Source organism: Marinomonas sp. S3726 (assembly GCF_000967665.1).
Classification (GTDB): domain Bacteria; phylum Pseudomonadota; class Gammaproteobacteria; order Pseudomonadales; family Marinomonadaceae; genus Marinomonas.
On sequence record NZ_JXYC01000030.1, the window covers coordinates 1 to 57671 of the forward strand.

At 40.0% G+C, this 57671-nt stretch carries 53 protein-coding genes and 1 other RNA gene (1 of these 54 running past the window's edge); 36 read left to right on the forward strand and 18 right to left on the reverse strand.

Annotated elements, in window-relative coordinates; translation table 11 throughout:
- The first annotated feature begins 109 nt into the window (after positions 1–109).
- From TW85_RS25685 to TW85_RS20265, 11 genes are all read left to right on the forward strand, one after another.
- Positions 110–442: a Mor transcription activator family protein gene (locus tag TW85_RS25685; protein ID WP_052702333.1), complete on the forward strand. Its 333-nt coding sequence runs from the start codon at positions 110–112 to the stop codon at positions 440–442.
- A complete protein-coding gene (locus TW85_RS20225; RefSeq protein ID WP_046018968.1) occupies positions 420–638 on the forward strand; it encodes a hypothetical protein in 219 nt (72 codons plus the stop codon). The genes TW85_RS25685 and TW85_RS20225 overlap by 23 nt, the downstream gene beginning before the upstream one ends.
- Positions 631–1314: a DUF2786 domain-containing protein gene (locus TW85_RS20230; protein ID WP_052702334.1), complete on the forward strand. Its 684-nt coding sequence runs from the start codon at positions 631–633 to the stop codon at positions 1312–1314. The genes TW85_RS20225 and TW85_RS20230 overlap by 8 nt, the downstream gene beginning before the upstream one ends.
- A 2-nt stretch (positions 1315–1316) precedes the next feature.
- Positions 1317–1613 carry a hypothetical protein gene (locus TW85_RS20235; protein WP_046018969.1) on the forward strand — a complete coding sequence of 99 codons (297 nt, stop codon included), beginning with the start codon at positions 1317–1319 and terminating at the stop codon, positions 1611–1613.
- Positions 1611–1679: hammerhead ribozyme type II (locus TW85_RS25860), an RNA gene on the forward strand. Before TW85_RS20235 ends, TW85_RS25860 begins: the two co-directional genes overlap by 3 nt.
- A 184-nt stretch (positions 1680–1863) precedes the next feature.
- Positions 1864–2946, forward strand: coding sequence for a hypothetical protein (locus TW85_RS20240; protein ID WP_157196994.1), 1083 nt, complete (start codon positions 1864–1866; stop codon positions 2944–2946).
- A gap of 98 nt (positions 2947–3044) precedes the next feature.
- Positions 3045–3617 carry a DJ-1/PfpI family protein gene (locus tag TW85_RS20245; protein ID WP_046018971.1) on the forward strand — a complete coding sequence of 191 codons (573 nt, stop codon included), beginning with the start codon at positions 3045–3047 and terminating at the stop codon, positions 3615–3617.
- Between the two features lie 115 nt (positions 3618–3732).
- Positions 3733–4092, forward strand: coding sequence for a ribbon-helix-helix domain-containing protein (locus TW85_RS20250; RefSeq protein ID WP_046018972.1), 360 nt, complete (start codon positions 3733–3735; stop codon positions 4090–4092).
- A 107-nt stretch (positions 4093–4199) separates the two neighbouring features.
- Positions 4200–4736, forward strand: coding sequence for a hypothetical protein (locus TW85_RS20255; protein WP_046018973.1), 537 nt, complete (start codon positions 4200–4202; stop codon positions 4734–4736).
- 153 nt (positions 4737–4889) lie between these two features.
- A complete protein-coding gene (locus TW85_RS20260; RefSeq protein ID WP_046019014.1) occupies positions 4890–5801 on the forward strand; it encodes an alpha/beta hydrolase in 912 nt (303 codons plus the stop codon).
- Between the two features lie 233 nt (positions 5802–6034).
- Positions 6035–7648 (forward strand): GMC family oxidoreductase N-terminal domain-containing protein, encoded by a 1614-nt coding sequence (locus TW85_RS20265; protein WP_046018974.1) that lies wholly within the window; start codon positions 6035–6037, stop codon positions 7646–7648.
- A 154-nt stretch (positions 7649–7802) separates the two neighbouring features.
- Here TW85_RS20265 and TW85_RS20270 read toward each other — a convergent pair whose 3' ends face one another.
- A complete protein-coding gene (locus TW85_RS20270) occupies positions 7803–8696 on the reverse strand; it encodes a LysR substrate-binding domain-containing protein (protein ID WP_046018975.1) in 894 nt (297 codons plus the stop codon).
- Positions 8697–8847: 151 nt separating this feature from the next.
- Between TW85_RS20270 and TW85_RS20275 the strand changes: the two genes are divergently transcribed.
- From TW85_RS20275 to TW85_RS20315, 9 genes are all read left to right on the forward strand, one after another.
- Positions 8848–9960 (forward strand): mandelate racemase/muconate lactonizing enzyme family protein, encoded by a 1113-nt coding sequence (locus TW85_RS20275; protein ID WP_238326271.1) that lies wholly within the window; start codon positions 8848–8850, stop codon positions 9958–9960.
- A gap of 25 nt (positions 9961–9985) precedes the next feature.
- Positions 9986–11476 carry an aldehyde dehydrogenase family protein gene (locus TW85_RS20280; RefSeq protein ID WP_084616449.1) on the forward strand — a complete coding sequence of 497 codons (1491 nt, stop codon included), beginning with the start codon at positions 9986–9988 and terminating at the stop codon, positions 11474–11476.
- A 213-nt stretch (positions 11477–11689) separates the two neighbouring features.
- Positions 11690–13282: an ABC transporter substrate-binding protein gene (locus tag TW85_RS20285; protein WP_046018977.1), complete on the forward strand. Its 1593-nt coding sequence runs from the start codon at positions 11690–11692 to the stop codon at positions 13280–13282.
- A 183-nt stretch (positions 13283–13465) separates the two neighbouring features.
- Positions 13466–14422 carry an ABC transporter permease gene (locus TW85_RS20290; protein ID WP_046018978.1) on the forward strand — a complete coding sequence of 319 codons (957 nt, stop codon included), beginning with the start codon at positions 13466–13468 and terminating at the stop codon, positions 14420–14422.
- A gap of 9 nt (positions 14423–14431) precedes the next feature.
- Entirely contained in the window at positions 14432–15262 is an 831-nt protein-coding gene (locus TW85_RS20295; RefSeq protein ID WP_046018979.1) for an ABC transporter permease, read from the forward strand.
- Between the two features lie 15 nt (positions 15263–15277).
- The gene (locus tag TW85_RS20300; RefSeq protein ID WP_046018980.1) at positions 15278–16957 is read left to right on the forward strand and encodes an ABC transporter ATP-binding protein; all 1680 of its coding nucleotides are present in this window, start codon (positions 15278–15280) and stop codon (positions 16955–16957) included.
- Positions 16957–17739 carry a fumarylacetoacetate hydrolase family protein gene (locus TW85_RS20305; RefSeq protein WP_046018981.1) on the forward strand — a complete coding sequence of 261 codons (783 nt, stop codon included), beginning with the start codon at positions 16957–16959 and terminating at the stop codon, positions 17737–17739. Before TW85_RS20300 ends, TW85_RS20305 begins: the two co-directional genes overlap by 1 nt.
- Before the next feature lie 110 nt (positions 17740–17849).
- Complete coding sequence (locus TW85_RS20310) at positions 17850–18806, forward strand: tetratricopeptide repeat protein (protein WP_046018982.1); 957 nt, start codon at positions 17850–17852, stop codon at positions 18804–18806.
- Positions 18803–19966 carry a tetratricopeptide repeat protein gene (locus TW85_RS20315; protein ID WP_046018983.1) on the forward strand — a complete coding sequence of 388 codons (1164 nt, stop codon included), beginning with the start codon at positions 18803–18805 and terminating at the stop codon, positions 19964–19966. The genes TW85_RS20310 and TW85_RS20315 overlap by 4 nt, the downstream gene beginning before the upstream one ends.
- A gap of 46 nt (positions 19967–20012) precedes the next feature.
- Here TW85_RS20315 and TW85_RS20320 read toward each other — a convergent pair whose 3' ends face one another.
- The 9 genes from TW85_RS20320 to TW85_RS20360 form a co-directional block, all read right to left on the reverse strand.
- Entirely contained in the window at positions 20013–20912 is a 900-nt protein-coding gene (locus TW85_RS20320) for a bile acid:sodium symporter family protein (RefSeq protein WP_046018984.1), read from the reverse strand.
- 171 nt (positions 20913–21083) lie between these two features.
- On the reverse strand, positions 21084–21269 hold the full coding sequence (locus tag TW85_RS20325) for a hypothetical protein (protein WP_046018985.1): 186 nt from the start codon (positions 21267–21269) through the stop codon (positions 21084–21086).
- A 295-nt stretch (positions 21270–21564) separates the two neighbouring features.
- Positions 21565–22029, reverse strand: a complete 465-nt coding sequence (locus TW85_RS20330) for a GNAT family N-acetyltransferase (RefSeq protein WP_046018986.1) — start codon at positions 22027–22029, stop codon at positions 21565–21567.
- Positions 22030–22094: 65 nt separating this feature from the next.
- Positions 22095–22646: an HD domain-containing protein gene (locus tag TW85_RS20335; RefSeq protein ID WP_046018987.1), complete on the reverse strand. Its 552-nt coding sequence runs from the start codon at positions 22644–22646 to the stop codon at positions 22095–22097.
- Positions 22647–22871: 225 nt separating this feature from the next.
- A complete protein-coding gene (locus TW85_RS20340; protein ID WP_046018988.1) occupies positions 22872–23303 on the reverse strand; it encodes a universal stress protein in 432 nt (143 codons plus the stop codon).
- 8 nt (positions 23304–23311) lie between these two features.
- Positions 23312–25912 carry a TRAP transporter permease gene (locus tag TW85_RS20345; protein ID WP_046018989.1) on the reverse strand — a complete coding sequence of 867 codons (2601 nt, stop codon included), beginning with the start codon at positions 25910–25912 and terminating at the stop codon, positions 23312–23314.
- Between the two features lie 80 nt (positions 25913–25992).
- Entirely contained in the window at positions 25993–26964 is a 972-nt protein-coding gene (locus tag TW85_RS20350; RefSeq protein WP_046018990.1) for a TAXI family TRAP transporter solute-binding subunit, read from the reverse strand.
- A gap of 104 nt (positions 26965–27068) precedes the next feature.
- Complete coding sequence (locus TW85_RS20355) at positions 27069–27902, reverse strand: 3-keto-5-aminohexanoate cleavage protein (RefSeq protein ID WP_046018991.1); 834 nt, start codon at positions 27900–27902, stop codon at positions 27069–27071.
- Complete coding sequence (locus TW85_RS20360; protein WP_046018992.1) at positions 27902–29245, reverse strand: aspartate aminotransferase family protein; 1344 nt, start codon at positions 29243–29245, stop codon at positions 27902–27904. The genes TW85_RS20355 and TW85_RS20360 overlap by 1 nt, the downstream gene beginning before the upstream one ends.
- A gap of 114 nt (positions 29246–29359) precedes the next feature.
- On the opposite strand from TW85_RS20360, the gene TW85_RS20365 reads away from it, so the two are divergent.
- Entirely contained in the window at positions 29360–30262 is a 903-nt protein-coding gene (locus TW85_RS20365; protein WP_046018993.1) for a LysR substrate-binding domain-containing protein, read from the forward strand.
- A gap of 18 nt (positions 30263–30280) precedes the next feature.
- On the opposite strand, the gene TW85_RS20370 is transcribed toward TW85_RS20365, so the two are convergent.
- Together TW85_RS20370 and TW85_RS20375 are read right to left on the reverse strand one after the other, a co-directional pair.
- On the reverse strand, positions 30281–31114 hold the full coding sequence (locus tag TW85_RS20370; RefSeq protein WP_046018994.1) for a CLCA_X family protein: 834 nt from the start codon (positions 31112–31114) through the stop codon (positions 30281–30283).
- 23 nt (positions 31115–31137) lie between these two features.
- The gene (locus tag TW85_RS20375) at positions 31138–31512 is read right to left on the reverse strand and encodes a methionine-R-sulfoxide reductase (RefSeq protein ID WP_046018995.1); all 375 of its coding nucleotides are present in this window, start codon (positions 31510–31512) and stop codon (positions 31138–31140) included.
- A gap of 304 nt (positions 31513–31816) precedes the next feature.
- On the opposite strand from TW85_RS20375, the gene TW85_RS20380 reads away from it, so the two are divergent.
- From TW85_RS20380 to fusA, 4 genes are all read left to right on the forward strand, one after another.
- Positions 31817–32593, forward strand: a complete 777-nt coding sequence (locus TW85_RS20380; RefSeq protein WP_046019016.1) for a ferredoxin--NADP reductase — start codon at positions 31817–31819, stop codon at positions 32591–32593.
- Between the two features lie 323 nt (positions 32594–32916).
- Positions 32917–33630 carry a DUF3592 domain-containing protein gene (locus TW85_RS26040; RefSeq protein WP_052702335.1) on the forward strand — a complete coding sequence of 238 codons (714 nt, stop codon included), beginning with the start codon at positions 32917–32919 and terminating at the stop codon, positions 33628–33630.
- Between the two features lie 115 nt (positions 33631–33745).
- Positions 33746–34975, forward strand: a complete 1230-nt coding sequence (locus tag TW85_RS20390; RefSeq protein WP_202904893.1) for a glycosyltransferase family 4 protein — start codon at positions 33746–33748, stop codon at positions 34973–34975.
- A gap of 219 nt (positions 34976–35194) precedes the next feature.
- On the forward strand, positions 35195–37279 hold the full coding sequence (gene fusA / locus TW85_RS20395; RefSeq protein WP_046018997.1) for an elongation factor G: 2085 nt from the start codon (positions 35195–35197) through the stop codon (positions 37277–37279).
- Between the two features lie 425 nt (positions 37280–37704).
- On the opposite strand, the gene TW85_RS20400 is transcribed toward fusA, so the two are convergent.
- From TW85_RS20400 to TW85_RS20410, 3 genes are all read right to left on the reverse strand, one after another.
- Complete coding sequence (locus TW85_RS20400) at positions 37705–37914, reverse strand: DUF1289 domain-containing protein (protein WP_231870368.1); 210 nt, start codon at positions 37912–37914, stop codon at positions 37705–37707.
- Positions 37915–37968: 54 nt separating this feature from the next.
- Positions 37969–39981, reverse strand: coding sequence for a bifunctional diguanylate cyclase/phosphodiesterase (locus TW85_RS20405; protein ID WP_052702336.1), 2013 nt, complete (start codon positions 39979–39981; stop codon positions 37969–37971).
- A gap of 266 nt (positions 39982–40247) precedes the next feature.
- Positions 40248–41417 carry a PLP-dependent aminotransferase family protein gene (locus TW85_RS20410; RefSeq protein ID WP_046018998.1) on the reverse strand — a complete coding sequence of 390 codons (1170 nt, stop codon included), beginning with the start codon at positions 41415–41417 and terminating at the stop codon, positions 40248–40250.
- Between the two features lie 353 nt (positions 41418–41770).
- Here TW85_RS20410 and TW85_RS20415 point away from each other — a divergent pair, with 353 nt between their 5' ends.
- A complete protein-coding gene (locus tag TW85_RS20415; RefSeq protein ID WP_046018999.1) occupies positions 41771–44602 on the forward strand; it encodes an FAD-binding and (Fe-S)-binding domain-containing protein in 2832 nt (943 codons plus the stop codon).
- Positions 44603–44661: 59 nt separating this feature from the next.
- Here TW85_RS20415 and TW85_RS20420 read toward each other — a convergent pair whose 3' ends face one another.
- Both TW85_RS20420 and TW85_RS20425 read right to left on the reverse strand, forming a co-directional pair.
- Positions 44662–45546, reverse strand: a complete 885-nt coding sequence (locus tag TW85_RS20420; protein ID WP_046019020.1) for an acyltransferase — start codon at positions 45544–45546, stop codon at positions 44662–44664.
- Between the two features lie 124 nt (positions 45547–45670).
- Positions 45671–45991, reverse strand: a complete 321-nt coding sequence (locus tag TW85_RS20425) for a hypothetical protein (RefSeq protein WP_046019000.1) — start codon at positions 45989–45991, stop codon at positions 45671–45673.
- Between the two features lie 218 nt (positions 45992–46209).
- Between TW85_RS20425 and TW85_RS20430 the strand changes: the two genes are divergently transcribed.
- From TW85_RS20430 to TW85_RS20475, 10 genes are all read left to right on the forward strand, one after another.
- Positions 46210–47616: an ATP-binding protein gene (locus tag TW85_RS20430; protein ID WP_046019001.1), complete on the forward strand. Its 1407-nt coding sequence runs from the start codon at positions 46210–46212 to the stop codon at positions 47614–47616.
- 21 nt (positions 47617–47637) lie between these two features.
- Positions 47638–48315 (forward strand): response regulator, encoded by a 678-nt coding sequence (locus TW85_RS20435; RefSeq protein ID WP_046019002.1) that lies wholly within the window; start codon positions 47638–47640, stop codon positions 48313–48315.
- A 70-nt stretch (positions 48316–48385) separates the two neighbouring features.
- Positions 48386–49336 carry an AEC family transporter gene (locus TW85_RS20440; protein WP_046019003.1) on the forward strand — a complete coding sequence of 317 codons (951 nt, stop codon included), beginning with the start codon at positions 48386–48388 and terminating at the stop codon, positions 49334–49336.
- Positions 49337–49413: 77 nt separating this feature from the next.
- Positions 49414–51495 carry an ATP-binding protein gene (locus tag TW85_RS20445; RefSeq protein WP_046019004.1) on the forward strand — a complete coding sequence of 694 codons (2082 nt, stop codon included), beginning with the start codon at positions 49414–49416 and terminating at the stop codon, positions 51493–51495.
- Positions 51476–52849, forward strand: a complete 1374-nt coding sequence (locus TW85_RS20450) for a sigma-54 dependent transcriptional regulator (RefSeq protein ID WP_046019005.1) — start codon at positions 51476–51478, stop codon at positions 52847–52849. Before TW85_RS20445 ends, TW85_RS20450 begins: the two co-directional genes overlap by 20 nt.
- 277 nt (positions 52850–53126) lie before the next feature.
- Entirely contained in the window at positions 53127–54017 is an 891-nt protein-coding gene (locus tag TW85_RS20455) for a helix-turn-helix domain-containing protein (protein WP_046019006.1), read from the forward strand.
- A gap of 80 nt (positions 54018–54097) precedes the next feature.
- Positions 54098–54637, forward strand: coding sequence for a flavodoxin (locus TW85_RS20460; protein ID WP_052702337.1), 540 nt, complete (start codon positions 54098–54100; stop codon positions 54635–54637).
- A gap of 300 nt (positions 54638–54937) precedes the next feature.
- Positions 54938–55252 carry a DUF3301 domain-containing protein gene (locus TW85_RS20465; RefSeq protein ID WP_046019007.1) on the forward strand — a complete coding sequence of 105 codons (315 nt, stop codon included), beginning with the start codon at positions 54938–54940 and terminating at the stop codon, positions 55250–55252.
- 257 nt (positions 55253–55509) lie between these two features.
- Positions 55510–56667 (forward strand): methyl-accepting chemotaxis protein, encoded by a 1158-nt coding sequence (locus tag TW85_RS20470; protein WP_046019008.1) that lies wholly within the window; start codon positions 55510–55512, stop codon positions 56665–56667.
- 3 nt (positions 56668–56670) lie between these two features.
- Positions 56671–57510, forward strand: coding sequence for a hypothetical protein (locus TW85_RS20475; protein WP_046019009.1), 840 nt, complete (start codon positions 56671–56673; stop codon positions 57508–57510).
- Between the two features lie 3 nt (positions 57511–57513).
- On the opposite strand, the gene xni is transcribed toward TW85_RS20475, so the two are convergent.
- On the reverse strand, positions 57514–57671 hold the final stretch of the coding sequence (xni, locus tag TW85_RS20480; RefSeq protein WP_046019010.1) for a flap endonuclease Xni. 625 nt of this gene lie beyond the right edge of the window; the window shows 158 of its 783 coding nt (coding positions 626–783); its start codon lies beyond the right edge, outside the window; it ends in the stop codon at positions 57514–57516.

The following is a 57671-nucleotide window of genomic DNA, read 5'->3' on the forward strand; positions in this document are numbered from 1 at the left end:
TGAAGAAAAGCATTCTTCTCGATTAAAAAAAGGCTGGCAGCGTAATCGTAAAACCCTAAAAAACATCATCGATTCACTTATGGCTCTTGATGAGGCGTAGGCGGCTGTTATGTCTAAAATGGACGCACAACGCAGTGAATTTTTAGAGGATTTAACATTACATATTACAAAGGAATTGACCGAAGCGGGAATCGATCCAGCAAAGGCAAAACAGCAGGCTCTAGTTAGCGCTGATGCGTTCGCAAAACGCTGGCAAGGCTTACATCTCTACGTACCAAAAAATATCAAAAAAGCATCGCAAGACATCCGTAAAAAAGTCACTTCTGAGTTTACGGGAAACAACCACGGACAGCTTGCGATTAGACATAACGTACATATTAGAACCATCTACAAAATACTTAAAAAGCAGGAGAAAGATAATGTCAGCAAGAGTACTAATTGATTGTGACGCATACGGATGCTGTAACACGTTAGAGGTGCATGATCCAGATAGTCTTGCATCTGAAATATCGTTTAGAAATTGGTGTGAAGATCCCGATAATGGGCACTTTCATTACTGCCCAAAATGCTGGGCTACGATAGAAAATGAACAGAAAGATGAATTAGTGATGAGTGAGGAAGATCAAGAAAATGAGTGATAACCGTATTTTAGATAAGATTAAAAAGTGCCTAGCACTAGCTAAATCATCAAGTGGAAACGAAGCCGCAACGGCTTTACGCCAAGCGCAAATACTCATGGAAAAGCATGGAGTAAATCAATCCGCTATTGATTTATCTGATGTTAACTCACATTTTTCTGGTGCGGGAAAAAGTCAAAAGCCACCGCGCTATCATCATATACTGGTATCAACGGTTGCTTATGCTTTTGCGGTTAAACCAATCTACCACCCTAGCTATAAAGGAACTGATATAGAGTTTATTGGTTTTGACTCTCAACCTGAAATTGCAACCTATTGTTATGAAGTCTTATATCGTCAGTTAATAAAAGATCGTAAAAATTATATGGGCACTCTGTCACGTTATAAGAGGGCTAATAAAATTCGAAAGGCAGACCTCTTTGCTGAGGCTTGGGTTTCAGCTGTTTACGCTAAAGTGATGAAGTTTGCACTTACAGATAAACAAGAGGAATTAGTTGATCAGTACATCAAGTTGCAACACGGCAAAACAGAGGAGCTTAAAAGCAAGGAGCATAAAATTAAAAAAGAAGACCATAGCGCGCGTATTGAAGGCCGCCTAGCAGGGCATAACGCGAATTTGCATAGTGGAATGGGGGAAGATAAAAGAACAGCCTTACAAAATTGGGTGGGGAAATAATTATGTTAGAAAGAAAAATATATGAACAAGCGTTAAAAAATTGGGGGGCGACAACCCAAGCCGTCATGGCAATGGGTGAGATGGGCGAATTAATTGCTGAATTAAATCGCTGCTTTATTCAAGGTAGAGACAACACTAATGAAATACTTGGGGAAATAGCCGACGTTGAAATTATGATAGGTCAATTACGTTGTATTTTTGGAGACGAAGGCATAGATACTGCTAAGAAAAATAAACTTGATCGCTTAGAAAGAATTCTAGCAGGATCTGAAGATCATCCGCACGGTCAGTGTAAGTAGCGAAGCGCGGCTAGGTATAGCCGCGTCAATCTCGTGTAGTGGCTAGATACTGATGAGCAGCTAAAATTCTAAATTCTACAAACCTCACTCTAGAGGTGACTAAATTCTCATTTGAGGCTAAAATGTGTTCAAAGGTTAGAAACTATAACTTTGTCCCATTAAGTACCGTTATTAACCATCTAATCCCGCTTAAATATCGCGCATTAAGCTAAGTAAATATCTCTATCCCTCTCATACTATGACTAAAAAAGTGAATAACTCATTGGTTAATAAAACTCAAAATACATCCCTTAGCCAAATGGACATTCAAGCTCATCTTGCACTAGGTGAGTACTGTCTTATTTCCGCCCCTGTGGTAGATCTTCCTAATGGACAGACCTGTGTCCCTCAGCATTTTTATGGATACAGTCATAGTCTGGAGAGTGTTGAGCATTTACTAGGCAAAATAAGCTTTGATAAAGCCTTCCCTATTTTCTGCGCTGAAGATGAGCAAGGTCTTTTCATTCAAGTAGGTATTATTGGCAGGGAGAACTATGAGAAGAAGGTCCCAGACAGAAGCAAGAAAATTGTTTATGGCCGTAAATGGCGTGTGGAAGTTAATCTACCTACTTCAGAGATAGTACAAACTGTTTTTTTGGCCCTTAAGAAAACTCGGGAACATGAAATTCGAGAGCTTTTCAGCTTAAAAGCAGAAGATGGCAAGAGCGTTAGCACACCTTTTAACAGCCATCACGACCTACCTTTAATGGCACAATATGCAGAGCTATTTGACCTAAGTATGGATCCAGATGCTGACTTTGATATGAATGTCATCAATCAGACCTTTGAAAGACTCAGCTTTGATCAAACCCGCATTGAATGCTTAGACATGTGCACTCGCCGAAATGGAAAGTTTCTTATCGATATTATTTTCCATATAGGCAATGCCGCTCAAGACCCTCAAATTGAGTTCGCAGAACTACATGGAATTGAATGTACTCTAGTCCTAAATAAGGCCTGTATTAACGAATTGCTATATGAAGTCATGCAGTGTTTAGTGAATTTAAGCGATAGATACGTAGAAGAACATTTTAGCTTTAACGGTTTTAGGCGCTTTAGTCGTAATAATAACATTCAGGCAATCGGTGACTTTTCCATCAACACACGAAAAATCCATGAAGACAAATTAAATGAAGAAGGTAAACGTCTCATCAGTGAACATAATTGCCAAGTAGATGAAAGCCGTGCACCTCTCATTAAATTAGCTCAACAAAAACAACGTCTTGCCTCTTCCTTTATGCAAACAGAAGCAATGGAAGGATTTCTACCTAAAGGGTTAAAAGACGAAATATAAAGTCAGCTTTTTCGCTTGTATTAACCCGCTAATACCTTAAATCGATTATTTATTGTTACAACTAACCTACCGTAATCAAACTGACGATAGGAAAGACAATGAATAATAAAAAAATCCTTATGATCACTGGTGATTTTACCGAAGACTACGAAACCATGGTGCCATTTCAAGCATTACTCGCTAATGGTTATCAGGTTGATGCTGTTTGCCCAGATAAAGTGGCAGGTGACAGTATTCGTACTGCTATACACGATTTCGAAGGAGATCAAACCTATACCGAGAAACCTGGACATAACTTTGTTTTAAACGCCTCTTTTGCAGAAGTAAAAGTAGAAAGCTATAACGCATTAGTCATTCCAGGCGGACGCGCACCTGAATACTTAAGGCTTAATCCCGAAGTCATCAAGATGGTGCATCATTTTTTCATCGAAGATAAACCCGTTGCAGCCATTTGCCATGGAGCACAATTACTATCTGCTGCCGGTGTTTTAGAAGGAAGACAGTGCTCAGCTTACCCCGCTTGTCGCTATGAAGTAGAAGCCAGCAAAGGCATTTATGCAGATATAGACGTGGATCAAGCTATCACTCAAGGCAACCTTGTTACAGCCCCAGCTTGGCCTGCTCACCCTGAATGGCTAAAACAATTCTACCTTTTACTTGAAGCCAACTAAGCGATAGGAATACGCGAAAAATACGTCACATAAAAACGCTTTAAAGCATTTCATAGTATGCTTTAAAGCGTTGTTATACTCGTTAGACTCATAATTTACAAATAAGGTTAGAATCATGTGCAAACTTTTTATTCAAGCCGATAGCCAGCTCTGGCAAAGTTCGACACGCTCGCTTCGAATTGATGGTATGGTTACGAGTATTCGTTTAGAAAATAGCTTCTGGGGAATTCTAGAAGAAATTGCCAAACGAGACGATCTTCAAGTTCCACAAATGATTACTCGTCTATACCATGAGTCAATTGATGCCGGCCATGATATGGGAAACTTCACTTCATTTTTAAGAGTATGTGCTATGCGTTATGTGTCTTTGCAGGTTCATGGGCAAATATCTTCAGATATCAGCACACCGATAAATACGCTAAATGCAGATGAGATACTATTGAACGAAAAGCTTATTAACCAAGCAAAACATTAGTTCGATTAAAACCCTATCAAATTAATGTTAAAAAGCTAAGAAAAACCGCAATTTCCACAACTTATGATCTACCTTTAAAAGAGAGTGTTTAAAAGGTATTTTCAAGTATGATTAAATTTGCCCTAGTTGTTAGCACCATTACTTTCCTTGGTTGTAGCTCTGTTCAACATCAAACATTTAGCCTAAGTACAGATGAAGAATTCAAACTAAAAGCCGCAAAAACGTTAGAGTTTTCGACATTGTGCGAGCAACTTTCGATTATTGCTTTTATGAATCTATTGGATAAAGATCCAGCAGACATATCTAACCAAGATGAAGGTAGAACCTCTTGCTCTTTTAGTGGTTCCCAAACGCATTCTGGTTATAGTTTTGGTTTTACTTACCAATCCCCAGACGACACAGAGTATGCATACTCTGATCATAAATACCTCAACAAAACCTCGTACACTAAAAGCGAGTTAGAACTAAACGCAGTAAAAACAAATAACGCCATAGATATTTACATCAAAGCCAGCAATCAAGATCAGGCATTTGAAAAATTAACCTTTCTAGTAGATAAACTTTTACAACAGGAATATAGCCAATATTATACTGAGACCAAAACACAACAGATAAAAAAACCTAAGCCTTATTATGATGATTAAGGTTTATTTATTACCTCAATGAATATCAGATACTCAAGCACAAGCAATTGTTTTAACAGCCTTTAGTTTTTTCTTATGGTATATCTAATTTAGATAAATGCTTTCAAATTAGGATGGTGTCGTCCTAAGCATCCCCTATTGATGAGCACTCACATGATAGAAAAAATAATAAAGGCCCAAGATGGTCATGAGATTCAAGCTTTCATTTGGCCCTCTGAAAATGCAAAGGCTTGGGTACATATTTTTCATGGAATGGCTGAGCATGCCAAACGCTATGACACTTTCGCTCAAGCGCTTGTGGAAGAAGGTTATAATGTCCTTGCTCACAATCATAGAGGCCATGGTACAAGTAAAACCACGGTTTTAGGCCAATTTGCAGAACAGGATGGCTGGCAAAAAGTATTAATTGATTTAGAAACAGTCAGAGAAGCAATTTGCACAGAAGAGACTAAGCTGCCTTATTATATTTTTGGCCATAGTATGGGATCTTTTATCGCTCAATCTTATTTGATCGGCAACGCCAAGCCGATAGATGGACTAATGTTAAGCGCCTCGAACCAACAAAATACCTTTATGAGTCAGGCAGGTAAATTAGTTGCCAATATTGAAGCCATGCGCCTTGGTTCTGATAAGCCCAGTAAACTGCTGCAATTCTTATCTTTCGGTTCCTTCAACAATCACTTTAAGCCCACCAGAACAGAGTATGATTGGCTCAGTCGAGATACAAAAGAAGTTGATAAATATGTTGATGATAGCCTTTGCGGCTTTGCTTGCTCCATCAGCTTATGGCAAGATTTTTTAACCGCTTTAACTCAACTTTTTCAACCAGACAGCCTCAAAAAAATTCAAATGGATCTTCCCATTATAATTATTGGAGGAGATAAAGATCCTGTCGGATTAATGGGCAAAGGGCTAACTAAACTGGCCCAAAGCTATCGAAAAGCAGGCCAAGAGAAAGTAACTTTTAAGCTTTACACTGATGCTCGTCACGAGCTTTTAAACGAAACGAATCGCACTGAGATTCTAGAGGATATTCTTTCTTGGCTAAGTCATCAGTCAGCATAATTAGCTTAAAAGAATTTAAATTTCTCATTATGACAAATTCACAAAAAGCGCCTAAGGGGCGCTTTTTTTTGCACCTACCCACAGACAACAAATTTAACAACACCACAAGGCAAATAAAACAACCCCTTAATTAAATTAGGTTAAATTTTGTTTGAAACCAATTTTTAATTTGATCTATATTTGCGTTTAAAAGGCAGGCTATAGCGCTTGCTTCCGCCGTAAAGAGGGTATGTATGCAAGACTTTGATTATGTGATTATTGGCGCTGGTTCTGCTGGTTGTGTGCTCGCAAATAGATTAAGCGAATCGGGTAAATATTCTGTTTTAGTACTTGAAGCAGGTGGCAGTGATAAACGTTTTTGGATTCAAGTCCCAATAGGCTATGGTAAAACCTATTATCAAAAATCCGTTAATTGGATGTACATGGCCGATGCTGATGAAGGCACAAATAATCGTCAAAGTTATTGGCCAAGAGGAAAAGTCTTAGGCGGCTCAAGTTCCATTAATGCCATGGTCTATATCCGTGGCCACAAAGCCGATTTTGATGCATGGGAAGCTGCTGGTAACCCTGGCTGGGGGTATCAAGATGTATTACCTTACTTTAAACGATCTGAAACTAACCAACTGGGTGAAAATGAATTTCGTGGTGGTAAGGGCCCGCTTCATGTGGCAGATGTATCCGGGGATTTACACCCTCTTTGCAGCCATTTTATCAATGCAGGCAAACAGTTAGGCCTAGCAGAGAATCTAAACTTTAATGGTGCAGAGCAAGAAGGCATAGGGCTTTATCAGACCACTACTCATAAAGGTTTTCGTCAATCCACTGCCAAGGCCTTTTTATACCCTGCATTAAAGCGACCCAACGTCTCTTTAATGACTCATGCACAAGCCACTAAAATTCTCTGTGAAGGCAACAAAGCCATTGGAGTTGAATATCAGCACAAAGGTAAACTGAAAACATTATTTGCGAATAAAGAAGTCATCCTTTCTGGTGGCGCTATCAATAGCCCACAATTATTACAACTCTCTGGCATAGGCCCTATTGAGCTTTTAAAACAACATGACATTGAACTAGTGCAAGAGAGTCCAGCAGTGGGGCAGCATCTGCAAGATCACCTCGGTATGGATTACCTTTACCGCAGTAAAAAGCCTACCTTAAATGATGAGCTACATTCGTGGCAGGGTAAGTTAAAGGCAGGAATTAAATATGTTTTAACCCGTCGCGGCCCTTTAAGCTTAAGTATTAACCAAGGAGGTGGCTTTATTAAAACAAACCCAACCTTGAAACAACCGGACATTCAACTTTACTTCTCCCCAGTAAGCTATACCAAAGCTCCAGCAGGAACGCGACCACTAATGAACCCTGACCCTTTTTCTGCTTTTTTAGTGGGTCTAACCAATTGCCAACCAACATCAAGAGGTTATATCAATATCCGTTCTAAAGACCCTTTAGAAGCCCCTCAAATTAAACCTAATTATTTATCGACAAAGGAAGATGTCGACACCTTATTAGCTGGGGTAAAGTACTTAAGAGAGCTTGCGAATACTCCAGCCTTGAAAGATATTATTATTGATGAGCTAAGGCCCGGCCCTAACTGTCAATCTGATGAAGAACTTATTGAGGATATTCGAGGCTATGCTTGGACCTGCTTCCATCCAACCAGCACTTGTCGCATGGGGCCAGACCCAAAAGAGAGTGTAGTTAACCATGAGCTTAAGGTACATGGCATGCAACAATTAAGAGTGGCAGATGCTTCTATCTTCCCTTCTATTGTCTCTGGCAATACCAACGCAGCAGCAATTATGGTTGGCGAAAAAGCAGCTGATTTAATTTTGGCTGATGCTTAGGATATTTTCTTGTCTGATAAGAAGGGTCCCTATGTCATGCCCTAATAAGAACATTTTTCCACTAGTTCTTTAGGTGGAACAATGTATCTTTTTTTGACTATTTAGGCAGTGGAGGGAGTTTAATTTCTGCCCTCCTTTATGCCAGCTAAAAACATTAACGACTTTGCTCTAGTAACCAGTTTTTAAACAACAAGCTTTCTGGTTTAGCTCGCATTTCTCTGTCCGGCATTAAGATGTAATGAGATTCATCATAATAAATCCCTTCATCGAATACTTTTACTAAACGGCCATCTTTAAGATAAGGTTCGGCATATATCTCTTGCACTAATGCCACCCCCATTCCGCAGCAAGCCAATTTCAAAGCACTTAAGGAAGTATCAACCGTTAAAGTCACACCAATATTTATACCGTTTAATTTCTCTTCAATGATTTTTTGCCAACGCCCTTCACAGCCCATTATTTGCACGCACCTTAAATCATGGGGCAAATTTTTATCGCGTTTCATTGCCATATTTAGCACCCTCTCCTTACTTTCTTCGGTTGCGACAACAACAGAAGGAAGGTGCAGAATTTCTTGGGAATTAAAACCTGGCCAATTACCATCGCCAAAACGAATATCTATATCTATATCATCTTGACTTAAGGCTTCGGTCCAAATTGCAGTGTAAAGGCGAACATCAATATTGGGGTATTTTTGCATGAAGTCGTTCAACCTAGGAACTAACCAGAGCATAGAAAAAGCGGCAGTACAGCGCACACTGATTGATTGCCTACCCTTACTTCCAAATAAGCCTATGGTGGAAGCGGACAAATCTTCAAATGCTCTGCGCACCGAAGGCAAATAGGCTCGCCCCTTATCCGTTAGCTTTAAACTTCTTGCTAAGCGTTCAAATAATTGAAAACCAAGGTGTTGCTCTAAGGATCTAACCTGATGACTCACTGCCGCTGAGGTTAAATTTAATTCTTTAGAGGCCAAGGTAAAGTTGTTATACCTAGCAGCCGTTTCAAAAGCCCTTAACCAATTTAATGGGGGTAATTGATAATCCATACCACTTCCTATTACTCATCACGTCATCATTTGATCTGGTTTCGCGCCCTACCGACAAATAAAACCACCTCTTAGAGGCATAATACTTCATTTGTTTTTAATCACAAGCTCAGCACATAATGACTTCAACCTAACAATTTATAGAAAGAGCATGATGAAAATTGCCAGCATAGAAACCTTTACTAATGAGTATGTTTGCTTTGTTCGCGTCAGAACGGTTGAAGGCCATGAAGGATGGGGGCAAGTCTCAACTTATAACGCTGACATTACCGCTAAAGTCGTTCATCGACACATTGCTCCCCATGCATTAGGACAAGATGCCAGTGACCTTAATGCTCTGACTCAACTTATTTTAGAGCGTGAGCATAAGTTCCCAGGTACTTATCTCTATCGTGCTTTATGCGGTTTAGATACTGCACTCTGGGATATAAAGGGCAAGATAGCGGGTAAGAGTGTTGCGCAACTACTCGGAAGCGAAGCAGATAAAGTCGATGTTTACGCTTCAAGCATGCGTCGCGATATTACCCCAGAACAAGAAGCAGAACGTTTTATAGCCCTTAAAGAAGCGTTTGGATATCACAGTTTTAAATTTCGTATTGGCCGCGAATGTGGTCACGATATCGACCAATGGCCTGGTCGAACTGAAGCAATTATCAAACATATTCGCCAAAGTTTAGGAGACGAGGTAACTTTATTAGTCGATGCAAACAGCGCCTTTAGTGCTGAAAAAGCCATCGAAATCGGTCATATGCTACAAGATTATGGCATCAGTCACTTTGAAGAACCTTGCCCTTACTGGGAGCTAGATCAAACCAAACAAGTAACCCAAGCACTGAAGTTAGATGTGTCAGGTGGTGAGCAAGATAACAACATCAATGTTTGGCGCCAAATCATAGACCAAGACATTGTCGATATTGTCCAACCTGATGTCTGTTACATGGGCGGTATTACCCGAACCTTAGAAGTGGCCAAGATGGCACAAGAAAAACAAATCCCTTGTACCTTACATGCAGCCAATCTGTCATTAGTGACCTTATTTTCAGCCCATTTAATGGCTGCAATGCCAAATGCAGGCAAATACCTAGAGTACTCAATCGAAGGCCTTGATTATTACCCTTGGCAAACGGGTTTGTTCACCCCCAATTTTGAGATTGAAAAGGGACAATTAAACTTATCTAAAGCACCTGGCTGGGGCATAGAAATGGACAGTCAATGGCTTGCGAATGCAGATTATCAGGTAAGCTATAACGCATCTCGTTTTTAAACTTATACCCTATTTAGAGAGAAGTATGATGACTACATCTTGTTCTGAGCTTATCCAAGAATACTTTAGCACAGGTACGCTAGCGAACTTGCCAACCAAGCTTTATATCAATGGCCAATGGCAAGCCGCTGAAGGTGACGCCAAGCTTGCCATCAATGATCCAAGTTCTGCTAAGACCTTTACTCATGTCAGCGCTGCTCAGACAAGCGATGTTGAGCTTGCTATCAGCAGTGCCAACCAAGCATTTAAGCAGGTATGGAAACCGACCAAAGGTAGCGTTCGAGCAGCGATCCTCAATAAAGCAGCCACTTTATTAGAAGAGAAAGCCGATCTTTTTAGTGTGGTTGAAGCACTAGATTCAGGTAAGCCGTTGGCTGAAGCACAAGGAGATGTATCAAGCGCGATAGCAACATTGCGTTATTATGCTGGCAGTGCCGATAAGCTTGAAGGGAGAAGTTACCCATTAGGTCAAGGCAACTTCTCCTTTTCAACTAAAGAGCCTTGCGGTGTCACCGCACATATTATTCCTTGGAACTTTCCATTAAGCACCACTATTCGCGGCGTGGCTCCAGCACTTGCTGCAGGTTGTACTGCTGTGGTTAAACCAGCTGAAACCACACCGTTAACCGCACTTATGATGGCAGATATTTTTCAAGCGGCAGGTTTACCAGACGGGGTTTATAACGTGATTCCTGGGCTTGGAAAAGAGGCAGGGTCTAACTTAGTAAACCATAAAGATGTGCACCATATTACCTTCACAGGTTCAGTCGCAACCGGCATCAGTGTGATGCAAGCCGCGGCAACTAATATAAATAGCGTCACTTTAGAACTCGGCGGTAAATCCCCTATTCTCGCCTTAGCGGATTGCGACCTAGAAAAAACCGCCGAAGGCGTTCTTTGGGCCATTTTTTATAATGCAGGTCAAATTTGCTCTGCAGGTTCACGTCTTGTGGTAGATAAAAGCATTCATAAAGACTTGGTTGAACTGATTGTCGAAAAATCCAAACAACTCATCCCTGCCCATGCACTGGAAAATCCAAACTATGGTGCGATTAACTCAGCCCAGCAGCTCGATAAGATTGATGGTTTTATTAAAAGAGCAAAACAGCGTGGTATTCAAATTGCCTGTGGCGGTCATAAACTTGAGACAAAGAGCGGTGGCTGGTTCTTCGCACCCACCATTATGGACGATGTGCCTATGGATGATGAATTAGTGCAAGACGAGATATTCGGCCCAGTACTGACAGTACAAGTTGTCGATGGCTTAGATGAAGCAATCGAAGCCGCTAACTGTACTAATTTTGCCTTAGCTGCAGGTGTCTATAGCCAGAACATTGATCAAGCACTCACAGCTGCACAAGGTATCGACTCTGGCCAAGTCACAATAAATAACTACTGGGCAGGTGGAATAGAAGTTCCTTTTGGCGGTAACAAGCATTCAGGTATAGGACGTGAAAAAGGATTAGTTGCCCTAGACAATTATTGTACGACAAAGGCTATCACCTTGGCATTTTAGCGCTTACTTCATACAAGGTCATGGTTTTCGATTAATAAGGCAAGCTCTGAGACACATGCCTTATCACCGAAAGCCATGATTTTTTTGGGCCAAAATTTCACACCCAATGGACGAAAAGACAAGTTATAAGCAGAAAAAATACATTAAGTATTAAAAACAGGCTTGTTTATCAGGCGAGTTTAAAACAAAAGTAAATCACTGAGGCTTCACAACATGAATAAAATTAAAACTCTAAATCATGCAAATACCTTAAACAAACCAATTGATAGACGCCGCTTTTTGTCTGGCTCTTTAGTAACGGGTGCAGCCCTAGGTGCCAGCTCAATGATGTCTACTAACCTGATGGCTATGCCTGCTAAAAAAGGTGGCACATTAAGAGTGGGGTTCACCCAGGGAGCGACTTCAGATTCAACTGATCCAGCGACTTTTAATAATGACTTTATGTTCACCTATGCTTATGGTGTCTTTAATAACCTAACTGAAATTGCACCAGATGGATCTTTGGTTCCTGAACTTGCGCTAAGGTGGGATGCGACACCAGACGCTAAAACTTGGCTGTTTGAATTACGCCAAGGGGTCTCTTTTCATAATGGCAAAGAACTTGCTGCCACCGATGTTATCGCTTCAATCAATCACCATAGAGGCGAGCAATCGAAATCCAGCGCTAAGCCCTTATTAGCCGATATCACAAGTATTAGGGCTTTAGGTAAGTACATGATAGAAATCCAGCTTGCTGGTGGTAATGCTGATTTCCCATTCATTTTTAGCCAATACAACTTAGTTATACACCCAGCCAAAGGCGATGGTATCGACTTCACCAGTATGAATGGTACGGGAGCTTATAAAGTGAAGCAGTTTGAACCCGGTGTTCGTGCTCACTACCAAAGAAATGAAAACTATTGGAAAGAAGACAGAGCTCATCTAGATGAAATTGAAATCATCTTAATTTCAGACCCTGCCGCGAGACTGAATGCTTTAACAACGGGTGAAGTTGACCTTATAGACCGTCCTGATCTTAAAACACTTCACCTATTAAAACGTCGAAAAGGTTTGAGAGTAGAGCAAACAACAGGCACTAAACACTATACCTTACCTATGTTATCTGATGTGGCACCTTACAAAGATAACAATGTAAGACAAGCACTTAAGTATGCAATCGATCGTCAAGAAATGGTCGACAAGATACTAAAAGGCTATGGCACCGTGGGTAATGATCATCCGATTGCCCCCTCTATGCAATTTTTCAACAATGAACTTAAGCAAAGAGAATACGACGCGGACAAATCACGTTTTTACCTCAAAAAAGCAGGTCTCCAAAAGCTCGATATTCAGCTTAACTTGGCGGAAAGTGCTTGGGGGAATGACACAGTTAATGGCGGTGTTTTATTTTCTGAAACCAGTGCTAAAGCCGGTATCAATATAGAGGTCGTTCGTGAACCTAACGATGGCTACTGGTCTAACGTTTGGTTGAAAAAGCCTTTCTGCGCCAGTTATTGGGGTGGACGCCCAACAGCCGATTGGATGTTTACTACCGCCTATGCTGACGGGGTAAGCTGGAATGAATCTCGTTGGTCGCACGAGAAGTTCAACCAACTATTGGTAGCCGCTCGCTCAGAACTTAACCAAGAAAGACGCCGCGAAATGTACTTTGACATGCAACAACTAGTACACGATGAAGGCAGCACCATAATCCCAATGTTTGGTAACTATGTATTGGCAATGAATGACAAGGTACAGCATGGACAAACCGCCTCTAACTGGAACCTTGATGGTCTTAGATTCATGGAACGCTGGTGGATTTCTTAAACCTTAATATTCCCTGTGTGTCAAATAATCACATCATCTGACACATGTTCACTCCCTATTTAAACGTCTCTTACTCCGGGCCTGTTAGGTAATTTTTTTCAGGCCTCTTTTTTCATACCTATACCATGAGTTTGTAACGGGATAGGCAATTAAAGCAATTTAAAGAGATGGAAAGAGCATCCTATGAACAGTATTCTTCTCATGACATTAAAACGACTAGGTCTAGGTATAATTACCTTATTTGTCGTGTCATTAATCATATTTTCTGCGGTCGAAATTCTTCCGGGTGATCTAGCGCAAGAAGTACTTGGTCAATCCGCAACACCAGAAACCATCGCCGCTTTTCGCCACGAACTAGGACTAGATAAACCCGCTATTAGCCGCTATGTGTCCTGGTTAACCAATATGATTCAAGGTGACTTTGGTCATTCTCTTGCCAATGGTCGAGCGATATCGGATTTATTGTCTGATCGCTTTTCAAATACCTTATTTCTTGCCGCATACGCAGCCATTATTGCAGTACCCTTGGCATTGACTCTAGGCATTTTAGCCGCCCTTTATCGCAACTCTTGGTTTGATCGCATTGCGAATATCACCACCTTATCGTCAATTTCATTTCCCGAGTTTTTCGTCGCTTATATCCTCATCCTCCTCTTAAGCGTCAATAACAGCGTGTTTCCTTCTTTAGCTAATATTTCAAACAGCATGCCGTTATCTGAACAGTTGTATCGCACCATGCTACCGGCAATCACTCTGACTCTTGTTGTTGTAGCGCACATGATGAGAATGACAAGAGCATCCATTATCAATGTGTTAGCAAGCCCCTATGTGGAGATGGCTCGGATGAAAGGCATGTCTCCTGCAAGAGTCATTATTTTTCACGCATTACCAAATGCCCTAGCCCCCATTATTAATGTTATTGCCCTTAATCTAGCTTACTTAGTGGTCGGTGTTGTAGTGGTTGAAGTGGTGTTTGTTTATCCAGGTCTAGGTCAATTATTAGTGGACTCTGTTTCTAAGCGTGACATTAGTGTTGTTCAAGCAGCGAGCCTTATCTTTGCTGGCACCTTTATCTTACTTAACTTAATTGCCGATATTTTATCGATTTTAAGTAACCCACGCTTGTTGAACCCTCGTTAGGAGCCCTGTATGTTTACCTTTTTATCCTCCTTACGCACAGCACCTTTCAGTGCTCAGTTTGGTATTCTTATTATCTGCCTTTATCTAATTGCCATGGTATTTGCCCCTTGGATCGCACCTTATGGCGAAACCGAGATTTTAGGCAACGCTTTCGAACCTTGGAGCAGTTCATACCTTTTAGGTACTGACAGCCTTGGCAGAGACATGTTTAGTCGCATTATTTATGGTGCACGAAATACCGTAGGTATCGCGCTTGCGACGACTATTCTCGCGTTTTTCGTCGGTGGCTTGCTGGGCATAGTCGCTGCTGTCATGGGCGGTATTGTCGATCAATTATTATCACGTGCTGTGGATGTCCTAATGGCCATTCCGTCATTGATTTTTGCACTACTAATACTGACTATTGTTGGAACTTCCACCAGCTCATTAATTCTAGTTATTGCGACCTTAGACTCTACCCGAGTGTTCCGTTTAGCACGCTCTGTCGCTCAAACAGTCGTGGTGATGGATTATGTTGAAGCCGCAAGGTATCGCGGTGAAGGCCTATGGTGGATTATTCGATATGAAGTCTTGCCGAATATCAGTTCACCTTTAATTGCCGAGTTTGGCTTGAGGTTTTGCTTTGTATTTCTCTTTATTTCTGCCCTCTCCTTCCTAGGTCTTGGCACCCAACCTCCGCTTGCCGATTGGGGTTCTATGGTAAGAGATAATGCCACCTTGATTACTTTTGGCGACATTACCCCCTTAATTCCAGCCAGCGCAATTGCATTACTTACTATTGCCATCAACTTTGTTGTGGATTGGAAACTTCATAATGCCAGCGGCCTAAAAGACGAATAATTAAGGAGAGATGAGATGACAATATGTGAAGAACATCTAACAAGCGAAACCGTTAAACAAGATACTCAAGCTGACTCTCTGCTAACTATTCGTGGATTAAAAATTTCAGCCTTACTCGACTCTGGTTGGGGTGAAATTGTCCATGGGGTCGATCTGGATCTAAAAGCAGGTGAAATACTGGGCTTAATTGGTGAATCTGGTGCAGGTAAATCCAGTATCGGACTTGCCGCCATGGGCTTTGCTAGAAATGGCTGTAAGCTCACAGAGGGTGAAATTAAGTTTGATGGCATTGATTTAATGCAAGCCAGTGAAAAGCAAAAGCAAAGCTTAAGGGGCGCAAGAATTGCCTATGTTGCGCAATCCGCAGCAGCATCATTTAATCCTGCTAGCAGCCTTATCAAGCAATATTCAGAAGCACCGATTAAACATGGCTTGATGAGCAGTGAAAGTGCAAAGAAAGAAGCGATAGAGCTTTATAGAAAACTTAACTTACCGACTCCAGATTTAATTGGCTTTCGCTATCCGCACCAAATTTCTGGTGGTCAGCTTCAAAGAGCCATGACCGCTATGGCCATGTCATGTAAACCTGACCTGATTATATTTGACGAACCAACTACGGCGCTTGATGTTACCACTCAAATTGAAGTGTTATCAGCGATTAGAGACATAGTAAGAGAATATAAAACCGCCGCTATTTATATCACCCATGACTTGGCGGTTGTGGCGCAAATGGCCGATAGAATTCAAGTATTAAAAGATGGCAACACGGTAGAAATTGCAGATACAAAAACCATGTTAAGTGCCCCAAAAGAAGACTATACCAAGACGTTGTGGGCGGTCAGAAACATCAATCGTGAAGCCAAACAACAAAGTGTTGAAGACGATTATATTCTGCAACTTAAAAATATCAGTGCAAGCTATGGTAATGGTACACAAAACGTCTTACATGACATCAATATCAATGTAAAACGTGGTCAAACTCTGGCTGTTGTCGGTGAATCAGGCTCAGGGAAATCAACCACGGCAAGGGTGCTAACCGGTTTATTAGCTGCAAGTGAAGGCGAGATTTTATTTAACAACAAACCGCTGCCGTTTAATTATAAAAAACGTGATAAAGAGACCTTGCGTCATGTACAAATGATATATCAAATGGCGGACACGGCGTTGAACCCGAAACAAACCATAGGGCAAATTATCGGTAGACCATTAGACTTTTATCTTGGCCTTAAAGGCGAAAAGAAACAGGCCAGAATTAAGGCATTATTAGCCCAAGTTGACCTTGATCCAGATAAGTATATTTCTCGTTTACCAGGGGAATTATCGGGTGGACAGAAACAACGCGTTTCGATTGCTCGAGCGCTAGCAGCTGAACCTGAATTTATTATTTGTGATGAAGTCACTTCGGCTTTAGATCAGGTCGTATCAGAAGGTATTTTAAACCTGCTAGACCGTCTACAAAAAAGCTTAAATATTACTTACCTCTTTATTACTCATGACCTATCAACCGTTAAGGCAATTGCTGACGAAGTCGTCGTTATGCTCCAGGGCAAGGTTGTCGAGCAAGAAAAAACAGATGTTTTATTTGCCCCACCTTATCACGAATATACTAAAAAACTGTTATCCAGCGTGCCGCAAATGGACCCTAATTGGCTTGATAATTTATTGAAACAGCGCCAACAAGAGAGAAATCAATAATGACGACGTCTAACAATACAAGATCAGACATCAAGTGTGTAAAGCTCGCTGAAAGCCTTTTTCAGGCTTATCAAACACAGACGAGTGTCAAGCTAGATGCTGGCGATTTAACACTTGAACAAGCCTATCAAGTACAGCAAATGACCATTGAAAAGTTAGATGCTACCCCTAAATTTTGGAAAACGGGCTTACTTTCTAACCAAAGAAGTTTTTGCGCTCCTATCGCCAATAAGTTATACCAGCAAAGCCCTGCAGATTTTTCGAATAACACCTTTAATGCGCTTCATGTGGAAGCAGAATTGGCTTTTCGAATTAACCAAGACTTTCTTGCTAAGCCTGAGCAAGCAAGCAATGTCACTGAAGAATCTGTTTTAAATAGCCTAGATCAAATGTGCGTGGCTATCGAAGTACTAGACAGTCGTCTTTTAGATTGGCAAACCGCAGCTGAAAACTTACACCTTGCTGATAATCAAATGAATGGTGCACTTATTTTAGGAACAGGGGTTCCCTTTGATGCCCATAATCCTATCAACTTTAGCCAACAAGGTTTTGTGCTTAGCATTAACGATAAAGAAGTTGTACTTGATAAGGGCTCTCACCCGCAAGAAGATCCAATCAGCTTAGTTTATGGTTTTATTAAAGAAGCAAATTTACGTGGTTATGACATCCTTAAAGGCAGCTGGCTCACCACAGGAACATGGAGCGGCTACCCTAGTGCGAACGCAGGAGATAGGGTTAAAGTTTCCTTCTCAGATATTGGAGAGGCAGAGCTAATTTTATAATTAGCATAATATTAAAGTTAAATAATTTAGGTTTATATTTATTTAAATATAAACAATGAGTTACCCTTTTAAGATCAGATTAATTTTGTAGTTCTTAAACAGGGAATAATATGTTTAAACCTCTAATATTGCTATTGATTGGTATGACTCTAGTAGCATGCCAATCAAATTCACTTAACGATAAATATGTTAACAGGTATAAGGATTCTCTTAAGCCTGTTAGCGAAGTAGAAAAACAAATCCGTGAACAATACCTATTAGCAGATGACTATTTTTATGGGTTTGAAAAAAAACAGAATCAGAAGAAAGCCTGTGATATATACGAAACATTGGCTTTTAAAAAAGACCCAGAATCAATACACAGCTATGGCAATTGCTTTTATTTTGGCCAAGGTAGAGAAGCAGATAACATAAAAGCATGTAAATTATTCCAAGAGTCGGCGCACCTAGGCCTCGCTAGCGCCCAAAGAGACTATTCAGGATGCTTTAAACACAATTTACATGGCGAAGAAAGTATCGAACTTGCACTATTTTGGGTTAAAAAAGCAGCCCAACAAAACGATACGCTAGCAATTAAATATCTTGAAGAAATTGAGAGTGGCCAAGTTAACTATGTAAAAGAAAACCCTCAATTGGCTTTCAACACACTTAAACGCTATGCAGTGACAAGTGATGAAGATGCTCAGCTTGCTCTTGCAAAAATCTACTCAAATGATGGAATAACGCTATATGATTTAAAGAAATCCATTTATTGGTATAAAAAAGCAGCGGATCAGGGTAACGATGAAGCCGAATTTGAAATGGGTAAAGCCTATCAAAATGGAGATGTCTTAGAGCAAGATTTTGAACATGCTTTTTATTGGTTTGAAAGAGCTGCCATAGATGAGTTTGTTGACGCTTATTATTACCTAGGAAACGCTTATTACTTAGGAAAAGGTGTAGAAAAAGACAAACAAGAAGCTATAAAGTGGTTACAACTTTCAGCAGATAATGGAAACTCAAAAGCTCTAGCATTTTTACAAGAGCTAGAAAGGAATACACCTCCAAAAACCAAGGATAAATTATGAAACTCAGTTATTGCGCTGCAATAGTATCTTTAATGCTTGCAGGCTGTGCAACAAACTCAATGAATGATACCTATGTAAACAAAGCAAAAAGTGACATAAAAGCGTATAAAACATTAAAGTCAATTGAAAGTCTCGTCATCAAAGCATCCAGCGATGAAGATTTATCTGAAGCCCAGCTTAAAAAACTTAAAGAAAGAATTTGTGATAAGGCTGACAGTGATAGTTTAAAAAACACGCCAGAAGCTACATATATGAGAGCTCAATGTAAAAATGAAATAGAAGTCACAATCCAAAGTAAGTATGAAGCCTGTAAACTCTTTAAAAAAGCGGCAGAAAGTAGCAATTTCTATTCTAAAGAAGTTCAAAGCCAAGCCATGTATTCTACTGGAAACTGCTATGTAAATGGTGGTTTTAGCACAAACCAAACCCTAGCATTTAATTGGTTCAAAAAGTCGGCCGACTTAGAACTAGCCAAAGCTCAATCAGAAGTTGGTTATCAACTATATTGGGGCCAGGGTGTGAAAAAAGATATGGAAAGAGCGCTTTATTGGTTTCGACAAGCAGCAACACAACACGATACACAAGCGCAACTATATTTAGGTAAGTACTATTATTTTGGCCACATCCACCCTCAAAACAAATCACAAGCATTTTACTGGTTCCAAAAAGCCGCTAATAAAGGTGACAGAGAAGCACAATATAGACTTGGCGAAAGCTATAGATATAGTGAAGGAATAAAACGTGACGATTTAAAGTCTGCATACTGGTTTAAAGAAGCAGCAAAGCAAGGACATTTAAAATCTGGTTTTATCACAGCTAAAAATTACCACTATGGTAATGGAACAGAAAAAGATTTAGCTAAAGCTTTTTATTGGTACAAGAAAGTAGCTGAACAAGACTATGAAGAGGCTTATTTATACGTTGCCGAAGCTTACCGCCTCTCAGAGGGTACAGATAAAAACTTTGCGCTTGCCCTTAAGTGGTATTTAAAAGCAGCAAATGGGAGAGATGGTTTTGCCGAGTACCAATTAGGTAAACTCTACTATCTTGGCCAAGGAGCAACACAGAATTCTGAAAAAGCAATTATGTGGTTAAATCAGGCCAAAGAAAGTGGTAATAGAGAAGCTCGTAAACTATTGAATGAAATAGAAAATCTATAATCGATTATAACTAGGCCTGCAACTTAACGTTAGCAGGCCTTTTTATCTAACTTTTTTGCTTGCTCCAATAACTCGCTAATAGCGAGCCTGAAACATTATGCCAAATACTGAATATACTGCCTGGCAAAGCCGCAACAGGTGTAAAAAATTTAATCGCTAGAGCGGCAGCTAGTCCTGAGTTCTGTAACCCTACTTCAAATGCTATTGTTCGACATATTCTCTCATCAAAGCCTAGCAAACGAGTGACACTATAACCTAAGATCAAACCTATACTGTTATGAATCATCACGGCAAAGACAATCAAGTAACCTATTTCAGCGAGTTTTCCTGCGCTTAAAGCAACCACTATGGCGATAATAAAGACAATGGTAAACATAGAAATATAGGGTAATAAAAACTGAATCTTTTCCACTTTTTTAGCAAAAAAAGTATTCAATAAGACGCCGACTGTCACGGGTAAAAGTACAATTTTGACTAAACTTTCCAGCATGGCCTGAACCGGAATATCAACTCCCTTTCCTACCATAAGAGCGACCAGAAGCGGAGTTAATACAACACCGATTAAGGTTGAGATACTTGTCATTGAAATTGATAAAGCCGTATCACCTTTTGCTAGGTAGCACATAACATTTGATGCTGTACCTCCAGCAACACTGCCCACTAGAAGCATACCAATAGTTAATTCATCATCAAAACCAAATATTTTGCTAACAAGTAAAGCTGCTATTGGCATTACCATAAACTGCAACAATACACCGACGATAACAGCTCGTTTGCTCGCCAGAACTTGCTTAAAGTCTTTTGCTGTTAATGTTAGCCCCATTGAAAGCATAATAATGATTAAAAGGGGAATAATGTAGCTTTTAAAATCTACAAAAAAGTTTGGCTGGAAGTAAGCATAAGCACTTAGCAATAAAGCCCAGACGGGGAATAGCAAAATTAGCATAATAGGTCCAAAACTATAGAAGGTTACAGTTAACTGAAAGTAAGTCAGAAACAGAATACAGAAGAAATGTAGCGTTATGATGGAGTATTCAAAAAAGATGCGAATGGCAAATTGACTACTCTCGAGCCTTATTTGCCATTCAAACTAAAATAGGAATGTATTTAAAAAAATTTATTCAAAAATACAAAGACGCTTAGCGACTTTAACTTTTGTCGTTTTACGTGCTGTTTTAACCTTAATTTTACTTTCAAAGTCATTAGTTTGATTGTCTTTTTTATCCTTACCTGAGAGCTCTTCAAAGCTCTGACTCGCTGCAACATCCTTTTCTCGAGTTAAACTCAAATTTTCCGATTGCATACTTACCACCTTTAAATCCGTTAAAGTTATCGGTTATTGTTTACTCAATTATTATGGGATTTAGTGACATTTTCATTAAATATCACTCTCATATAGGTAATCGGCCAAAAGTGCCATTTATTGAGCTTAATATCGCAAATTTAAGTGTTTTTAACCGGATTTATATCAATTTTTTGACATTAATAGCCAAATAGCATCCTTGCTTTGGCGGCCCAAGGGCCACTTGAAAGGGGATCAAGTAACTTGAGTCTATCTAACCCAAATTTCAGGATATATTACGTGGAATTACGCTTTATTAATCTTGTGAAGTGCAAAGCTCAGATCGGGAAAAAAATAACACCTGATGCTGCTGATGAGTGAATGTTAAACCTGCATATTCAGCTACTCTAACTGAAGCCAAGTTAGTTTCTTTCACCTCAGCACAAATGGCATCTTTTATACTATTTGCAAAAACAAGCACCATCTCTTTAGCTAACCCCCTACCTCTGTAGTTTGGCGCCAAAGTCCAAGAAAGTTCCCAAGCTTGTTTCTTTCTATCATAATCAGCCCGCAATGAACCAATGTCTTCATCTTGATAGACTGCAATCACAAGTTTACGGTTTGTATTTTTCAGCGACCTCTCTAACCAAACTTGATGTTGAGCAACCTCTATCAAATCTTGAGTATGGCTAGATAACCTTGTTAGTTCATCATTACGCCACGCTAAGAGCTGTTCTGCATCCTGAATGCTGGCTTGCCTTAACTGAACGTCATTGATCATATTATTAAACCTTTTTGTTTATGTACTCTTAACGCTAGTATTTTGCTAACTCTCTAGCATTAGAGTTAGCTTAACGCCCCAGCTTCAACCGCTTTATTAAGCTCAGTCTCTACTTCTTCCCATAATGTATGGCTTGCACCTTGAATGCGTGCTTTATTTAATGAGAAAACTTTTTCTTTAGATATGTTGTGCAGCTTCCAACTATGCCCTTCTCCATGAATATTATGTAAAAGCGGTGGCACTCTATCAATGGCCTTGGCGAATTTAGCATCATTCGTCTCGCCTGCTTCAAACTCTAACCATAAGCTATTGAATTCATCTTCCATTTTTGCAGGTAACAGAGCAAAGAGTTTACGGATACCTTGACCCTCTTGCTGCTTTATCTCAGTTGTTTCGGAGGCATAGATAATGGTATCTCCAGCTTCTATTTCACCTAAGTCATGGATCAGAAGCATCTTAATAACCCGATTAATATCGATCTCGTCATCAGCATGATCTTTTAGCAAAAGCGCCATAAGGCTCACATGCCAGCTATGTTCTGCTGAATTTTCATAGCGAGAATGTCCAACCGACTTTGTTTTACGCAACACTGATTTGAGTTTTTCAACTTCAACCATGAAGTTTAATATCTGACATAGTTAATCCTTTATCTCATTATTATCAGGCAGTTAGGATACGTAAATTTGAATTCTCTGTATCTAAGAAGCAAGGAGTTTTCACAAATTTTACCTAAGAGTCTTATTTAGTCATTCTCTTCTAAAATGCAACGCAAAAAAAACCGCACATAAATGTGCGGTCTAAATTGTCTAACACCAATTATTAGCGCTTACATGATTGAAGCGTTAACCCTTTACCACCATGACAGGGATATCTGAATGGCTTAATACCTTGTTTGCGATTGAGCCTAGCATCATGTAACCCACTCTCGACTGCTTATGGCTAGCCATGACAATCACTTGCGCATTACTTTCTTTAGCAACGCTTAAAATAGATTCCACTGGCTTTCCTTCAACAACCTTGGTAGTGCAATCATTAGCATCAATGGGAAGCTCATCATTTACAAATTCAACCAGTTTTTGATGCACTTGTTTTACCGCTTTATCAAAAGTCCCTGGTTGGAAGAAAGACCCAACTAATGGCATTTGATACCCAGTTAATGCGGTTAAAAGAATTAAATTTCCGCCAGGTGATAGAACATGCAAAGCATGCTCTATCACTTTATCTGTGTAGCCTTTTTCTGCCAGATCAACCGGCACTAGCACTGTGTCATACATAATGCCTCCTAAGCAGCTTGACCAGATACAAAAGAGTTAAGTCTTTGCTGCTGCAATTTACGAATAACAAGCAAGACAAGCAATGCAGGTATAAATACCAGCTCTTTAGGTAGCCTATCGGATTCTTTTTCTATCCCCATAATTTGCCAACCAAAATCAATACTGGCTTTCTCGGCAGCACTACCAAAATCAACATAATCAACCGTCCAGATCTCACCATCTTGGGTTAGATTCAGACCAAAAGATTGAAGTCTTGCCATACCATCGCCATCTGTTTGAGTCAGCTGCAATGAGACAGTTTTACTCACTTCATCTCCTTCAATGGTGACACCTTCTACCTGAAGTTGAATAAAGTCACCCTGATTAAGTGCTTCTACTTCTTGAATCAATGCAGTTGGCGCTACTTGAGTTTTTGGCTCGTAGACCATATCCCACCAGAAACCTGGACGGAATAAGCTAAAAGCGATTAAAACAAGCACTAAAGATTCCCATAATCGGCTTTTAACCAACCAATAACCTTGGGTACCAGCCGAGAAGACAAGTATGGCAACTATCGCACTGACGACGGTTAATATGAGATCTAGAATCGAATCTATACCAATCAATAAAAGCTGGGTGTTATAGATGAACATGAAAGGCAAGATCGCCGTTCGTATGTCATAAATAAAGCCTTGGATACCCGTTTTAATTGGGTCATCACCACTGATTGCTGCTGCGGCAAACGCAGCAAGACCAACGGGTGGCGTATCATCAGCCAAAATACCAAAATAGAAAACAAAGAGGTGAACAGCAATTAAGGGAACAACTAGGCCATTCTCAGCGCCTAATGACACAATAACGGGTGCCATCAAGGTCGATACCACAATATAGTTTGCTGTTGTCGGTAAACCCATACCTAAAACAATACAAATAATCGCGGTAAAAATAAGAATCAGAATAAGATTGCCACCGGAAATAAACTCAACAAATTCAGTCATCATCTGACCTAAACCTGTTAATGTTACTGTTCCGACGATAATCCCCGCTGCTGCTGTGGCAATACCAATACCGACCATGTTCCTAGCACTGGTGATCATGCCATCAATAAATTCATTCCAGCATACCTTAAACTGGCCAGCCCAATTGGTTTCATTACGGAACCAAGCCTTGATTGGCCTGTGAGTTAGCACTACGGCAATTAAAAACACCACTGCGTAAAAAGCAGATTGTTGAGGAGAGTATTGCTTAACCGCTAATGCCCATAAAAGAACAACGATTGGCAAAGAGAAATACAGACCTGAGAACACGGTAGGTCTAGGTTCTGGCAAGTGGTCTAACTCAATACTTGTTTCATCTTCAGCTAAATCTGGATACGCAGCTGATAATTTTACTAACGCAAAATACGCAGCCACTATAAGTAACAACATCACCAAATAAGATGTGCCACCTAATACCATTTCTAAAAAGCTAGACCCATAGAAAACCACCAGACCTAATACTAGTAGAATCACAGATGTGCTCATCCAAGACAACATACGCATGGCAAGTGTTGGCTTGTTAAGCTTTTCAATCCCCTTCATACTAAGCTTTAAGGCTTCAAGATGGACGATATAGACCAAGGCAATATAGGAAATAATAGAAGGCAGAATAGCGTGTTTAATCACCTCTATATAAGGGATACCAACATACTCCACCATTAAGAAAGCTGCAGCCCCCATAATAGGTGGTGTTAACTGGCCATTAGTAGAAGCTGCTACTTCGATAGCACCCGCTTTCGTACCCGGAAAGCCGACTCGCTTCATCAAAGGGATAGTAAAAGTACCTGTGGTAACTACATTCGCAATTGAAGAACCTGAAATAATCCCGCTCAAGCCAGATGCTACGACGGCAGCTTTAGCCGGTCCGCCACGCATGTGGCCTAACAAGGAGAAAGAAACCTTTATCAGGTAATTACCGGCGCCAGCTTTATCAAGCAATGAGCCTAACAAAACAAATAAAAATACGAAGGTAGTGGAAACACCGATAGCAACACCAAAAACACCTTCGGTCGTTAGCCATTGATGGGAAGTAACTTTCTTCAAGCTTGCCCCTTTGTGAGCAATCACGTCTGGCATATATTGACCAGCAAAAGTAAAGGTCAAGAAGACAACCGCGACTATCACTAACGGCGGCCCAAGGGTTCTTCGTGTTGCTTCAAGGAGCGCTAGCATACCCACAACAGCAACAATAATATCTGTTACGGTTGGTGCCCCCATACGAGAAGCGAGGTCATTGCGAAAAACTAATAAATATAAACACGCACTTGAGGCAGCTACCGCAAGCACTATATCGAGTAAGGATGCAGACGTTTTACTCGAACTCTTTGTTGCAGGAAATAAAAAGAATGCTAAAAAAATCGCAAATGATAAGTGAATATACTTAGCTTGGTCTTCATTAAAAGTGGCAAAATTAAGAATAAATGGAAGAGGAGAAGCGTACCAGATTTGAAAACTTGCCCAAGCGATTAATGTGCCGACAACGAGCTTTGCCATATTACCGTTAAATTGACGGCTCCCAGTTTCTGAGCTTAAAAACTCATCTGCTGCATTATTTTGCTCATCATTTGAGCCAGATAAATGTTTGGGGTTCATAGATTAATTCCTATGCCGAAAACGTAAAAACACAGGGGCCTAAGCCCCTGTTGAAGTGACAATTAAACGAACTTGTCGACTTACATCAAACCCGCTTCTTTATAGTACTTAACCGCACCTGGGTGTAATGGTGCAGACAAGCCATCTTTAATCATCTCTTCTTTCTTCAAATTAGCAAAAGCTGGGTGTAGCTTTTTGAAGGTTTCAAAGTTCTCAAACACAGCTTTAACCACGTTGTAGACCAATTTATCATCTACTTTTGCAGAAGTTACAAAAGTCGCACCCACACCAAAGGTACCCACATCTTTAGCATTACCTGAGTACATGCCGCCTGGGATAGTTGCAGTACGATAGAAAGAATTATCAGCCACTAGTTGATTAATCTTAGCACCAGAGACTTCTACAATAACGCTATCGCAAGACGTTGTTGCTTCTTTAATAGAGCCACTTGGGTGACCAACAACATAGACCATTGCATCAATTTTGTTATCGCAAAGTGCTTTAGACTGCTCTGCCGCTTTTAACTCAGATGCCAACGCAAAGTCATCCATATCCCAGCCATATTTATCCATGACAACTTCCATTGTGCCACGTTGACCAGAACCCGCATTACCTACGTTCACTCTCTTACCTTTAAGATCTTCAAAGGTTTTAATACCTGAGTCAGCACGAGCAACCAATGTAAATGGTTCAGGGTGAACAGAGAAAACCGCTCTTAAGTCTTCAAATTTACCATTTTTGCTAAATTTACTGGTGCCATTGTAAGCATGATATTGCCAGTCAGACTGAGCAACACCCATGTCCAATTCACCCTCGCGGATAGTGTTAATGTTGTATACAGATCCACCTGTACTTTCAACACTACAACGTATGCCATGCTCTTTTCGCGCTTTATTCACCAAGCGACAAATCGAACCACCTGTTGGATAATAAACACCCGTTACACCCCCTGTACCAATTGTGATGAACTCTTGTGCTTGAGCAGTAACAGATGCTCCACCAAAACATGCGGCAATACCTGCACCGATAAGTGTGGATTTAATGTATTTCATTGACGACCCCTTAGCTGTTTTATTGTTTGCTTTATTTGTTAAGTGATAGTTTTCGCTTACCTTGCTTTTTTGAAACAAAAGTAAGTATTCATTCCTTTGTACGACTAGAACTGATTCCTTAGCACCTCAGTTGTCATTGCTGTACGTTTAATTTCCTGTAAACGTGACACCATCTCTTCGACTTGAGCAGCATTATTTTTTGCTAACTCTCCTGTCTTAGAAAACAGATTATTTTCAAACCCTATGCGTACATCACCGCCTAACTTCGCTGCTGCTAATAAACAGTCTTGTTCCTTTTTGCCAAAAGCGCAAATTGCCCAACGAATATCATCTAATTGTTCTATTAGATGAATAAAAGGAGTTAAGTCGGATGGATCTGATTCTAGTTGTTTGTGATATCGACCTAAAACCAATAACAGGTGATGCTTATTCTTAGGTAAAAGGCCTCTTTTACGAAGATCTAAATAATAGGCAAGCTGATCGGCTGAATAGACAATGTATTGAGCGACAATATTATTATCAGCAGCCCAATGAAAAAATTCACTGGCAGTAGATTCAAAAGATGGATCTGGAATAAGTTCAGATAAAGCAAAAGAAGCTGCTTCAGGTTTTAACGTCCTAATTAATGCCATTTGCTGCTCAGGCTGATAAATACCAACTGCCTCTGTGGTCAGTTGGATCATCACCTCATCACCTAATTTTTCTCTAACCGCTGCAATAACTGCACGATTATCATCTATTTCCAGAGAGTGACGGCCTGTTTTTGTTCTAGCATGTAGGTGAACCATACTAGCGCCAGCGACAACACATAGAGCGACTTCTTCTGCAAGTTCATCAGGGGTGATAGGTAAAGCAGGATGATCGAGTTTACTCTTTCTTGCTCCATTAGGCGCAACGATAACAGCACAAGCGGGACTATTCCCATTAATCCTTGTCATTAAACACTTTCCTTGTAATGTTTTTGAGTTACGGCATCAATACTAAAATACAACTTGTCAGTTAACTCATCAAGCTGGTCATCACTAATAATGAATGGAGGAGCTAAAAGCACATGATGCCCTTCTTGACCGTCAATTGTACCTGGCATTGGATAACACATAAGGCCAAGCTCCATCGCCTGAGCTTTTATTTTTGCATGTAGTTTTGTGCTTGCAGCAAAGGGTGTTTTTTTCTCTTTATCTGCCATTATCTCGATCGCACGAAATAAGCCTCGACCTCGAATATCCCCTATGAAAGCATGATTCTCAAAGCGTTTTTCTAATTTCGCTTGTAATAAATCCCCTGCAACCCTAACACGAGGTAGTAGAGCATCTTGTTCGATTGCATTAAGAACAGCTAATGAACCCGCGACAGCCGTTGCATGGCCCATATATGTATGACCATGTTGAAAAAAGCCAGAACCATTTGAAATAGTATTATGTATTTCAGAAGATGCCATCATAGCACCTATTGGCTGATACCCTGCCCCTAGGCCTTTCGCGATTGTTACCATGTCAGCTTCGATACCTTCCTGCTCGTGAGCAAATAAGGTACCTGTACGACCCATGCCACACATCACCTCATCAAGAATAAGAAGAACGCCATATTTATCGCATATTTCACGAATACGCTTAAAGTAACCTTCTTCAGCGACAACAGCGCCAGCTGTTGCACCCACAACAGGCTCAGCAATAAATGCGATGACAGTTTCAGGACCAACTTCTAATAACCTCTCCTCTAGTTCATTTGCCATGCGTTGACCATATTCAAATGCGGTTTCAGATGCAGTCTGACCATGGTATGCAAAACAAGCAGAAATATGCTCAACAGGCATAAGTAAAGGAGAAAAGGGTTCGCGTCTTAGGGCATTTCCGCCAACTGAAAGCGCACCCAGCGTATTGCCATGATAACTTTGTTTTCGAGAAATAAAACGAGATCTTTGCAGCTCGCCTTTTTCAACGAAATATTGGCGAGCTAGCTTTAACGCAGACTCAACCGCCTCAGAACCACCTGATACAAAATATACATGCTCAAGCTTACCAGGTGCTGATGCGACTAGTTTATCGGCTAAGTTTTGAGCAGCCTCTGTCGTGAAAAATCCTGTATGAGCATAAGCCAATTGATCAATTTGTTCATGTAAAGCCGCCTTTACTGCAGGGTGGCTGTGACCTAAACAAGACACAGCAGCACCGCCACTCGCATCTAAATAAGATTTACCCATTTGATCAAAAATATAAACACCTTCGCCTCGAGCGGCGACAGGTAAATTGGCATGACAGTGGCGTTGAAAAATATGGTTCATTGTGGTGTAGGTATCTTTATCATTATCAAGAAGAAACTTAATTTATGATGTCTTTACCCTCACCGACAAACGATATATTCTCAGACCCTATGAGAAAAAGTAATGAGGTAAGTTGTGCCCAATAAACTCCCCCCACTAAATGCATTAAAAGCCTTCGAAGTGGCGGCACGTAAATTAAGTTTTTCTAAAGCCGCTGCGGAACTTTGTGTTACCCAAGGGGCAATCAGTAAGCAGATTAAGTCCTTAGAAGAACATCTTCAGCTAGCCTTATTCGACCGCACAACAACAGGCCTTGCTTTAACTAAAGCAGGTAAACAATATTTACCCACTATTATGTCAGCCCTAGAACAGATCCAAAGTTCTACAGCAAATTTACAACAACTAGAAACCAACAATCATAGTTTAAAGCTAAATATCATTCCCTCTTTAAGCCATCTATGGCTAATACCTCGCTTAAAAAGGCTCAGTGAGGCCTTACCTAATTTACGACTAAATATGGTATCAGGAGATGGTGCTTTTCAATTTCACCAGGCAAGTGCTGACATAGCAATTCGCTGTTTACCACTTTCTTTAAGCCATGAAAACTCAACACTTTTGGCAGAAGAAGTACTCATTCCTGTTATTCACCCTGACTTGTTATCTCAAACACCCATAAATCAAGCTCAGGACATTCTAAAACACCCACTACTAATGCAAACCACTAGACCTCAATTATGGTCACAGTTTTTAAGCAGCGTATTAGAAGGAGGGAAACCACAAGAAGCACCCAATTTCCATCATGGTTTTGAGCATTTCTTTATGTCTTTAGAGGCAGCTAAGCAAAAACAAGGAATCGCCCTTGTTCCAAACTTTTTGGCCACTGAATTTATAAAAAAAGGTGAGTTGGTTAATGTGTTAGATGCTGAATACAAAAGTAGCTATGGTTTTTATTTTTTAGTACCTAGCTACCGTCAACAAAATGATCATGTACAGCAGTTTTATCACTGGCTACAAAGCGAAATACAAGTAAACAAGTAAACAGACTTAAAACACTACTCAAAGCCCGCTGTTTAAGTAGGCGCCTAATAATTCAAAGTATTCGGTAAAAGCTTGATTAATCTTATACCTATGCTCACCTTCTGGATAAAGGCCTAACCTTGCTTCTTCTGAATGGCGGCTTCCTTTCACCAGAAAAGAATTAATTAAACTTGCGTCTGCTAAACCTGCATCCTCAACAAAAGCTTCAAATGCTCTTGCACATAATTCTTCGGGCAAACTGTAATAAAGTTGATTTAACTTTTTATCAATAAGGTTGGAGTTTTGTACAAGCTGACTTGCCGCATGGCCGCTTTCATCTAGTAAAATGGCCTTAAAACAGTTCGATAACAAATCATTTAAAGGATGTCGACGCATAGGCGCATCTAGAAGCCAAGCTTTGGAAGCAAACAAAGCCTTTGATTGATAGTTCAGACCTTGGCCAAAACTGGGTAATGTCTGAAATGCTTGAGACCCCAAGTAATGATCAAGAGCATGGAACCATTCATGCGCTATGCTACCTGGACCTGCATTTTTAGCTAAAGAAAAACACCTTTCGTGGGGCGAGTAATGGGCGGCAACACCAGGACGACCACCTCTACCGTACTGTAATGATAGACTTGCTCGCAATGAAATAAGGTTTTCAGGCGCTTGCAATATTTTCATTAAAGTCACTAGTGCATGATAAAAAGCGTGGGCTGCTCGCTTTTGCTCTTCAGGTGTTACCCATCGCCCTAATTGAATAGAGCGAAAATTAAAACGCTTACGAATATCAACAAAGCTTATATCAGTTTCATCCAACTTTTTATTCAATTCAGGTTGGCCAAATCGATAAAACAAATGAGCTTTAGACATGTAAAAACCAATATAAAAGTGACTTAAGTAGCATCTCTTGTTACTAATTTCATTGAAATTGAGTTAACGCAATGTCTAAGGTTTTTAGTGGTTAATCCCTCACCTTCAAACACATGCCCAAGATGACCATCACACTTAGCACAAACAATTTCGACACGTCTTCCATCTGCATCAGGTAGCTGTTTAATTGCACCTTCAATCTCATCATCAAAACTTGGCCAACCACAATGAGATAAGAATTTATGCTCTGAATAAAATAAAGGCGCATCACATTGGCGGCAAAGATAAACCCCCTCTGCGGTTGTGTCTGTATACTCTCCAGTAAAAGGTCTCTCTGTTCCTTTATGAAGAATGACATGTTGCTCTGCGGCATTTAAAGGGTTAAAGGGCTTAGTCATCAAACTTTCTCTCTCAATAAATATTTGCCTAAAACAGGTTGGATTGAACAAACGTGGTTTAGTTCTTTATTATATTACAAAAGGGGTAATTATTATTGGGGGCCTATAGATTCCCCTTTAAAAGGATTTTTACTTTAAGGCCTGTGGTTTTAGCTATATAGATAGTTACTCTCATTATAACAAAAACAAAACAATAACCAATAAATCATAAATAATACCTATATAAATAATCACCAGAATCCATAAGATTTTATCCTCCTCTCGCCTTATAGTCTTATCATTAGATAATTATATGGAGCCAACCATGGCCAGTTTAAGTACAGCACAAGTCACTCAAGTCCATCATTGGAATGATGGGTTATTCAGCTTTAAAACCACGCGAGACCCAGGCTTTAGATTTAAGAATGGCCAATTCGTGATGATAGGACTTGAAGTCGACGCCAAACCTTTATTAAGGGCTTATAGTATCGCCAGCCCTAATTATGCTGACGAGCTCGAATTTTTTAGCATTAAAGTGGCCGATGGTGCCCTCACTTCAAGACTGCAGAATATTCAAGTGGGTGAAAATATCATTCTAGGGGGAAAAGCAACTGGCAGCCTCATTGTCGATGACCTCTTACCCGGTAAAAACCTTTTTTTACTTGCCACAGGAACGGGTTTAGCCGCCTTTATGAGTGTTATTCAAGACCCAGAAGTGTACGAGCGTTTTGACAGAGTCATCTTAGTTCACGGCACCAGACATATCGCTGATTTAGCCTATCAAGACTTTATTGAAAATGAGCTGCCTGACAACGAATATCTAGGTGAAGAAATTAAAGAAAAGCTTAGCTATTACCCAACAGTGACAAGAGAAAGCTATAAACATGAAGGCCGCGTGACTGAACTTATTAGGACGGACAAACTTTGTCGTGACCTAGGGCTTCCACCAATGAATCCAGCAACAGATAGAGTCATGATATGCGGCAACCAATCCATGCTAGCTGAATGTCGAGAACTTCTTGATGAGAGAGGGTTTAAAATTTCTCCGCGTATTGGTGAAGCAGGTGATTATGTGATTGAAAGAGCTTTTGTCGAAAAGTAATCACACTCAATATTATTCTAAATAAAGTGCACCTTTCCCCTTAGGGTGCACTGACATCCATAACCAACTTCCTAGAAAGCTCTCTCCTATCATTATTGAGTCAGCCTCATAAAAACCTTCTTACCTCCTTTTAAATTAGGCTTAAATAGGCCTCACTTTTTGTACAAACGCATAACAAAAAACAATAAAAACTTTCTGTTAAGCACTCTGTTAAATAACGTATTCTGCTAATTAGATTAAGAATTTACCTAAAGAAGTTTTCTCCAATTTAGACAAACAGCTGTAAATGATTTATGGCGTTAAACGATGAAGGGAAGTATCAAATGGATAAATTAGAACACGCTAAATATATTATTTTAACCATAGGCCTTTTTTTACTTTTAATCGCAAGTATCTTGTTTTATCAATCCCAGCACCCTTTCAAAGATAGCCAAGAAGCCAGTGGACATATTGTTCAACCAAGTTCTCCACAGGATAATGCCTTTAAACAAGGTTTAATTGTTTCTTTCAAAACCCTGTGGAATCAAGAAATTGAGCTTCACCTAAGCTCACCTCAAAGTACCCAGCCGTTACAAAATGGGCAGTCTATTGCTGTCATTTATAGTGAGTCTGAACCAGGCAGAGCCATTTTAAAACCCACCCCAAGCTTTACATCTCCCTTCAGCATTCTTGCTGATCTTGGTAGCGCCTTAATACTCTGCTTTATTCTTATTCACTTGAAAGATTTTAAGAAACAGCGAAAAGTACGCTATTTACAAAACCATGGAGTTGAAATTAAAACAGTCTTAAGAAGCGTTGAAATAAACCCAGAACATGAATGTAAAGGAAAAAAACCATATCGAATTTATACGGAATGGTTAAATCCAAATGCCACCGCATTACATATATTTAAAAGTGATTACTTATTATTCGACCCTAGCGATATGCTGGAAGATAAAGAAGTCACCATTCTGATCAAAAAAGATAATCCTAGTGAATATTACTTTGATTTGTCTTTTTTAACGCCCCCTGAAAAAGCACCCAACTTTAAATGGTAAACAAAGCAACAAGAGGTTTAAGGAATACTTTTACTATATTGTCTTGATTGAAAGTTTTACCATAGCTCTTCACCTCTAAACCTAATTCGATCCGATAGAAATTAAGAGTATTCCTTTGCAAATATTAATTATTGGTTATGTCTGGCCAGAACCAAATTCATCCGCTGCTGGCTCACGCATGATGCAACTCATCGAAAGCTTACAGAGCGCAAGCTTTTCAGTTCATTTCGCAACCCCTGCACAAACGACAGAACATATGGTTAACCTTGGTGAAATGGGGATAAGTACCAGTCAAATAGAACTTAATCAGTCTAGTTTTGATGACTATATTATCTCGTTAAATCCAGACATAGTGATTTTTGATCGTTTTATGATGGAAGAGCAGTTTGCATGGCGAGTTGAAAAGCATTGCCCTAACGCTTTACGCTTACTTAATACCGAAGATCTTCATAGCCTCAGAAGCGCTAGACATAAAGCGGTTAAATCAGGTCAAAATTTTCAACTTAGCGATATGCACTCAGATCTAGGCATTAGAGAAATTGCGGCCATATTACGCAGTGATTTAACGCTTATGATTTCTGAGTATGAGTATCAGCTACTACAAGACAAGTTCAATGTCCCTGCCTACCAACTTATGCACCTTCCTTTTATGCTAGAGAAGGTTGATCAAACAAAACTGGATTCACTCCCCTCTTTTGAAGAAAGGGCACATTTTATTAGCATAGGTAATTTTCGTCACGAGCCTAATTGGGATGCTGTATTACAGCTTAAAACTGAAATTTGGCCAAAAATACGCAAGCAGCTCCCTCAAGCACAGCTTCATGTTTATGGCGCCTACCCACCACCTAAAGCCACCCAGCTTCATAATGAAAAACAAGGCTTCTTAATTAAAGGCTGGGCTAAAGATGCCAATCAGGTGATGCAAAATGCCAGAGTATGCTTAGCTCCCATTCGGTTTGGTGCTGGTATCAAAGGTAAGTTAGTTGAAGCAATGCAAAATGGCACCTCAAGCATCACCACATCGATTGGTGCTGAAGCCATGCATGGAGACTTTGCTTGGAATGGTGTTATTTCTGACGACATGGATGAATTTATTCAGTCCGCTGTATCTCTTTATCAAGATGAGCCAAGCTGGAAGGCAAACCAAAACAAAGCTATCCAGATACTCAACCACTTTTATCATAAAAATGAATGGCAACAGAAATTTATTGAGCGACTTATTGATTCAAAAGCCAATCAAACACTGAATCGCCAACAAAATTTCATGGGATTAATGGTGAGACACCATAGTTTGAAGAGCACTCAGTATATGTCGCAGTGGATTGAGGCAAAAAACAAAGGATAAATGCACTGTAATTTGCTTTTTTTTATAGGTTTCAAAAAATCACACTTACAGTCAAAGCCCCTAAAATTGGGGCTATTCTCCCCTCTTATTAGTATTTACATGGCTAAGATAGCAACTAATACAAAATTAACTATGCTTATGCCCTTCTAATGCTGACTATTTATCCTGTATACTTGCGCGAAAATTTTTCGTCCAAACCTTATATATTAGAGTAATGTAATGGCTGACTTATCGCACTACAGAAACATTGGTATTTTTGCTCACGTTGACGCGGGTAAAACAACTACAACAGAACGTATTCTTAAACTTACCGGTATGATCCACAAGATCGGTGAAGTACATGAAGGCGAATCTACAACTGACTTCATGACTCAAGAAGCTGAACGTGGTATTACCATCCAGTCTGCAGCAGTAAGCTGTTTCTGGAAAAACCACCGTTTCAACGTTATCGACACACCTGGGCACGTTGACTTCACAGTAGAAGTATATCGTTCTCTTAAAGTGCTTGATGGCGGTATCGGTGTATTCTGTGGTTCTGGTGGTGTTGAGCCTCAGTCTGAAACTAACTGGCGTTATGCTAACGATTCAGAAGTTGCTCGTATCATCTTCGTAAACAAACTTGACCGTTTGGGTGCTGACTTCTACCGTGTAACTGACCAAGTACGTAACGTACTAGGTGCAACACCACTAATCATGGTATTGCCTATCGGTACTGAAGATCAGTTCACTGGTGTTGTTGACCTTCTAACTCGTAAAGCTTACGTTTGGGACGAAACTGGACAACCAGAAAACTACTCAATCGAAGACGTTCCAGCTGACATGGTTGATGATGTTGAAGCTTACCGTGAACAGTTGATCGAAACTGCGGTAGAGCAAGACGACGACCTAATGATGGCATACATGGAAGGTGAAGAGCCTTCAATGGAAGACATCAAGCGTTGTATCCGTACTGGTACACGTGACCTTGCTTTCTTCCCTACATACTGTGGTTCTGCGTTCAAGAACAAAGGTATGCAGATTCTTCTTGATGCGGTTGTTGATTACCTACCAAGCCCAACTGAAGTTGAGCCTCAAGACCTTACTGACGAAGAAGGTAATGCAAACGGCGAGAAAGCAATTGTATCTGCTGACGAACCTTTCCGTGCATTGGCATTCAAAATCATGGATGACCGTTTCGGTGCCCTAACTTTCGTACGTGTATACTCAGGTGTGCTTAACAAAGGTGATACTGTACTTAACAGCTTCACAGGCAAAACTGAACGTATCGGCCGTATGGTTGAAATGCAAGCTGACGATCGTAACGAAATCAGCACAGCGCAAGCGGGTGACATCATTGCTATCGTTGGTATGAAAAACGTTCAAACTGGTCATACTCTTTGTGATCCTAAACACGAATGTACACTTGAAGCAATGGTATTCCCTGAGCCAGTAATCTCTATCGCCGTAACACCTAAAGATAAAGGTGGTAACGAGAAGATGGGTATTGCGATTGGTAAAATGGTTGCAGAAGATCCAACATTCCGCGTTGAAACTGACCAAGAAACTGGTGAGACAATCCTACGTGGTATGGGTGAACTTCACCTAGATATCAAAGTTGATATCCTAATGCGTACCTACGGTGTAGACCTAGTTGTTGGTCAACCTCAGGTTGCTTACCGTGAAACTATCACACAACAAGTTGAAGACAGCTACACTCACAAGAAACAATCTGGTGGTTCTGGTCAGTTCGGTAAGATCGACTACCGCATCAAACCAGGTGAAGTGGGTACTGGTTTCACATTCAGCTCTTCTGTTGTTGGCGGTAACGTACCAAAAGAATTCTTCCCAGCTGTAGAAAAAGGCTTCAAGTCTATGATGGACGAAGGTACCCTAGCGGGCTTCCCTGTTCTTGACGTTGAAGTTGAACTATTTGACGGTGGCTTCCACGCAGTTGACTCCTCTGCTGTTGCCTTCGAAATCGCTGCTAAAGGCGCTTTCCGTCAGTCTATGCCAAAAGCAGGTCCTCAGTTGATCGAACCTATCATGGCTGTTGACGTATTTACTCCTGATGATCACGTTGGTGATGTAATCGGTGACCTTAACCGTCGTCGTGGTATGATCAAAGATCAAAACGCTGGCGTTTCTGGTGTTCGTATTAAAGCTGACGTACCTCTATCAGAAATGTTTGGTTACATCAGTACACTACGTACTATGACATCTGGTCGTGGTCAGTTCTCTATGCTGTTCTCTCACTACTCTCCTTGCCCGAACTCTGTTTCTGAAGCAGTAATCGAAGCACAACGTGAGAAAAAAGCTAACGGTTAATAACCAATAGCTTTTGAGAAACACAAAAACCCGATGATGTAATCATCGGGTTTTTTTTGCATAAATTTTATGATCCACAGAACATAATTGAAAATTACTGCTTCGCACTCTTAAGTCGTTAGCGAAGCACAAGGTGAGAAAAAAGCTAACGGTTAATAACCAATAGTTTTTGAGAAACACAAAAGCCCGATGATGTAATCATCGGGTTTTTTTTGCCTAAATTTTATAATCCACAAAACATAATTGAAAATTACTGCTTCGCACTCTTAAGTCGTTAGCAAAGCACAAGGTGAGAAAAAAGCTAACGATTAATCTCCAGTAGTTTTCTACCTGAAATTTACAACCCTTAAAATCAGGCACAAAAAAAAGCCAAGACAATCCATCTCAGCTTTGATTATTACTTTTATATGTTTACAACTTGCTTGCTAACGCATCATGCGACCACTAGCCTGCTCACGTTCAGCCACTCTCTGCATAGTTTCTTTACGCTCTTGGTGTTTCATGCGACCCCAAGCAGTAATTTCTTTAACACTGCGATGACAGCCAATACAGACATCCTCATCATCTAGACAACACAAAGACATACAGGGTGATTTAATTTCAGGCTCCGCACTTACCTCTTTAACATCTGACAAACTTTATCTCCCTCAAATAGAGAGATAATAGCAATTTATCTATAATATCGTCAGTTAAACTAATAACGCCTTCTTTTCAACTTCAGCAGGTCGGCCAAAATAATAACCTTGCGCTAAACCACAACCTAAACGCCCCAAGACCTGCCTCTGGCTTTCACGCTCAACGCCTTCTGCAATCACTCTAATCGAAAAAGCCTCAGCTATAGCAAGAATAGCACTCACAAGAGCAAGATCAGATTCATCGTTAGCAATATCTGCCACAAAACGACGATCTATTTTAAGAATATCAACCGGTATACTTTTTAAATAAGCCAGCGAAGAGAAGCCTGTACCAAAGTCATCTAAAGCTAGACGATATCCAGCTTCTCTCACCTTTTCCAACCATAAACGAGTATTCATCGAGTCTTTTAGCAAGACCCCTTCTGTAATCTCAAGGATGATATTTTCTGGTGCCAAATCATAATGACTGAGCTGTTCTGTCATCCAACCCACACCCAAAAGACTAGGAATTTGATAACAGGAAAGGTTTATAGACACATAAATACGCTTGGCGTGCTGTTTCTGTAAATCACAAAATCCCTTCAAGACTTTAACGTAAACCACTTCGAATAAATCTTGAATTAACCCTAACTCTTCTGCACAACTAACAAAAACATCAGGCGCAACAACCTGACCCGAAGAGGTTGTCCACCTTGCCAATGCCTCATACCCAAGCACCTCATGACTAGATAAATCAACAATAGGCTGAAATGCGACGCGTATATCCTGCTTTAAAATTGACTCTCGCAATTCTAGTTCGAGCTTTCGAGCAGAAAGCACATCTTCTGACATCTGACCCGTATGAAACACATATCGCCCTTTTCCAAGCTCTTTCGCTTTATACATCGCAAGATCTGCAAGACGTAAAATTTCTTCAACATCCTCAACATTTCGTGACAAGGCAATGCCAATACTTGCCCCTGTATGCACCAAGCTTGACTCAATAACAAAAGGCTCTTTTAAAGCATCAACCACTGTTTGCGCTAGTCTTTCAAGCTCATTAATTTGTGAAAATGAAGGCAACATAATCACAAATTCATCGCCACCTAGACGAGAAACAGTATTAGTTTCACCAATCACATTCGTTAGTACTTGAGTCACCTTTCTGAGCAAACTATCGCCTACACTATGACCTAACGAGTCATTAATTCGCTTAAAGTTATCCAAGTCTAGATACATCAAAGCACACTGGCTCTTTTCTTGGCAGCAGAGCGTCAGTTGATTAGCCATTAATTCATGAAAATACGCTCTATTTGGCAACCCAGTTAAATGGTCAAAATTAGCTCTAAACTCAATAGCTTCAAGACGCGCCTTTTTATGGGTAATATCACTAAATACAGCAAGGAACTCATATATTTCCCCTTTTTCGTTTTTTAGCGCTGTAATCGTTTGCCATTGCACGTAAAGGCTGCCATTTTTACGTTTATTCCATACTTCACCATGCCACTGCCCTTCTTGATAAAGCGCCCTATAAACCTGACTATAAAAGCTTGAGTCATGCTGTCCAGAACTCAGCATAGAGGGATTATTCCCTATCATTTCATCTGCGCTATAACCTGTAATGTCAGTAAAGGCTGGGTTGACTGCTCTAATTTTTGAATCGACTCCCGCCAGAAGAATCCCCTCTTTTGCAGAGTTGAAAACAGCTTTATATTGGGAGTTTTTATCAGCAACCAGCTTTTCTTGTGTAACATCCTTTATTACACCAAGAATGGCGCAAAACTCACCATCAAAGAGAAATGGCTTTAACGAAACGTCTAAACAGGCAAAGTTTTTCAGAGTAAATTCAAAACTTACTTGAGAACTGTCTTTTGTTAAGTCTTGCTCATACTCACAACACAGAGTTGTTAGGCTCGCAGGCAAAATTTGATTAGGGTTATTGAATTGAATTTCGGTAGGCTTATCTTGACTAAAATAGCGCTGCAATTCGGAGTTAACCGCTAGATACCTACCATGTAAATCTTTTAAATAAACTAGACCTGGCAGATTTTCAATGAAAACGCTGATTTGCTTTTCTTCAATTAACAATGCAGATTACCTCGTTAATACATCCTTGTTAGCATCCTTGACATCCGCTCCAGAACATCAGCTACATAGTGCTTACATCGCTAAAATAATGACACTAGTAGGTTCACGACTAAAGCCTGAGCTACCCTTTTCGTGATGTAGAACAAGGTATAGAGAAACTTAGTAACACTTGATTAATACAACCCCCATCTTTCATAAGATAATTTTAAGAACAAAAAAGGCCACCTCAATGAGGCAGCCTTAATCAGAAAACGAAGACGTCTTCTTTAGTTCATTTGCGCTTTTATCACATCTGCAAGCAATGCGATTGAATGATCTAACTTATCTTCCGGTACGCGAGCAAAACTCAAACGAATATTACTATCGTAGGCATCACTATTATTTGGATAAAAAGGCGTGCCAGGTAAAATTAGCACTTTTTGCTCTAGCGCGTCTGACAATACTTTTTTAGAAGACACACCTTCTGGTAAGGTCAGCCAAACAAACATACCGCCAGCTGGTTTTTCAAATTGTACAAGGTCACCCAAATACTTATCTAACGCCAACATCATGGTATCTCGCTTCGCCTTATATACTTGCTGCAACCTTTCTAAATGAGCAGGAAACTCACCTGTCGCTAAATAGCTAGCAATTAGGTTTTGGCCTAAACGATTCGTATGCAAATCAGTCGCTTGTTTTAGCTTAACAAGATAAGGCGCAATATCTGGACATGAAACAAGGTAGCCCGTTCTTAATCCTGGCCATAAAACCTTTGAGTAACTCCCCATATATATCCAAGGCGCCGTTTTAAGCATACTAGAAATAGGTGTTCTATCTACATCTTCAAAGCACAAATCACGATAAGGGTCATCTTCTATCAATAGAATACCCTTTTCATCTAATAGAGCTGCAATCTCTTGACGACGCTTCAAGCTATAGCAATGCCCTGCTGGGTTTTGAAAGTTAGGAATTAAATAAACGGCTTTTGGCTGATGTTGATCTATCAACTCTCGCATAACAGATACTGACATTCCCTCATCATCTGCCGCTACATCCTGAATCTGAGCGCCTTGCAATTTAAACACCTGAATCGCAGCAAGGTAAGTAGGCTGCTCAGTCAAAATCATTGAATCACTATCCAATATCAAGCGACTGACTATATCTAGCCCCTGCTGAGAACCGTTTGTAATCAAAGTTTGATCAAAGCCAGCCTGAATACTACGTTCAGCCACAGTCGCAACAACTTGCTCACGCAATGCCGCCTCACCTTCGCTTGGACCATATTGGCGACTATCTGCAACACTCTCCATATTAGGGAAAGCGGGCATGTAAGCCTCATCAGGCAAGCCACCAGCAAAAGATAAAATATCTGGCTGCTGACTATAATGTAGAAGCTCACGCACAAGTGAACTTTCCATTTGCTGCGAATTTGCGGTTAACAACTGAGACAACTTCATTCAAAACTTCCTAACACATATTCTAATTTGGCAAAATTTTATCAAGACTATCTTATATTCAAACAGACAGGCTAAGTGATTGCTGAGCATACAGATAAAAAAAAGCCATTTTATACAGGATAAAACCAGACAGAGAAAGGAAAGAAGAAGAGCTTCAGAAAGTTTTTATGAACCTAAAACCAAAAACTTAAGAAAAAACCCAAAGAAAAGCTAAAAATTTAAAACGAAACAAAATAGGTATGACCAATCTATATTGATTTTTTTAAATTAAATGCCTTTGACAAAGCTAAATACAGCAAGTAGTTTGAGATTTAACTATTAAAACAAATTGGTCATACCAAAGTGAGCATAAAATGCAGTATCAAGAATTCTTAGATCAAGTAAAAGCCATATGTGCTGAAAATAACATCATAGAAGACCCGTTACGAACACTTGCTTACGGTACAGATGCCAGCTTCTATCGACTTATTCCTAAAGCCGTTATCAAGGTTGGATCGATATCAGAAGTCATTCACATCATAAAAGCAGCAAACCAATTCTCGGTTCCAATTACCTTTCGAGCTGCTGGCACCAGCCTATCTGGACAAGCCATTACTGAATTTGTACTCATTTCATTAGGCAATAAATGGCAAAATTATAAAATTTTTGATGAAGGTAAAATCATTCAACTTGAACCAGGTATTATCGGTGCTCAGGCAAACAAATACCTTGCGCCTTATGGACGAAAAATTGGACCAGATCCTGCTTCTATTAACTCGGCCAAAATCGGCGGAATAGCGGCTAATAACGCCTCAGGCATGTGTTGTGGCACAGCACACAATACCTACCATACCCTAGAGTCAATTCATTGCATTATGGCCGATGGCAGCCAGTTAAATACTGCAGACCCTGAATCAGTATCCCAGTTCAAGCAGTCACATAGCCAGATGCTAGAAGAGCTTTCTCAATTAGCTAAAGACGTTAAAAGCGACCCACAGCTGAAACAGAAAATTGAACATAAATATCGTCTTAAAAATACAACTGGCTATGCCCTAAATGCCCTAACCGACTTTACAGATCCTATTGATATCCTTGCTCACCTACTCATAGGTTCAGAAGGTACTCTAGGCTTTATTGCTAATGTCTCTTATCGCACCATGATTGAAGAGAAACACAAAGCCTCTGCATTAATCTTTTTTAATGATATTCAAGCAGCTTGTGACGCTGTTAGCCGTCTAAAGCACACACCTGTTGCAGCCGTTGAACTCATGGACTGGCCTGCATTAAACTCTGTACGTCATCATGATGTAATTAGCCAAACGATTACTCAATTAAAAGAAGGCTCATGTGTATTACTCGTCGAAACCAGAGCCCAATGCCGCCACCAGCTAGAAGACCAAGTAGACAAGATCAATCAGGTATTAAATCAAGCTGAAGAACCTGCATGCCTTGATTACCAATTTAGCCAAGATGCAAATTTATGTGCTCAATATTGGGCAATTCGAAAAGGTGTTTTCCCAGCTGTTGGTGCAATAAGAAGCACAGGCTCTACTGTACTAATAGAAGACGTCGCCTATCCAGTAGCAGAACTTGCCAATGCCGTTAATGATTTACATAAGCTGTTTGAAAAATGGCATTACCATGATGCCGTTATTTTTGGACATGCATTAGAAGGCAACTTGCACTTTGTTTTCCCGCAATCTTTTGACACTCAAACCGATATTGATAGATACGATGGATTGATGAAAGATGTCGCTAATATGACGGTTGGAAAATACCAAGGTTCACTTAAAGCAGAACATGGCACAGGTCGAAACATGGCTCCCTTTGTTGAGCTCGAATGGGGCCAGACAGGTTACAGCGTCATGGAGAAAATCAAACAAATATTCGACCCAACAGGCATACTTAATCCAGGGGTAATTCTAAACGATAATAAAAATATTCATTTAGAAAATATAAAGCCTTTACCTGCAAGCAACCCATTAATTGATGCCTGTATTGAGTGCGGCTTTTGCGAGAAAAATTGCCCATCAAAAGACCTAACACTTTCACCAAGACAACGCATTGTGATCAGCCGTGAACTTTCGCGATTAGCGACAGCACCTGAAGAAAAAGAGCGCTTGGCAGCTCTTGAAAAAGATTATCAGTATCAAGCCATTGATACCTGTGCAGGTTGTGGGCTTTGTAGTATGGCATGCCCTGTTGGTATCAATACAGGTGATTTGACACGCCATTTACGACAGGAAAACAATAAAATTAATGAAAACAAAGCTAAATGGGCTGCGAAACATTTTGATACCAGCACTAAATTAATAAAGGTAGCCCTTGATAGCGCCAACATTACCCGTAATGTTATTGGCAATAAAACCATGTCAAAACTGGTTTCTCAGGTAAATAAAGTGAGCCAAGGCACAGTGGGTGAATGGCGCCCTAATACCCCTAAAGCCAACCACTGGTTGAAAGAAACAAGATCAAACACAGGAAACCATACTAAAAAAGTGGTGTACTTTCCTTCTTGTGCCAATAGAACTTTAGGCATAGATCCGGATCAGGAGGATTCACGAAGTCTAACTCAAGTTATATTCGAGCTATTAGATAAGGCGGGGTTTGACGTCATTCTTCCCAAACAAGTATCAGACCTTTGTTGTGGTATGCCGTTTCAGAGTAAAGGCTTTTTTGAGCAAGCTGATGAGAAGCGTAGCCAATTAAACCATGCACTCATCACGGCTTCTGAAAATGGCAAATGGCCTGTTTTATTTGATACTAGCCCCTGCATTAATAGTGCAGATCAAGGCCTAGACAAAAAGCTCGATGCCTATGATCCTGTTAGGTTCGCCTTAGAGCATTTGGTACCTGCACTTAATATTCAAAAAAGTAGCGATAGCATCAGCCTTCATGTCACATGTAGCACTAAAAAAGCAGGATTAGAGCCAAGCATGCTAAATCTCGCAAACCTGCTGTGTGACAATATTTATGTGCCAGATGACATTGGTTGTTGTGGTTTCGCTGGTGATAAAGGCTTCTCTCATCCTGAGCTTAACCAAAGTGCTTTAGCGAATCTTAAGCAGCAATTACCAAAAGAATGCGAACGAGGGATTTCATCAAGTAGAACTTGTGAGATTGGTTTGAGCGAACATGCAGGCGTTCCTTATCAATCACTATATTATTTACTCGATGAGGTGAGCCAAGCGAAGAGAGCTGATTAAGGATTTACTTAATCAGCCTATATTACAGTAACGCTAGATAATGACATGGACGTCATTATCTAGTTCAGCATCACTTCAATTTGCTGATCTTTTTGCAACCAGATTTCATTAACCCAAAGCTGGAAGGCTTTGCGAAAGTCCTCATCTTCTAAATAATTACCAATGCGCTCTTCAGAAATAGGAAGAACTCGGATATGTACTTTCACCTCTTTAACCTTACCACCAAGGTAATCCCAAAAACTTGGGATTCCGTTTGGATAAACCAGAGTGACATCCAACAAATTATCTAGCCTTTCACCCATAACGGAAAGTGCAAAAGCTAGGCCGCCAGCTTTTGGTGTTAGCAGGTTATTAAATTTTTTACCTTGTTTCTCATGTTTACTGGCCGTTAGCCTTGTTCCCTCTAAAAAATTCATCACGGTTACAGGTGAGAACTGATACTTTTCACAGGCCTTACGTGTGACTTCAATGTCTTTACCCTTCAACTCTGGGCGCTTAGCAATTGCAGCTTGGCTATAACGCTTCATAAAGGGGAAGTCGAGTGCCCACCAAGTAAGACCAATAAATGGAACCCAAATGAGCTCTTGCTTCAGAAAGAATTTAAGAAAAGGAATTTTACGGTTAAAAATTCTTTGCAGGATTAAAATATCAACCCAAGATTGATGGTTTGAAATGAGCATATACCAAGCATTTAAAGAGAGGCGCTCTTGATCATAACGGGTTACTTTTGTTCGCCCCAGTAGAGACTGGTTAAGATTATTTAAAGCTATCCAGCATGTCGCCATTCTATCGATAATAAGATTAAGTTTACCTCTGATCCAAGCATTGGGAATTAAAACCTTAATCACGCCTAACGCAACCACTGGCGTAAACCAAAATAAAGTATTTAACACTATCAACAAAAGTGACAGAGAGGCTTTTAAATGAAAAGAAATATGACTCATAACAGCACCAATAAAACATAACAAAAAAGCATAATACTGTTTTTTTATAATCAACAAAAGAGAGTCTATCTCGCCTAGGGAAAATAACGAATAGGCGTCACTAAAAGAAGATTAAGAAGAAACCTTAACAGGAAACCTTAGCACTATGCTTTAGCTCTTTAGAAAGTGCTATTAGCTCTGGTTTCACATGCTTTTCATAATCTTTGTGTAACACAAATGGCAGCAAGAAAGGTAAGGCGATAGCCCAAGGCACCCAAGCTCCAGACACACCACCTAACGGGCCAGTAAGCAACCAGGTGATCATTAAAAACAAGCCACTCAGCTTAATCATAACCCAAGGTTTAAAAAACACTTTAGAGCGAATTAAAGCTAGTCTCCATGCCCTACGACGGGTCTTAGCATCTAACTTTCTAACAACTTCTTCATGGAAACGAAACGGAGGCATATCACTCACTTACACTATAAACTTAAACCCTATTATCAATTACGCTTTTAGACGCAATTAAATCGCAGGGCATTATAAAGGGCCTAGTTTGATTAAAAAACACCCAAATCAATATTTTTCCTCTTTATTTACACAAGCAACATCTAGTCAGTTTGGGTCGATTAGTCGTATGCTTCAGGGTAAATTGAACTTAATACAAATTGAAAACCAGATGGCCTATGAACCTTCTTTCTACATTAAAACTTAAATATAAACTTTTTATCATTTTTGCCGTATCCAACATACTTATCATTGGTAGTATGTGGCAGATTTATCAGTGGAGTTTTGACCAAGGCTTTTTCAATTATGTGATTCAGCAAGACAAATCTTACCTTGGACAAATGGCTAACCGCTCAGCAAACCTCTACATCTATTATGAGGATTGGGATTTTCTCGTATCCGAGAGTCGCTTAGAGGAAGATTGGAAAAAAGCCAAGCTTGCTAGTACCGCTGACATGGTGCCCTCACCACTTACACCCAACTTGGATCTGATTTATCCATCTCAGCAGTACCGTAAACGCTTTTTATTGTATAACGCTGACAAAGAAACCCTCATAGGTGAAATTCCATTTAAATATGCTTTAACTCAAAAAGTAAAAGTAGCGGGTGAAATTGTTGGTTATGTCGGCTTAAGGTCTCTCAAAGAAGTTGTACAACACCACACGATAGAGTTTGTGAAAAAACAGGCTGAGTCGTTCTTGCTTATCTCTGCATTTATGATCGCAATCGTAGCTTTGTTTACATGGAGTCTTGCTAAAGCAATGAGTCGACCTATCTGCCAAATGAGTCAAGCAACAAGACAGTTGGCATCAGGTAGCTATAGCACTCGTCTGCCAACCAATAGCCGTGATGAATTAGGCATGCTGGCATTCGACCTTAACCATTTAGCGAGTACACTACAAAATACAACAGAAGCAAGAAAACGCTGGGTTGCGGATACCGCTCACGAACTAAGAACGCCTCTTGCTATTTTACGAGGTGAGATAGAAGCCATGCAGGATGGCATCATTAAAGTTACTCCTGATAGCTTGGGCTCTTTATTGAATGAGACAGTGCATTTGGGTCGCTTAATCGAAGATCTTAACCAGTTATCTATGCATGATACCGGTAATATGGATTACAAGATGGAAGAGCACGATGTTGTTGATGTGCTTGAGCAAACCGTTGCTAGTATGCAAAGATCATTCGAAGAAGCTAACCTTAACTTATCATTAACCTTTGATAAGAAACGCGCTATCCCGATTACAGCTGATGCGAACCGCTTAAATCAATTGTTTTCAAATTTAATGAGTAACACGCTAAAATACACTTCAGCACCGGGCGAGCTAAGCATTCATGTTCAAAAACAAAAGCACGCAGTCGTTATTTGTTTTGAAGACTCAGCGCCAGGCATTTGCTCTGGAGATATTGAAAAAATATTTGAACGTTTTTATCGAACAGAATGCTCAAGAAACCGCAAAACAGGCGGACGAGGTTTAGGATTAGCTATCTGCCGTAGTATTGTTAACGGTCATAGAGGTACAATTAGCTCCTATTCTTCAAGCAAACAAGGTCTTGGTATACGTATCGAGCTACCGCTAACTTAATTTAGGAATATCAAGCAGATCATGAGTAAAATACTAATTGTTGAAGACGAACCTAAATTAGCCGAATTACTAACGGCTTATTTAGCTCAATCTGGCTATGAAAGCCATCACCTTGATCGTGGTGATATTGTCATTGATTATCTAAAACAAAATCATGTTGACCTCATTTTACTAGACCTTATGTTACCTGGTCTTGATGGCATGGAAATCTGTAAACAAGTTCGCTTATTTAGTAATGTGCCTATCATAATGCTGACAGCAAAAGCTGAAGAAATTGACCGTCTATTAGGTTTGGAAATGGGCGCAGACGACTATGTTTGTAAGCCTTACAGCCCACGAGAAGTGGTTGCACGTGTAAAAGCCAACTTACGTCGCGTTGGTTTTGATCAAATTGAAGAGCCAAAAACTGAAGGCTTTGAGCTTGATGTAGATAGACTTCGCGTTACCTACAAAGGCGAACTAATCGATTTAACCACAGTAGAGTTCCAACTACTGCAATTACTTATTAGTGAACCTGGCCGTGTATTTGGTCGTGAAATCATTATGAAACGCATCTACACAGATAGCCGAGTTGTCAGTGATAGAACCATAGACAGCCATATTAAAAAGCTGCGTAAGCGTATCTCAATGGTGGCTCCAGAATTGAATGTAATCCATTCTGTTTATGGCGCGGGTTATCGCTTCGAAAATAACGATTAGTAGGCAACTTAAAATTCAATAAGCCACTGTCATGGCTTATTGAATCCTATCTTTAGCTTAGAGACCCTCAATGGAAAGTTTTCTCTCGGTTCTGCAGTTTTCAGTTTCCATTACTTTGCCCATTTTCTTCATTCTCGCCTTAGGTGCATTATTAAATTACCTTAGGATGATTAATGATAATTTTATTGATGTCGCATCTAAGCTCGTCTTTAACATTACCCTACCCGCTCTACTATTTATCAGCATTGTTAAAACAGACTTAACCCAGTCCACTGATTTTAGCTTGCCAATTTTTGCAGTAACTTGTGTACTACTACTCTTTTTAGTGTTTGAGTTTGTTACTGCAAAATTAGTAAAAAACAAAGCTGATAGAGGCGTTATTGTTCAGGGCGCCTTTCGTTCAAATATGGGAATTATCGGATTAGCCTATTGCGTTAATGCATACGGGGAAAGTGTTTTCTCTATCGCCTCCATATACTTAGGCAGTGTTACCGTTTTATTTAATATTTTGTCTGTTATCACTTTAAACCGCTCTTTTAACAAGCAAGCAAACATTGCAAACACTTTAAAAGGCATAGTAAAAAACCCACTTATTATCAGTATTGTTTCGGCAACTATCATTTCAAGCTTAGGTATCAGCTTGCCAGAGAGTATTCTTAAAACAGGCAGTTATTTTGCTCAGATGACGCTTCCTCTTGCACTCTTATGTGCCGGAGCCACTTTGAGTTTCAGTGCTTTAAAGAATGATTTGCCTCTTTCTTCCATGGCCAGTATTGGCAAACTGCTAATCAAACCCTTGGTGATAACACTGGCCGGCATTTTATGGGGTTTTAGAGGCATGGAACTTGGGGTCATCTTTTTAATGTCATCAGCCCCTTCAGCCTCAGCTGGCTATATCATGGTGAGAGCCATGGCAGGAAATGCTAAACTAGCAGCTAACATCATAGTACTAACCACCATGCTTTCATTAATCAGTACCAGCATTGGTATTACATTACTGCGCAGCTATGGATTAATTTAATTAAGACCTAAAGCTATTAATTATATAATTAGCACTAAAGCATTTTCGCCTTTCATTAGCCTAGCTAGGGTATAGTTTTGAATTTTAGCTATAAAAAGCACAAATTAGTTTTCATTAGTAGCGCACTACTCGCCGCTAGCTTCTTATTTGCCATTGCACATTTTTTTGCAAGCCAAGCCTTGATGTTAAAGCTCCATCAACAAGGGCAAAACCAGCTATTAACCTATGTTGCAGACTTAAGGCGTGAGTTAAATGAATACCGCCACATGCCTTATTCAGTGACAGATAATCCAGCTATTAGAGAGTTCATATCTAACCCTCAGCCCACACCTTACCTAAGAGGCTATCTTGAAGATATAGCTAAGGTATCAGGTGCCAATGACTGGTTTATTCTCAATCAAGATGGTGACATTCTTCTTTCCACCAATGACAGGGGAAAGAGCGTACTCGACCCTTTTTTCTCCCAAACAGAACTCGCTAAACAATTAATAAAACAGCAAGGTGAAGCTGGCTTACTAACCGGATACAACAAGGAATACACGCAATCAGCACAGTTACTCACGGCACCTATTTACGGTTCTGGTCAGCTACTTGGGGCAGTCGCCATACAGATACAACTTTCCCACTTAATAGAGAGTTGGACCGTATCGGGGGAAATCATTGCCATTACAGATAAGGAAAAGAATCTCTTTTTAGCCAATGACGACCTTAACTGGTCCAGAGATAAAAAAAGCCTGCAATCTGGACTGCGCTACCCTCTCATTGAAGGCACAAAGACTTATCAAATAAAAATAGAAAACAAGGATTATATGCTACACAGCGTCGTCTTAGATGACCTTGAATGGCAGCTTCATTATTTATCCCCCATGAAGAGCAGTAAACAAACGGCCAATTACATCGCCTTTGTTTGTCTAATGATTGGCTCCTTATTAATTGTATTTGCCCTGTATCGTAATGAAAGAGCACTAAAGATTGCCTCAAAGATAGAGAATGAACGCCTGCTTGAGCAAAATGAACAAAGGCAAAAAGCCTTAATTGAAAAAACCCATGTGGGCTTAATTCAACTTGATAATGTCGGTAATATTTTATTTATTAACCCAACTGGGCAAGCTTATTTTAGGCATCAGCCCCAACTTATCGGGCAACACTTAAGCGAGCTGCTTGCACCGCGCCACAGCTACCCTGAAGCCCACCAGCAACCTAGCCTAAGTCTTAATGACTTTTATCACGCGCTTAATATAAAAGAGCAAGAAATTTGGCTAAAACGTGCGGAGAAAGAAAGCTTCCCAGCGCTTATTTCCATCTCCGCCATTAACTGGGCCCATTCCAGCGGCTTTCTTGTTACCTTGATTGATATCTCAAAACGTAAGCAAGCTGAGCAGGCCTTAATTGCAGCAAACAATAACCTTGAAAGTCGAGTAGAGGCCCGTAGCAACGAATTGAAAGCGGCTCAAAAAGAACTTTTAAGAGCGGAAAAGCTAGCAGCCATAGGCCAGATGTCTACTGCAATTGCCCACGAATTAAATCAACCTCTCACCGGCCTTCGCACCTTGGTTTACACTGCTGAGCTATTACTCAATAGAAATCAAATCAAAGAAACGCAAACAACCTTAAGCCAAGTAGAAGCCATGATAGGTCGTATGCACAAACTCACCAGTGAGTTAAAAGTCATTGCTTATCAAAGACCCGAACAACTCGGGCCGACCCGATTAGATGATTGCCTAGATAAAGCCTTTCTTAGTCTTGGTGATAAAGCAAAGGAACTGGAACTCAAAGTAAACCTTGAAGAACAAAATGTCAGTGCTGAATCGACTCGCTTAGAACGTATTTTTGCCAACTTATTGAGCAATGCTTTAGATGCTTGCATCGAACATGACATTGCAGCAAAAATTAATTTCACCAGTCAGTTAGTCAACAATAAGGTGCAAATTAAGATTGAAGATAATGGTCCAGGTGTGGATGAAGCCAGCCTCATACACCTCTTTGAACCCTTTTATACCAGTAAATCTATAGGTAAAGGCCTTGGCCTAGGACTTGCGATCAGCGCAAACCTCGCAAAAGATATGCAAGGCACACTAATTGCAGAACAAAACGACAATACAGGCCTTACTTTTATCCTCACATTGGAGCAAGCACATTTTGAAAACCAAGCACAGTAAAACCACTCTACTCTTAGTGGATGACGATCAGCTTGTTCGTGAAACAACGGCACAATGGTTGCGCTTATCTGACTATGAAGTACAAGAATTTGATAATGCCCAAACCCTGCTTGCGGAATTTGATGTGAATCGCAATGCCATTGTTATCAGTGATATCAGAATGCAGCCACTAGATGGTTTAGGCTTGATGTCGCAACTTCTCGCTTTGGCCCCAAGATTACCAGTGATACTCATTACAGGCCATGGTGATATCGACATGGCAGTCAAAGCCTTAAGAGATGGAGCTTTTGACTTCCTTGAAAAACCTTTTGATCCTAATCGTCTACTAGAAACAGTGGCAAAAGCGTGTGCTCAAAGAGAGCTTGATGCGCAACAAAGACAGCAACAAGATTACCTAGCGAATGTAAAAGGCATTGAAGAGCTAATTCTTGGTAAGAGTGTTGAAATTCAAGCTATTCGTGAACAAATTAAGACCTTTGCTCAAATTGATACCAATGTCATCATTTATGGTGATACTGGCTGCGGCAAAGAACTTGTTGCTCAGGCTCTTCATGAGCACAGTCATAGACGTGATAAACCCTTTATGGCGATTAACTGCGCCGCTATTCCGGCAGATTTGTTTGAGAGTGAATTATTTGGTCATGAAGCTGGTGCATTTACTAGTGCACAAAAACAACGCATTGGTAAATTAGAGCTTGCCAGCGGCGGTAGCCTGTTCTTAGATGAAATTGAAAGCATGCCATTGGCTATGCAAATCAAATTACTCAGAGTACTGCAAGAAAACACCCTAGAGAGAGTCGGTGGCAATAAATCAATTAAGGTAGACCTTAGAGTGCTTGCTGCTGCAAAAGGCAACCTACAGACCCAAGAAGCCTTTCGTCAGGATTTATTCTTTAGGCTGAATGTCTCACAAGTCCACCTACCGCCTTTAAACGAACGAGGTGATGATATCCCCCTATTGTTTGAGCACTTCTGCCAACAAGCCTGTGCTGAAAAAGGCGCTAATTTCAGACCCTTAAGCCCAATGGACCATGAGACACTTATGCTTTATGGCTGGCCAGGTAATGTACGAGAATTGAGAAATGTCGCCCTAAGGTATGCATTAGAAGCCAACAGCACCATAGTAAAAATTCTTAGCGGTTATCAAGCACAAAGCTCACATGTTAACCTTTCCCCTCTCCCCTTGAGCGTTAAAGTTCAAGAGTACGAAAGGAACCTAATAGACCAAGCATTACGTGATTTTAAAGGTAATATCCAAAGTACTTTAGACTTTTTACATTTACCCAGAAGGACACTTAATCAAAAAATGCAGCGTTACGGTTTAAATCGCAGCGACTATCTAGATGAAAGTTAAGATGAGAATCCACTAAACCATCAATTAAATTATCCTCTCCACCTAAAATCCAGTCAAAAGCGCCTCTCGTCTTAGTGCCATAAAACTAAGAACCTTAAAACTAGCAGACGAGAGAGTGCCTAATAAGATATAGCAAGCCCCATACTTCAAAACAGTAAAAAGCGCATTAAATTAAGGATTTTTCAAAATATCTAAACTTTTAATGAGAATGACTTGCATTTGCATTTATTTGATATTATAAATAGTAATCATTATCAAATACGAAAGGTTAGGACCAATGCGCATCAGCATTAATGACATTTACAACGAAGAAGGAGAAGTATCATCACTGATGTCTGATGCTTTTTCAGGGTATAAAAATACCTATCAATTAATGTCTGGCTTAACTTTAACGCAGCAAGAAATTAAGTGCTTTCAAGACACTGTATTTTTTGAAAAGGCTGAAAGAGGAATTTACTTTTCTCTGCTAGGAAAGCAATCAGTATACTCTCCAGCTGATTTGGATTCCTTACAAGTCTCGTACTTTGATAATGATGTCGCAGGTGAGTTCGAAGTAAAAGCAGATGAAGTTCGCAGTTTAGTACAAGTTCATTTTGAATCTGAGCTTTTGGCTAATGCGCTTAATGAGAAACAAGCTGGTCTAATCGGTTTTTTAAAGACGCTTATGCATAAGATTGCCCCTACAAAAAGTGTGGTTTGTTTACCGATAACCAATAAAAGCCATACAAATATTAAGCCATTAATCGAAAATAACGCTCAAAGGCAACTGAGTTTGGTGGGTCAGATCTATGCTTTTGCATTTTTAGCACTAGAACAGATGCAAACCTTGTCTCACATGTTGTCCTGCAATGATTGCCAAAGTAAACTATTCAACGTGCAGAATTTGCTAGAAGCAGATATTGGCATAACGAAAGAACTTACTGAGTTTGCATACCAAGCAGGTTTAAATGCTGATGCCTTAGAATTAGGCTTTTATCATCTTGTTGGTCAAACGGTTACCCAATACCGAGATCAAATAAGATTAAAACGTGCCGCGGCTATGTTACGTACTGACCATTATTCGCGATCTGAAATTGTAGCGAAAACCGGTTTTTCTGAAGACCAGTTTGAAGCTATGTTTATTCGACAGTTTGGCGTACCTACAAATCAGTATGGTCAAGTACATTAAGTTCTTAAACATATTTCTAGAATACGTTTTTAGAACCATTTTATGGCCCAAGTTTAGGCCAAATAGTTAGGAGAGTTAAAGTGTCACCTGATACACCTATTGCCATTGTTTATGGAACAGATACAAACAACACAGAAGAAATTGCTCATAAAATTGCGAAACAATGGACAGAGCTTGGACATACAACAGAAATTTTTAATATTAGCGATATAGATGCTGATACTTTAGCTCAATATGAGTTTTTGATTTTAGGTATTCCTACTTGGGACTTTGGCGGTATTCAGTCCGACTGGGAAGACATTGGTGAAGATCTAGCTGCACTAGACCTAAAAGGCAAATTGATTGCACTTTACGGTTTGGGTGACCAATTTGGTTACGGCGATTATTTCGTTGATGCTATGGGCTGGATTTACGAGCACCTTAAAGATTCTGGCGCTACCTTTATTGGTACTTGGTCTACTGAAGGCTATGACTTCACTGCATCAAGAGCTTGTATTGAAAACAATGATCAATTTATCGGTCTAGCAATCGATGAAGATCAACAATTTGAACTCACTGACGAACGTGTTGAGCAGTGGGTCATCCAACTTTACGCTGAAATGATGGCTGAAGCTGAATAGAAGACCTATGACTGGCGCATTGATAATGCACTGAGGCAAAACGACTCATAATTTGGAACTCCACTCATTCGCTGCCCCGAATGACCAAATTCGCCTTATATCAATGTTGGTCTTTATTGAGCCCATCGTACAAGTGTGAAGCACGCAGGCAACCTAAACTCTCCTGCCAGGTTGCCTGCGTTTTATTATCTTGAATTTAGTGTTAAATATGAAAATAGCATGGCTTTTTCATAAAACCGTTTACTTCTTCTTTTTATTTATCATAACCTTAAGCAACTAAAACTATTTAATTGCATCTATATGAACCTATCTCTATCAGATCTCGTTATTCTATTTTCACTTGGACTATTTGTTTATCTGTGGTGGCTAGGAAAAGCAGTGAAAGAAAGAGCAATTCCTCAAGTAAAACAACATTGCAAGAAATTCAATGTTCAGTTGTTAGACGACACTATCTCCCAAGAAAAGACACGTATTGTTTGGCATAAAGGTCAAATTAAAATAAAGCGTCAATTCAGTTTCGAGTTTACCTCAACTGGCGAAGCCAGATATCAAGGCAACATCAGCTTCATCAACCAGAAGCTTGAAACCATTAATCTAGACCCACACCATTTTTAAAACCGTATAAAACGATAAACCTCTCTATAACGATCTTCTTCAAACCTCTACTCTTTTACATTGTGTGCACCAAGTTGGTTCACACAATATATTTTCATATCTCAAGACATTACTTAGAAATCAAAATAATCAATATTATTCAATAACTTAAACACCGACCTCATTATATTTCTCAGACTGGTATAGCTATTGCTTAAAGAGTGTAAACCCACATTCACATAAGCCAAGTGCCTATGTCGAAAGATCAAGGAGAATATATGAGGGTATTTCATCCTGGCATGACACTTGTGTCATCGCTTCCAAGCCCATTCAGGATTACGTTAATCACATTTCTTACCTGTATTTGTTTTTTACTGATTTTATATCCAAACCAACAAAATCAAATTTTCATTAGTCTCTTTGTTTTAATCATTCTGCTCTACGTCAGTCTTTCGGTACTTTACTTAGGCCAACAGAGGCTTTCTAACATCAGCAATCATATTCAGGATCTAAGTAAGCTATCAACCATTGAACTATCCAGTAATGACAATGACTTTAATGAATTAGTAACACAAATAAACTTGCTAATACGACAGTTAGAAAGAAAAGATCAATTAATTGATAATTGCGCCAGTGAAACGCAATACACTGCGGATGAACTTGGTCAAGCCTCCACCCATCTTGCACAAGATGCTAACCAAGAGCACCTCACTCTCAACGCCATAACAGGCACAGCTGAGGAAATGAATACGACAGTTACCCAAATAGCCAAACAAATAGAAGAAACCAAGTCTCTTGCACACGCAACACAAACCGCATCCAAACAAGGCATGACTGCGGTTAATACATTAACAAGCGCATTAACTCAGCTTGATAATGAAATCAAAACGAACAAAACCAATATTGAACAACTTGAGACAGATGCCCAAAACATCCAAGACTTTATCACTAACATCACTCTCATTAATGATCAGATAAATCTACTTTCTCTCAATGCTGCTATAGAGTCGGCCAGAGCAGGTGATGCAGGCAAAGGTTTTGCTGTTGTTGCCAACGAAATAAGGTTATTAGCCACACGAACCCAGCATGTCACAGAAGAGATCACTGGCCTGATAGGCCAAGTAAAGGCGCAAGTACAAGTATCTAATAACACAAGCCAGAGTATTAATGAATTCAAACATGCCAGTCAACAAGCGGCTAATACAACAGGCAAGCAGTTAGAGCATATTCAATTAGCAGCTAATCAAACTCATGATGCTGCATTTATCGCCAGCGCATTTGTTAACGACTTTAGCAAAGCCAATGATGATCTATGTTTACGCTTGCAAAATATCGCAACCTTAAGTGAAAAAAACAGCCTGTCTAGCCGTGATACACAAGAAATGGTGACTTATCTAACCTGGCTTTCCAAGAAACTCGGATCTCATAAGGAATAATTTATGCCTTCAAGCCCTATTCTGTTCGCCTTATTAATAGGTTTATTTACTCTTTTTGCATGTTATCGACTTTATCTTGCTCGCAAACAAGCGAAAGCAAAAAGCTTACGAGGCTTATCTGCCCTCACTCACATAATTGATATTATTAAGTTAACACAACAACACAGGGGCCTTTATGCAGGTCGACTTAATGGGCAAAATGTCAGCCAAGCAAACCTCAACACAATCAGAACACAAATTGATCGACATTATGATCAATTAATAAATTCACCAGACAAAGCTCTGAAGCGCCTTATTCGTAAATCACATCAGATGTGGGGGGCTCTGCTAATAAACCCAACACAGGATGTAAATAAAAGCTTTCATTTACACTCTAGCCTCATACAAAGACTTTTGGATTGTTTATGGGATATAGCAGATGAGTATGCTCTCACCTCACACACAGATCAGAATATACAAAACTTGGCTAATGACCTTGTAAGAACCCTGCCCAAACTAACAGAAGCAATAGGACAAGTAAGAGCAATCACATTACAAGTCACCAATACCAAGTATTGTTCAGCAGATAAAAAGCTATTGCTCTTGTTCACTTTGGGGAAAATACAACGAGATTTGAGCCAAGTTAAGCCAAAACTGCAAAAGCAAAGTTATGATAATTTAGTCGCATTCATCGAAGAAATAACCAAATCAGTTGAAGATCAAGCACTCAGTAATCGTAACCCAGATTCTTTTTTTACTGAGGCTAGCTCTCATATCGATATCATTTTTAATAATATTCAATCAGGTCTAAAAGAATTAAAAGCCCAAGTATTATTAGAACCTAAGCATAAAAAAAGAATATGAAGACTATTGCTTCACATATTTTAGTTGAGACAATTTAACGCCTATTTCAACATCTGTTTTAAGCAGTGCTAATGACCTACTCAGTTTGCACTGCTCTAGCCCTCCTTCTAACATTTGCTTCATTTTTGGCTCAAATGTGTCAAGGTTTTGATAGATGGCTT

Coding starts and splice junctions, on each gene's coding strand:
- TW85_RS26040 (WP_052702335.1), top strand. CDS start 32,917: ATGGATAAATTAGAACACGCTAAATATATTATTTTAACCATAGGCCTT.
- TW85_RS20380 (WP_046019016.1), top strand. CDS start 31,817: ATGGCCAGTTTAAGTACAGCACAAGTCACTCAAGTCCATCATTGGAAT.
- TW85_RS25685 (WP_052702333.1), top strand. CDS start 110: ATGTCTAAAATGGACGCACAACGCAGTGAATTTTTAGAGGATTTAACA.
- TW85_RS20255 (WP_046018973.1), top strand. CDS start 4,200: ATGATTAAATTTGCCCTAGTTGTTAGCACCATTACTTTCCTTGGTTGT.
- TW85_RS20415 (WP_046018999.1), top strand. CDS start 41,771: ATGCAGTATCAAGAATTCTTAGATCAAGTAAAAGCCATATGTGCTGAA.
- TW85_RS20330 (WP_046018986.1), bottom strand. CDS start 22,029: ATGATCAATGACGTTCAGTTAAGGCAAGCCAGCATTCAGGATGCAGAA.
- TW85_RS20455 (WP_046019006.1), top strand. CDS start 53,127: ATGCGCATCAGCATTAATGACATTTACAACGAAGAAGGAGAAGTATCA.
- TW85_RS20435 (WP_046019002.1), top strand. CDS start 47,638: ATGAGTAAAATACTAATTGTTGAAGACGAACCTAAATTAGCCGAATTA.
- TW85_RS20345 (WP_046018989.1), bottom strand. CDS start 25,912: ATGAACCCCAAACATTTATCTGGCTCAAATGATGAGCAAAATAATGCA.
- TW85_RS20225 (WP_046018968.1), top strand. CDS start 420: ATGTCAGCAAGAGTACTAATTGATTGTGACGCATACGGATGCTGTAAC.
- TW85_RS20325 (WP_046018985.1), bottom strand. CDS start 21,269: ATGCAATCGGAAAATTTGAGTTTAACTCGAGAAAAGGATGTTGCAGCG.
- TW85_RS20290 (WP_046018978.1), top strand. CDS start 13,466: ATGAACAGTATTCTTCTCATGACATTAAAACGACTAGGTCTAGGTATA.
- TW85_RS20420 (WP_046019020.1), bottom strand. CDS start 45,546: ATGAGTCATATTTCTTTTCATTTAAAAGCCTCTCTGTCACTTTTGTTG.
- TW85_RS20280 (WP_084616449.1), top strand. CDS start 9,986: ATGATGACTACATCTTGTTCTGAGCTTATCCAAGAATACTTTAGCACA.
- TW85_RS20350 (WP_046018990.1), bottom strand. CDS start 26,964: ATGAAATACATTAAATCCACACTTATCGGTGCAGGTATTGCCGCATGT.
- TW85_RS20285 (WP_046018977.1), top strand. CDS start 11,690: ATGAATAAAATTAAAACTCTAAATCATGCAAATACCTTAAACAAACCA.
- TW85_RS20310 (WP_046018982.1), top strand. CDS start 17,850: ATGTTTAAACCTCTAATATTGCTATTGATTGGTATGACTCTAGTAGCA.
- TW85_RS20430 (WP_046019001.1), top strand. CDS start 46,210: ATGAACCTTCTTTCTACATTAAAACTTAAATATAAACTTTTTATCATT.
- TW85_RS20295 (WP_046018979.1), top strand. CDS start 14,432: ATGTTTACCTTTTTATCCTCCTTACGCACAGCACCTTTCAGTGCTCAG.
- TW85_RS20370 (WP_046018994.1), bottom strand. CDS start 31,114: ATGTCTAAAGCTCATTTGTTTTATCGATTTGGCCAACCTGAATTGAAT.
- TW85_RS20270 (WP_046018975.1), bottom strand. CDS start 8,696: ATGGATTATCAATTACCCCCATTAAATTGGTTAAGGGCTTTTGAAACG.
- TW85_RS20265 (WP_046018974.1), top strand. CDS start 6,035: ATGCAAGACTTTGATTATGTGATTATTGGCGCTGGTTCTGCTGGTTGT.
- TW85_RS20335 (WP_046018987.1), bottom strand. CDS start 22,646: ATGGTTGAAGTTGAAAAACTCAAATCAGTGTTGCGTAAAACAAAGTCG.
- TW85_RS20320 (WP_046018984.1), bottom strand. CDS start 20,912: ATGCTAATTTTGCTATTCCCCGTCTGGGCTTTATTGCTAAGTGCTTAT.
- TW85_RS20235 (WP_046018969.1), top strand. CDS start 1,317: ATGTTAGAAAGAAAAATATATGAACAAGCGTTAAAAAATTGGGGGGCG.
- fusA (WP_046018997.1), top strand. CDS start 35,195: ATGGCTGACTTATCGCACTACAGAAACATTGGTATTTTTGCTCACGTT.
- TW85_RS20360 (WP_046018992.1), bottom strand. CDS start 29,245: ATGAACCATATTTTTCAACGCCACTGTCATGCCAATTTACCTGTCGCC.
- TW85_RS20440 (WP_046019003.1), top strand. CDS start 48,386: ATGGAAAGTTTTCTCTCGGTTCTGCAGTTTTCAGTTTCCATTACTTTG.
- TW85_RS20275 (WP_238326271.1), top strand. CDS start 8,848: ATGATGAAAATTGCCAGCATAGAAACCTTTACTAATGAGTATGTTTGC.
- TW85_RS20260 (WP_046019014.1), top strand. CDS start 4,890: ATGATAGAAAAAATAATAAAGGCCCAAGATGGTCATGAGATTCAAGCT.
- TW85_RS20300 (WP_046018980.1), top strand. CDS start 15,278: ATGACAATATGTGAAGAACATCTAACAAGCGAAACCGTTAAACAAGAT.
- TW85_RS20410 (WP_046018998.1), bottom strand. CDS start 41,417: ATGAAGTTGTCTCAGTTGTTAACCGCAAATTCGCAGCAAATGGAAAGT.
- TW85_RS20355 (WP_046018991.1), bottom strand. CDS start 27,902: ATGACAAGGATTAATGGGAATAGTCCCGCTTGTGCTGTTATCGTTGCG.
- TW85_RS20250 (WP_046018972.1), top strand. CDS start 3,733: ATGTGCAAACTTTTTATTCAAGCCGATAGCCAGCTCTGGCAAAGTTCG.
- TW85_RS20475 (WP_046019009.1), top strand. CDS start 56,671: ATGCCTTCAAGCCCTATTCTGTTCGCCTTATTAATAGGTTTATTTACT.
- TW85_RS20465 (WP_046019007.1), top strand. CDS start 54,938: ATGAACCTATCTCTATCAGATCTCGTTATTCTATTTTCACTTGGACTA.
- TW85_RS20315 (WP_046018983.1), top strand. CDS start 18,803: ATGAAACTCAGTTATTGCGCTGCAATAGTATCTTTAATGCTTGCAGGC.
- TW85_RS20470 (WP_046019008.1), top strand. CDS start 55,510: ATGAGGGTATTTCATCCTGGCATGACACTTGTGTCATCGCTTCCAAGC.
- TW85_RS20245 (WP_046018971.1), top strand. CDS start 3,045: ATGAATAATAAAAAAATCCTTATGATCACTGGTGATTTTACCGAAGAC.
- TW85_RS20340 (WP_046018988.1), bottom strand. CDS start 23,303: ATGTATGACACAGTGCTAGTGCCGGTTGATCTGGCAGAAAAAGGCTAC.
- TW85_RS20230 (WP_052702334.1), top strand. CDS start 631: ATGAGTGATAACCGTATTTTAGATAAGATTAAAAAGTGCCTAGCACTA.
- TW85_RS20305 (WP_046018981.1), top strand. CDS start 16,957: ATGACGACGTCTAACAATACAAGATCAGACATCAAGTGTGTAAAGCTC.
- TW85_RS20425 (WP_046019000.1), bottom strand. CDS start 45,991: ATGCCTCCGTTTCGTTTCCATGAAGAAGTTGTTAGAAAGTTAGATGCT.
- TW85_RS20375 (WP_046018995.1), bottom strand. CDS start 31,512: ATGACTAAGCCCTTTAACCCTTTAAATGCCGCAGAGCAACATGTCATT.